Here is a 57671-nt window from a genome sequence, read left to right on the forward strand (position 1 = left end):
ACATTGGCAGCCCGGCCCGACCTCAGGGGTCCTGGAAGGCGTGGGTGGACGCCGATTTGGTGCGCTCCTGGCGCGACCTGCTTGATCGCCTCGCCGGCTGAGACAAAGCGGAGGAGTTGGGGGTTTCAGAGCGCGCAAAGCCCCATGTCCTGGGTGCCTGGGCACGGAAGGGGAATTCACCGTGGTCGTTCTCGGCGCCCTGGGATGCTGGGGTGGTGGCCTACGAAGACTGTGTTGATGGTGATTACGAAGGAGCCGTCGCGCTGTCTGGCTGGTGGCGCGCAATGATCCGTGCCATCCCCTCAATAGTTTCGATGAGGGTCTCCATGGAGGCGTCGGTCGAATGGGTCAGCCCCACCGCGGTGTATCCCTTTGTTCCGGTGGAAGCCACGGAATTGACGTGCCAGCCATCCTCGCGTGGCAGCCAACCATTCTTGACGTGGGGCGATCGCATTCCAGCCGTCATGCCCCAGTCCTGATCTTTTTCGACGTTGGACATGAGTTTTTGGGCATAGGTCCGCATGGACTCAGGGATGATCTTGTTGGGGCAGAAGATGTGGTCTGCGAGGACAACTTGGTCTGCGGCCGTCGTCGAGGTCAATCCCCAGCGACCTTCGGGATCGAAGGTGGTGTGAGTGGCTCCCATGCGGTGCATCGCCTTGCGGACCCCGTCGGCCTCACCGGCTTTGCTCCACAAAGCGGTCGCGGCGTCATTGCTGGATTCCTCGATCATCGGTGCCAGAAGGTCCTTTTCGGAGTCAGACAGCTGACGATTCTCACCCGCTGCCTGGATCATGACCGTCTCCATGATTGCGAGCTTGATGATCGACGCCGTGATGTAATGCGTGGCTCCGTGGTTGAGGACATGAATCTCGCGGTTCCCATGCACCCTCATGGCCACCGACTGCTCGCCATCGCGAGAGTCGAGGTACTTCTTGAGTTCATCCTCGTAGGGGAACGCGACATAGGGTCCAGGATCAGCCGGATTAGTCACTTTCGTCGGGGTATGCCGGGGACGCTGCTGGTGCGTCGAGTGAGTCGGGTCAGTCGATTGCGTCGGGGGAGTCGGGGGAGTCGGGTGAGTCGGGGGAGTCGGGTGGCTCTGTCTGTTCGTAGCCTGGATTACCGGTAGGCCGATGGCCGCACCAGTCGCAGCAATCAAGCCGCCCAGCGCGACACGCCTGGAGATCGGTGCTTTCCCAGACAAATTCGTTCTCCTATTCCAACACCCGTTACGTTCACGTCCATTCTCATGCTGTCGAGTCCAAGGCGTCCAAGTCATCGGCGTCAACGATGCGGTATGAGTACCCCTGTTCGGCAAGGAAGCGCTGACGATGACTGGCGAACTCGGCATCGACGGTATCCCGCGAGACTACCGCGTAGAACCGGGCGACGATCCCGTCCTTGGGCCGAAGCAGACGTCCCAGACGCTGGGCTTCCTCCTGACGAGACCCGAAGGCTCCCGAGACCTGGATGGCGACCTCGGCGCTTGGCAGGTCAATGGAGAAATTGGCGACCTTGGAGACCACGAGCAGGTCGATCTTCCCCTCCCGGAAATCCTGGTAGATCTCTTGACGCCGGGTAGGTGTCGTCGCACCGGTGATGATCGGGCACTCCAATTCGTCGGCCAACTCTTCCAACTGGTCGACGTACTGGCCGATGACCAGGGTCGGTTGGCCCCGATGGCGGGCTACTAGGTCCGCAACCACCCGGTTCTTGATGGGCAGGGTCGCGGCCATCCGGTAACGAACGTCAGGTTCAGCCATGGCGCAGGCCATTCGGTCAGATTCAGGCAAACTCACCCGCACCTCGACGCAATCGGCAGGAGCGATCCACCCCTGGGCTTCGATTTCTTTCCAGGGGGCGTCGTAGCGCTTGGGGCCGATGAGGGTGAACACATCATCCTCGTGCCCATCCTCGCGTACCAGGGTGGCCGTCAAGCCGAGACGACGACGCGCCTGCAAGTCGGCCGTCATGCGGAAGACCGGGGCGGGTAGCAGGTGAACCTCGTCATAAATCACCAAACCCCAGTCGCGGGCCTCGAAAAGCTCCAGATGCGGATGTACGCCATGACGTTTGGTGGTGATGACCTGATACGTGGCGATCGTCACGGGGCGGACCTGTTTGCGCGACCCGGAATACTCCCCGATCTCGTCAGGGGTGAGCGAGGTGCGGCGGACGAGCTCCTCTTTCCATTGCCGGGCGGAGACCGTGTTGGTGACGAGGATGAGCGTCGTGGATCGAGCCAAGCTCATGGCTGTCGCCCCGACGACGGTCTTGCCGGCTCCGCAGGGCAGCACGACAACCCCGGACCCGCCGTCCCAGAACGACTCTGCCGCCACCCGCTGGTACGGCCGCAGGCCCCACCCATCCTCGGTCAGATCGATGTCGTGGTGCTCGCCGTCGACGTATCCGGCGAGGTCCTCCGCCGGCCAGCCGAGTTTCAGCAGGGTCTGTTTCAGGACGCCGCGCTGTGACGGGTGGACCACCGCCGTCTCGTCGTCGATCTGGTCACCGACGAGACCACGCACTGACGTGGATCGCAGTACCTCGGTGAGTACGGCCTTGTCGGTCGACACCAGGACGAGCCCATGGGTGGGGTGTTTCTCGATGCGCAACCGGCCATAGCGTGACATCGTCTCGGTGACGTCGATGAGGAGCCCGGAGGCCACCGGGTAGCGGGAGTACCGCATGAGAGTGTCGACGACCTGTTCGGCGTCGTGACCAGCGGCCATGGCATTCCACAAACCCAGTGGGGTCAGTCGGTAGGTGTGGATGTGTTCGGGAGCCCGTTCCAGTTCCGCAAAAGGGGAGATGGCATGACGACACTCGTCCGCCAGAGGATGATCGACCTCCAGCAGGAGGGTGCGATCGGACTGGACAATGAGGGGGCCCGGTACAGAAGTCATCGCTTCCAGTATCGCCCCTGACCCCAGATTTGTTCCCTCCCACAGGGGTTGATGAGACGTCGTCAGGCTGGTTGGCAGGCAGTGATCCGAGATACCGGGACGATCGCCACCCCGCCACCACCACGGATGACGCAGCGCACCGCCCCTGCCGCGACCGCCATGATTCTCACCGTCTGCCGTACCGTCGTGCCATCGTCGATGACTCGCTCGATCTGCATCCACGCACCCTCGTGTTGAGCTTGATGTAGCTGGGACAGGAGCTGACGGCGATCCGAGAACCCGCGGCCCTGGTTGTTGAGCAACGAGGCGGCAAGGCCCTCCGGATCGGCCTGCGGAACTGCAGACGACGGGGCGTCGACCTTGGCACGTGGTGGAGGCGGGGCCGAGAAGACGTCGCCGTGGGAATCGCGTGCCACCGGGGACATTCCCAATTGGCGCAGCCCGGCGAGCACCTGATCGGGTTCTGCCTGGGCCACCAGCACCTGCGGACCAACGCGACGCAGCCCCAGATCGGTTGCCAGAGCACTACGCAGAATGGACTCGACACCAGCGGGGTCGTCAACCTCCACCAAGGCGCCAACAGCGGCCACCGACACCCGGCCGTAGTCACGCACCACGTCGTCGAGGAGGACCAGCAGCCCTTGTGGAACATCGCTGAGGGAGTGGTCCGACCACCACTGGCGCACCCGTTGCCCAGTCCACCCGGCATCGAGGGCTCGACGCAGACTGGTCCGGCTGAATCGGCGCACACCGGCGATCCCGGTGGACTCCCGATCGGCCAGTAGGGCGAGGTCGGCGGCGGTGTCGGGGGTCAGCGGGCCGGGGGCAATGACGCTGAGATCGGACTGCAGGATCACCCCGTCAGTGCGTTCTGGCATGTCAGCGCAGGTGAGGGCATCGACGAGATCGGTGCGCGCTCCCACAGCGATCATCCCCAGCACTTGACACTCGTCGAGAACAGCCTCAACCAAGGAATCCTCGACGGTGGTGCCTGGTTGACGCCACCGGATGCGGTCGGCGACCAGACCAGCCTCAATGGGGGTGCCAGGTTCAGCGGTGCTCAATTCCTCATGGACCAGACGCCGCCACGCCTGTGCGGTAGCTGGCGACGAGGCGGTCAAGGTGTTGTCGAGAGTGCCGGGAAACTGCGGGATGCGTCGCCAGGCATCGCGCAGGCTGACCCACTGACCCCACAGGGAATCAGTGCGCCAGCGGTCCGCAACCAGAGTCGGCAGCCAGCTGCGCCCATCGGCCGCGATGAACCCTCCAGTGGCGGCCAGGGCCAGGTGCACCCAGCCGTCGTCGCCTGGAGCCACCCGAGACAGCACGGTGCGGGCGTCTCTCTTGGCCATGCCGCCATTGGCCAGCACGGTGCAGTCGTGACGTTCCACCCCTTCCAAGAGTGCGGACATTGCGCTCACAGCCTCCAGAGCTGTCCCCAAGCCGGCGCGGTTGACCAGGCTGGTTTGACGCGGCTGAGGCCATGCCGGTGGGGTGGGGCTGGGCTGTTCGGCGAAGAGACGATTCCCGCGCAGCAGCAGGGCCACCTCGCGGGGCAGGATGACGGTCTCATCGTCGAGGGGACGCAGCAGGTGGTGAGCCAGCGCCATGTCGACGGGGGTCGTCGCCGTCTCGGGTGTGACCGTGCGACGAGCGTTGGGGACATGGCCGGTGGGCGACCACGCCAGACGCTCCAACACGGTGCGTGCCTGGGGTCCGGCGGCAGCCAGACTTGCGGCCACGTCCTCACAGTCCATGGGCACCATCGACACCGGTGCCAGACTGGCCGGGTATTCAGACAGGTGGGCGGTGACGACGTGACTGACATGCAGGTGGCCGGAATCTTCCAGGACCAGCATCATGTCGAGCAGATCGGACAAGCCGTCGGCGACGTCTGCACGGATCGTGTCGGGATCGGTCGGCCATCCCTGGCAGATGGCCTCGACCAGCTCAGCCAGTGTGAGGTCTCCCAGTGCGGCGAGCGCCGTCAACAGGCTCAGTCGCCACCGGTCCAGGCTGGAAATGGCCGCATTGATCGACGCATGGGTGCCGGCCCGTGAAGAGACCTCAGCCAGGTCGCGTGGGGTGGGATTGGCCAGGTCGGGACGCAGGGTCAACAGCCGGGAGAGTCCCTGGGCGTCCAGACCTCGAATCGTGGAGGCAAGGGTCGTCGGTTCATCGACCGTACTCATCGACGTGACCTCGGATCCGGAGGGGTCAGGCGACGATCAATGAGGATGAATCCGAGTGCGAGCATCACGATGCAGCCCAGGCGAGACATCCATGCGAACTGGGCCAGCACGGTTCGTACCGGAGACTCGGTGGCTCCTCCGATGATGACGACGACCGTCACGGCGGTGAGGGCTTTGTTGAGACGCCCGGCGGCGAAAGGATGACGCCATGCCAGCAACCAGGCGAGAATCAGCGCCGGTATCGACAGCGGGGACCACACGCATCCCAGTGCCAAGACGACGATCCACGGCCAGCCCAGCGCCCGACACAGATCGAGGAAGGATCGGCTGCCAGCGGTGGCAGGCATGCGCGGATCAAGGCGCCGGGGCATCCGGATGGGTTTGATACGCGGCGGTGGAACCGTTGAGATGGGGGCTCCCGCCGGAGCGGCCCAGGTTGAGGAGCCACTGGCCAACCTGGTGGTGCGGATGGGCATGTACGGGTCACGACGCTCGGCACGAGGACCGGTCAGTCCTGCCTGGGTGGAGAACGGGTCGTGGGGTTCGCGGCTGCTGCGACGGCGCGGTGCCAACTCGGCCAGTGGACGGTCATCCCCGCCGTAATAGTTGCGAGGGCCGATGGATGGCATCCCGGCGGCCGGGTTGACGGGAAGGGTCACCGTCTCGAGAGGAGCGACCCGAGGAGCTTGGAAGGCACTGGGGGCAGGACGGGAGCCGACGGCATCGATGGGTGCTCTCCTGACAGTGCTGTGCGCCATGGCTCCATGGTAGGGGGTGAGGCCGGTCACGCGGTGCGCTCAGTGTGTGCGGGTCAACGCTCACCGGTCATGATTGCCATCGCTCAAGCGCGCTCACGAGGGCCTAGTCTCACCATGGACACGACGTGATGCGCGGTGTGGACGCGCATATGAGGGAGGGGTCGACATGGAGGTCATCATCTGCTCCGACGAGCAGGCTGTCGGGCGAATTGCCGCCGAGCGTATAGCCAAGGTTCTGGCCCGGGCCAAGAATCCGGTGTTGGGGGTGGCGACAGGATCAACCCCATTGACGACGTATTCCTCGCTGGCTGCTCTCGCTCAGGAAGGCAAGGCTGATTTCACCGGTCTGCGCGCCTTCGCCCTGGACGAGTACGTCGGTCTTCCCGCCGACGACGAGCGCTCCTACGCGGCCACCATTCGCCACACCGTCACCGAGCAGCTCGGGCTGGACCCCGCTGACGTGCACACCCCGGATGGCATGGCCGACGACCTCGACGCAGCCTGCGCCGATTACGAGGCGGCCATCAAGGGGGCCGACGGGGTCGATGTCCAGATTCTCGGCATTGGGGCCAACGGCCACATCGGGTTCAACGAGCCGACCAGCTCGCTGTCGTCGCGGACTCGCGTCAAGACCCTCGCCGAGCGGACCAAGGCTGACAATGCTCGCTTCTTCGAGGAGGGCGAGAAGGTTCCCAGCCACTGTGTCACCCAGGGGCTCGGGACGATCATGGATGCCCGCAACATCGTTCTGCTGGCCATCGGGGCCAACAAGGCTGACGCCCTCGCGGGAGCTGTCGAGGGCCCGGTCTCGGCCATGTGCCCGGCCTCGGTGTTGCAGTTCCACCCCCATGTTCTCGTCATAGCCGACGAGGCCGCCGCATCCAAGCTGACGATGGCTGACTACTTCCGGTGGACTGACGGCCAGCGGGGTGATCTCTCCGGCACCATGTGAGACCGGTTGATGTGACTCTTCCAGCTCGTTGGGCATCTTCCTGACAGGCTGTGGCAAGATCGCCAGTGGTGGACCGTCGACAAGGCTGTAGCCTTGTATGGCGGTCCATCGACCGTCATGAGCAGAAGGAGTGAGCCAGAGATGCCAACCGGAAAGGTGCGTTTCTACGACGCCACCAAGGGGTTCGGTTTCCTGACGAAGGACGGCGGCGGCGACGTGTACGTCAACGCCTCCGCCTTGCCCGCAGGGGTGGATGCCCTGAAACCCGGTCAGAAGGTTGACTTCGGGGTTGTTGAGGGACGTCGCGGAGAGCAGGCCCTGTCCCTGCAGATCATCGAGACCCCGGCCTCGTTGTCCAAGGCGAGCCGCAAGAAGCCGCAGGAGCTGGCGGTGATCTGCGAGGACCTCATCAAGATGCTAGACAAGATGGGCAATGGCTACCGGCACGGACGTCATCCCGATCCGCGCACCGCCGGCGCGGTGGCCAAGATGCTTCGTGCTGTTGCCGATGAGTTGGAGCTGTGATGACACAGGTGACGTCGAAACCGCGCTCTGCGACCCGGGCCGTCAAGCCTGACGCGACCATCGCGAAAGCTGTTGACCAGGCACGGGAAGCGGCCGAACACCGCGCGGGTGACTTCGGGGTGGGTGAGCACGTCGGGACGGTCGTCGAGGCTGAGCGCGTCCTGACCCACCTCTTCGAGTGCCCGCATCCGGGGTATCGGGGCTGGCGGTGGGCCGTGACGATGTCGCGTGCCCTGCGCGGACGCAACGTCACCGTCAACGAGGTCGTCCTGGTCCCCGGCGACGACTCGCTGCTGGCCCCCGAGTGGGTGCCGTGGCGGGACCGTGTGCGCGCCGGGGACATCACCGCCGGTACCCTCATGCCCACTGCCGACAATGATCCGCGTCTGGAGCCTGGTTATACCGGTGGCGAGCTTGCCACTGACCAGGACCCGGCTGAGTGGGCTGCCACCCGCGCTGTGGCCTCCGAGTTGGGGCTTGGCCGTGAGCGTGTGCTGTCGCGGGAGGGTCGTGACTCCACCGCTGAGCGTTGGCTGGCCGGTGAGGGTGGCCCTGACAACGCCATGAGTCGGCATGCCCCTGCCCGCTGCGCCACCTGTGGCTACTTCGTGCGTATCCAGCACTCCCTGGGGCGGGTTTTCGGAGTGTGCTCCAACGAGTTCTCGACCTCCGACGGCTCAGTGGTTCACGTCGACCACGGCTGTGGCGGCCACTCCGACGTCGTCGAGAAGCATCGCGGGATTGAACTGCCCGAGCCAGTCTTCGACACCATCTCGATTGACGACTCGTTGTTCGACTGAGGTGCGTGGGATTCAGCGGGCTGATCGTCGCCAGCAGTATGCCGTGCCGACGATCCCCAGCCCGGTGCCCGTCAGGCAGATCCACAGCCAGTCGCGGTAGCCGGCGTCGGTGAGACGGTCGAGCATGATCCAGCAGATGATGGACGCCACCGCGAAGGCGATGGTGCCCACAATGCCGACCGTCACCCCGTTCTCGTCAACGGGGGCAACATTGGCCTGGGTCAGCAGGTGTTCACGCTGGTTCGCCACGGTGCCATCCTAATGCCCCCGCACTGTGACCCAGACACGTCATCCCTAGAATGCCCCCGTGTCTAGCATCACCACATCAGCAAGAATCGATCAGTGGTTCCATCTCACGCAACGAGGATCGACGAGATCACGTGAGGTTCGCGGCGGCATCGTCACCTTCTTCACGATGGCTTACATTCTGGCCCTGAACCCTCTCATCATCGGGACCGCGGCGGACAAGAACGGCAAGCTCCTCAGCGGTGCTCCGAAGTTCCTCGATGCGGCCGGCACCACCCTCAACACTGCCGCCATCGACGACAACAAGATGATGGTCATGGCCGTCACTGCCTTCGTGGCGGCGATCATGACGATCGCCATGGGCATCTGGGGCCGATTCCCGATGGGTATTGCGACCGGTCTTGGTATCAACTCCCTGCTGGCCTACGTCATCGCCCCGACGATGACCTGGCCCCAGGCCATGGGTCTGGTGGTGTGGGAGGGTGTCCTCATCCTCATCTTCGTCCTCACGGGCGTGCGAGAAATGATCTTTCGGGCCGTCCCGAACTCGCTACGCTCGGCGATCAGCGTCGGAATTGGCCTGTTCATCGCCTTCGTTGGTTTCGTGGACTCTGGCGTCATTCGCCGCGGTGCTGGTACTCCCGTCACCTTGGGTGTGGGTGGCAGCCTGGAGGGTTGGCCGATCTTCCTGGGTCTGGTCGGATTCCTGCTTCTCGTCGTGCTGCACCAGCGTCACGTCAAGGGATCCATGCTCATCGCCATCCTCGGTACCTCCCTGTTGGGCGTCATCATCGAGGCGATCGCTCACCTGGGGCCGCAGAGCGAACAGAACCCCACCGGCTGGGCCCTCAACGTTCCGAGGCTGCCCGGAGCAGCTGACTTCCGTCTGCCAAATCTGGGCCTGCTGGGTCACGTCGATCTGTTCGGCGGCTTCCTGGTTGACGGCCACTTCCGCATCGGAGTGTTCCTGGGAACCCTGCTGGTCGTCTTCTCCCTCATGCTGGCCGACTTCTTCGACACCATGGGAACCGTCGTCGCCATCGGTGACCAGGCCGGCATCCTCGATGAGACCGGCAACCCCGAGCACCTCAAGGGGATCCTCGTCGTCGATGCCTTGGCCGCCGTCGCCGGTGGTCTTGGTTCGGCCTCCTCGGCTACCGGTTACGTCGAATCGGCTGCCGGCGTGGGGGAGGGGGCCCGAACGGGTATCGCCTCCATCGTCACCGGCATCGGATTCCTGCTGGCGATGTTCCTGTCCCCGATCGTCTCGATCATTCCGTCGGAGGCGGCCGCACCCGTGTTGGTCTTCGTCGGATTCCTCATGATGGCCCAGGTCACCCACATTGACTGGAAACACGCCGAGGAAGGTTTGCCAGCCTTCCTGGGCATGGTGCTCATGCCGTTCGCCTACTCGATCACCACGGGTATCGGCGCTGGCCTCATCATGTTCTGCATCACCAAGACCATCGCTGGCAAGGCACGCAAGATCCATCCCCTGTTGTGGGTGGTTGCAGCCCTCTTCGTGATCTACTTCGCCCAGTCCCTGCTCATGAGACTGTTTGGCCAGATGTGATGCTGGTGGGCCGGACCCCATCGACGGTGTCAGGTTGCCAGACCACCAAGAGGTCTGGCGCCGGGCGGCCCAGGTCGACGGCGAGGTCCATCCACCCCGGATATGAGTTGAGGAAGTCCAGGATGGCGTCAGCTTCGCCTCGCCGCTGCGCCGGTATCTTGTCGACGACCTCAGCCAGCCCGAGCCGAGTTGCCAATACCTGCCCGGTGCGCGCATAGCCGGTCTTCATTCCTGGTGCCGGCCGCAGCGGAATCTGCGGGTCATTGACCATGAGCCGGTTGATGGCACAAGTGCTGGGTAATCCGGCAGCGGCCAGGTCGAAGTCGAGCTCATCGAGGCGGGCCACCGACATCGGGATCTCGGTCCATCCCCATGACAGGTGGGTCAGCCACTCATTGACCAGTCGCCAGCACCGTCTCAGACGATCAGGCTCAATGTAGCGGCCACGAACCAAGTCCTCGACGTCATTGGGAGTCGGCCATCCCGCCGGCAGTACCGGGCCCTCGACGTGGGGCTTGTAGAGCGGATGGAAAGGGTTGCGCCAACCTGAGCGACGATGGTGATGGACGGGCACGCTGAAGGTGGCCTCGGTCCACTTGCGCAGCTTCTTGGCGAGGCCCTCGTCAGCCCCAAACATGTCGCGAACTTCGTCGATCGCGATGGCGTTGAGTCTCAACCCACCCATGGCAACAGGGTATTCGTCTTGGGGTCGGCATAAGGTGTAATCCATGAATCCGCGCTCGAGGCAACACATCGTCAGCGGGGTTCTCATCATTCTCGTACTGCTTGTCGTGGTGGGATCCCTGCTGTGACAGGTCGACCCGGCATGGCAGGATGTCTCTTCGTGACCCGACGATCCCGAGCCCGACATTTCCGCTGCGCGAGTGCGCTGGTGGCCCTGGGGTGTGCCTGGGGGCTGTCGGCTGGCCCGGCTGCTGCCGTTGATCTCACCGTGTCGACCGGTGAGAAGCTTGGCAACCCGGTTGGCATGGCTGCCGATCTCGACCATGACTGGTACTGGGTCACCGATGGTTCGCAGTCGACGGTCCACTCCCTGCTCGCTCTCGACAAGACCGGTAAGGAAGTCCACCGGGTGACGTGGGAGCCAGCCTTCCACGACGTGCAGGCGATGTCATGGGCCAACGGGGCGCTCTATGTTGCTGACATCGGTGACAAGGACGCCAAGCGTCGCGGCGTCCGAGTGATGTCTCCCACCTCGCCGGCTGCCGATCAGTCCACCTATCACGAGTGGATGTTCACCTACCCTGACGGCGCTCACGATGCCAAGGCCTTGGCAGTCAGTCCTAAGGGATCCTTTTACATCATCACTGGCGGTCCCGCTCCGGCGATCTACCGTGGCGGCCCGCAAGCCAGCCGCACGGAGTCCAACCCACTGGAGAAGGTGGCCAACGCTCCCGCTGGGGTCAAGGACGCCACCTTCCTGCCAGACGGATCACGGCTGGCGATGCTGACCGACCACGAGGTTCGCGTCGTTGATGCCTACTCCTGGAAGACGCTGGCCAACGCGTCCTTCTCGGGTGGGCAGGCCATCACCACCGACACCACCCAGAAGACCCTGGAAATCGCGACCTCCGGCACCGCGGTGAAAGGACTTGACTTTCCGACGACGCTGACCTCGGTGTCGCCGACCCCCTCGTCGACTCCCACCCCCCGGGCAGGGGCGACCCAGGCCAGTGGGAAGCCCACCTCCAAGGCACGCTCGGGCACCCTCACCGCGGTGTTGGGGGCGTTCGCGGTGGCGCTGTGTGCCGGGGTCGTGACCTTCTTCCACGGCCGCTCCCAGGACACCACGTGGCGGCACCGTTAATCGCGGTGCTCCAGTAGCCAATCCAGGCAGGCCGTCAAGGCCTCGACGTCGCTTGGTTCGATCGAGCTGAAGGTGGCCACCCGGATCTGATTGCGGCCCAGCTTGCGATAGGGCTCGATGTCGAGGATCCCGTTCTCGCGGGCGCGGGCACACAGGTGGGCCGCGTCGACGGACTCGTCGATGTCAATCGTCACCACGACAGGGCTGCGCAGCCCCGGGTCGGTGACGAATGGGGTCGTCAGCGGGTTGTCCTCGGCCCAGCGGTAGAGGATGCCCGAGGTTGACGCGGTGCGCGATGCCGCCCACGCCATGCCGCCGTTGTCCAGCAGCCAACGGCACTGGGCCTCCACCATGACCAGTGTGGCCAGTGCCGGAGTGTTGAGGGTCTGGTCGGCCCGGGAGTTCGTCACTGCGACGCTGAGATCGAGCATCTGTGGTACCCAGCGAGGTGAGGCAGTCAATTGTTGCGAGCGTTCGATCGCTGCTGGTGACAATATCGCAAGCCATAATCCGCCGTCTGAGGCCAGGTTCTTCTGAGCCGAGAAGTAGTAGGCGTCGGTCTGCGCCACGTCTGCGGCGAGTCCACCGGCGGCCGATGTGGCGTCGACGATGACCAGGGAATCCTCCGCGATGTCATCTGGACGACTCACCGGTGCGACGACTCCGGTGGAGGTCTCGTTGTGGGCCCACGCATAGGCGTCAACCTCTCCGACGGCTCGTGGCAGGGCGAGGTCGCCGGGTGGGGCCTGGAAAACTGCCGGGTCAGCGAGGAAGGGTGCCCCCTGCAGAGCTGTGGAGAATTTCTTCGTGAACTCGCCATACACGCCTGTGGCAGCGCGTTTTTCCACCAGACAGACGGTCGCCATGTCCCAGAAGAGGGTGGCTCCGCCGTTGCCAAGGGCAACCTCATACCCGGCCGGAAGATCGTAGAGAGCGCCGAGCTCCTCGCGGATGGCGGCGACCACATGACGAACAGGTGGTTGGCGATGAGAGGTGCCCATCACCGATCCCGGTTCAGCCAGACGGGCCACCACCTCCCGCCGGATCCGGGACGGGCCACACCCGAAACGGGGGTCGGAGGGGAGGAGGTCACGGGGGATCTTGGGCTGGGCCATGGTCCGATACTGGCAGATCTTGGTGCAGACGGATCTGGAGTTCACGTCGTGACGATGTGGCAGTATGTGGAAAAAGCCGCTGCCAAGGAGGCATCGATGATCAGCCGTATCGCTTCGCACCACGTCGTCGCCCGGGACGGAAGTGACTCACCGGCAACGATCACCGTCGAAGCCGGACGCATCACCAAGGTCAGTGAGGGCATCGATGCTCAGGCCGAGCTCGTCGACGAGTGGATCCTGCCTGGATACGTCGACACCCACTGTCACGGCGGCGCCGGTGCCGACTTTACCGACCCCGACCACTCCGCCGCCCTGCGAGCCGTCGCCCACCACCGTAGCCAGGGCTCGACGACCCTCTTCGCATCCACGGTGACCGCCGCCATTGACGACGTCGTCGACCAGATCGGACGACTCCGTCAGCTCGTCGACGCCGACGAGATCGCCGGCATCCACCTCGAGGGCCCCTTCCTCGCCGAGTCGCGCAAGGGTGCTCACGCCGTCGAGTTGTTGTGCGATCCCGATCCGGTGTCGGTGGATCGGCTCATCCAGGCGGGTGGGCCGGCTCTCAAGATGGTGACGATTGCTCCCGAACGTGAGCACGGTCTGGAGGCCGTCGCGACCTTCAGCAAAGCGGGAGTACACGCGGCCATCGGTCACACCGAGTGCGACAACACCACGGCCAGCGCTGCCGTCGATGCCGGATCCGACGTCATCACCCACCTGTTCAATGCGATGCCGTCCATCCATCACCGCAATCCCGGCCCGGTCCCGCCGATGCTCACCGACCCACGTGTGGTCTGTGAGCTCATTTGTGACGGCGTGCACCTGGCCCCAGACGTCATCCGGATGGCCATCGCGGCTGCTGGGCCGCAGCGCATCGCCCTGGTCACCGACGCCATGAGCGCCACAGGCCAGCCCGACGGCGATTACATTCTGGGCAGCTTGCCGGTGAAGGTCGTTGACGGCCGCGCACGGCTGCTGAGCGCTGACGGTTCTCTGGGAGCGATCGCAGGATCGACGTTGACGATGGGTCGCGCTGTCGAGTTCGTCACCTCGGTCGTGGGGCTGCCGCTGGGTCAGGTTGCCGTCATGGCGGCCACCACACCGGCCAAGCTTCACGGGTTGGACGAGGTTGGCGTCCTGGAAGAGGGGCACTGGGCTGACATGTGTCTCACTGACCAGAAGGGTCATCTGGTCCGCGTCATTCGTCGCGGCGAGTCTGTCTGACGACCAGACAGGTATTTGCGCACTAAACTTTCCTGACGTGGGCGCTCGGACGTGAGCAATGACGCCCCGACCGTTTTGTCAGACAGCCTGTCCGGTGGGCAGGTGGCCAGCGACGCCCCGCGGCTGTGAGGGCGGGAAAGGTGCACCGTGAGCAGTGAACTCGTTGATACCACGGAGATGTATCTGAGGACTCTCTACGAGCTGCTTGAGGAAGGTGTCGAACTGCGCCGGGCCCGTATCGTCGAGCGACTGCACCAGTCGGGTCCCACCGTCTCCCAGACGGTGGCTCGTATGGAGCGTGACGGTCTCGTGGTCGTCGAGTCCGACCGCTCGATCTCGTTGACTCAGGAAGGTCACGACGTGGCCGAGTCCGTGATGCGCAAGCATCGTCTGGCCGAGTGCCTGCTCACCGAGGTCATCGGTCTTCGCCCCGACATGGTCCATGACGAGGCGTGCCGCTGGGAGCACGTCATTTCTGGTGAGGTTGAGAAGCGCCTCACCGAGATCTTGGACAGCCCTGATGTCTCCCCGTTCGGTTGCCCCCTTCCTCCCGAGCCGGCCGGACGTCGTCCCGACGATTCCGCCCGTTTCCGCAACGACTCCAAGCCTCTCGCTGAGATCATCGCCGAGGTTGGCTGCCCGGTCAGCGTCACCGTCACCCGGTTGTCGGAGTTCTTCCAGGCCACGGAAGGTAATCTCACCGACATCTACGCCGCCGGCTTGTTGCCGGGCAAGAGCATCGAGGTCGAGGATGATGCTGACGGTATCCGTCTGACCGGTCCTCAGGGTACGGTCGTCGTCGATCCGGAGGTTCTTTCTGGCCTGTTCGTCGTCCTGAACTCCTGAGCCGCGCTCATGATGCCTCGATGAGTGTGTCCCAAACCTTGCAGCCCAGTCACGTCCCCGATCTGAACCAGATCGCCGCACTGTGTGAGACGGGCTGGTATGACACCGCCGATTCCATGTTGCGCATGGCGCGGGCGTCTGAATCCGATGATCCCCATCTTGTCCGGGCCGCCGCCGTGACGGCTGTGGCCCGCAGGGTGCTGGCCCTGGACGCCGAGGATTTCGAGGAGATCGGGGAGCGCCTGCCTGCCCATCTGCGTTCCCGGCTCACCGACGCGGGTTTCCCGCATCATCCCCGGGCCTCGCAGCGGGGGGCCTTGGGAGACCTGGTGCCTCTCTACGAACTCATGCTTGAGGTCCTCGACATCCGCATGCACCGTGAGGAACCCCAGCAGGTCGTCGTGACCTGTCACATCCTGGGGGAGTACCTGGGTCAGCTGGCCTGGCAGTCGGTGTTAGGGGATGGCGGAGACCCACTCACCCTGCCCAACAAGGTGGGGCAGAAGTGGGGAGGCGACGGGCACGATTGCGCCCACACCTCCGCGATGAACGCGACCGCTCGCCGTAGCCTCCACGCTGCTCTGGGAGACCAGGAGGGCTACACCTCGTACCTGGACAAATTCCATTCCAGGTTGGGTGAAGCCCTCGGGGTGTGCGCGATGAATCACGCCACCAGTGATGCGGGGCAGCGTCCTGACGTCGGTATCACCTGTCCGCACCCGTGCCAGTGGGTGCTGGCCGGCACGCTCGAGGAACGTCGAGCCTTGGACGCTCGGGTGCGTCTGGCCCGTATCTTCCAGGAATCTGGTCTGGTGGCGCTGCGTCACCACGCCCCGGTGGGTCATTTCTTCGGGGTGCCGTCGGGCAGCGAGATCGGCCAGGCCTGGGTGGCGACCTGGAACAAGCTCAATGAGCAGTGGGCCGACGGGTCCAACCCGATGCTGGACCCTTCGGCTCCCGGATACGACGTCGACGTCGCCGACGAGGCGTTGCCAGGCCTGTCTCGGGTGGTGTCGGTCATTGCCGCGCGCCCCATCCGTGCCGGTCACCTGCTGCGTGATCTTGGCGCAACCGCGGTTGCCGAGTTGAACGGTACGGGTAGCCTGGCTCCCACCGTCGCGGCATCGAGGTGAATACGCCTCGACACGTCGGGAATACACCAGAATCTCATGCTGTTACAGCACACATGAGCCGAGGCGCCATGGCGTTGCGGCCGACCGAACCCAAGCAATTACCGGGAGGTACAACGTGGCTACCGTCGCATTGACCAAGGACAACTTCTCCTCGACCATCGATTCCAACGATGCCGTCCTCATCGACTTCTGGGCATCTTGGTGCGGACCGTGCCAGCGCTTCTCGCCCATTTACGAGGACGCCAGTGAGCGTCACACTGATGTGACCTTCGCCAAGGTCGACACCGAGGACCAGCAGGAGCTGTCCGCCGGTCTGGAGATCACCTCCATCCCGACGATCATGGCCTTCCGTGCCGGCTACCTCGTCTTCCGTCAGGCCGGCCTGTTGCAGGGCCGTCAGCTCGACGAGCTCATCGAGAAGGTCAAGGAGATCGACGTCGAGGATCTCAAGGCGCAGGCTGAGGCCCAGAAGCAGGGCTGAGGTCGGGTTTTCATCCCCCGCCCATGTGTGCGGGGTCCAGGGCCGACGGCAGGGTGGTAACGTCCTGTCGTCGGCCCTTCTTACGTCATACCTGATCGCCTCATGGACGCCGGGCGGGTCGTGGTGCCGAGCGCAGTGGTGCGTCGGTGCGCTGTCCCATCCATAGGAGTTGTCCGTGGCATCGAGAACCGAGGTCGCCGAACTCGTCGAAACGACGCGATCGGCAGGTCCGAAACGCCGTATCGGTGTGGTGGCGGCGGTCGCCACTTTGGGCTCACTGCTCTTCGGTTATGACACTGGAGTCATTTCTGGCGCCCTGCCTTTCATGTACCTGCCGCATGGTGCGGGCGGTTTGGCCCTGACGGTGGGCCATGAGGGCGCCATCGGAGGAACACTGACCCTTGGGGCGGCCTTTGGTGGGCTCATCGGCGGCATGATGAGTGATCGGTGGGGGCGCCGTCACAACCTTCTCACCCTCGCGGTGTTGTTCATCATCGGTGCCCTCGGCACGGCGGCCGCTCCCAGCGTGTGGGTGATGTATCCCTTCCGGGTGGTGCTCGGCTTCGCAGTGGGCGCGGCCTCGGCAACGGTGCCGGTCTATCTGTCGGAGACCTCGCCGAAGCGGATGCGTGGTCGTATTGTCGCTCTTGACCAATTCATGATCGTCTTCGGTCAGTTGCTGGCATTCTCCGTCAACGCTGCCATTTCTGCGGCTCACGGTGGCCCGAGCTTGACGGTGACGGCAGATCCATCCGGGCGGCTGGCCCCCGGTACCTACTCCTGGGACGAGTTGCAGGCCATGACGACGTCCCACGGCGGGACGATGAGCGACGATGCCTTCCACACTTTCCTCGTCCAATTATCGGTTTCTGCGGGATCTGGCGGGGCCTGGCGCTGGATGCTCGTGGTGTGCACCCTGCCGGCCGTCGCCCTGTGGATCGGCATGAGGAGAATGCCGGAGTCGGCCCGCTGGCACCTCAGCCACGGTCAGCTTCGCGAGGCCATCGCCTGCCTCAAGCAGGTCCGCGAGGAGGGAGTCGACGAACCCCTCGTCGACGAGATCACCGAGATGGTCGAGCTCAACGGCGAGGGCGGCAGACTCACCCATCGTCAGCAGTGGGCCGCCGTCATGGGATCGAGCTGGACCCGACGTTTGCTGCTGGTGGGCATCTTCCTGGCTGTGGTCAACCAGACCACCGGCGTCAACACCGTCATGTACTACGCGCCGAAGGTGTTGGAGTTCGCCGGTATGAGCGCCCAGGCCTCAATCATCGCCCAGGTGGCCAACGGTGTCATGTCGGTCATCGGTGCTGGTGCTGGACTGTGGCTCATCGAGCAGTTCGATCGGCGTCACCTGCTGATCTTCGACGTCACCGCCGTCGGTGTGTGTCTGCTCGGCATTGCCGCCACCTTCAGATTCGCGATCGCTCCCCACGTGGGCAAAGGTGTGCCGACGTGGGCACCGATCCTCGTGCTCGTTCTCATGGGCTTGTTCATGCTCATCGTGCAGTCCACCAACGGCACGGTGGTGTGGACCATGCTCGGCGAGATGTTCCCGACGCGGATGCGTGGAGCCATGAACGGGGCTGCGGTCTTCTGTGGCTGGTTGGCAAATGCAACGATTACCTGGACCTTCCCGGCCATGTTGGCGGGGTTGGGGGGCGCCGGAACCTACCTCACCTACGGCGTCGCCAACCTCGTCATCGCAGTTGTCCTGGCCAAGGTGATGCCGGAGACGAGGGGACGCTCGTTGGAAGAGATCGAGGTCGAGATGAAGCGGCGTTACGCCTGAGGACAAGGGCGGCCCCGATAGGATTCGAACCTACGACACATGGTTTAGGAAACCACTGCTCTATCCCCTGAGCTACGGGGCCCTGCCCGCGAAGGGCCATCCCAGCCTAGTCCGGTGTCGTGAGCAAGGCCAAGCCCAGCCTCTCATGCGTACGCATGGTGGCGTCAGACCGTGCTGGTGGATCTTCCTCGATAAAATGGCAACGTCTGCCAACCATCAAGGGAGCAAGGATGAGCGAAGAAGGACTTGAGGCCGCACGCCAGAAGATGAGCAAGGCAGGTGTCGACCCCGTTGCCATCGATGTCTTCACCTCTTACTACCACCAGCTCGAGACTGGTGACACCGGACTCATCCGCGAGGACACCATCTCCCCGCTGACCGATCCGCCGATGCTCGACGACGTCGAGGTCAGCGATGAGCAGGGCGCCGAGGCCCTCGACAAGACCGTCATCATCAAGCTCAACGGTGGCTTGGGAACCTCGATGGGTCTGGACCGCGCGAAGTCCCTGCTCGAGGTGCGCGACGGTAAGTCCTTCCTCGACATCATCGCCACCCAGGTGTTGTCGGCTCGCAGGCAATTTGGTGCCCGTCTGCCGTTGGTGTTCATGAACTCCTTCAACACCCGTGAGGACACCCTCAAGGCCCTCGAGAAGTACCCGGACCTGGCCGTCGAGGGATTGGATCTGGACTTCCTGCAGAACCAGGAGCCCAAGCTCGACGCCGAGACCCTCGCCCCGGTCGAGTGGGACAAGGACCCCTCCTTGGAGTGGTGCCCGCCGGGCCATGGTGACCTCTACACCGCGCTGCTGGGATCCGGTGTGCTCGACAAGCTGTTGGAGGCTGGGTTCACCTACGCGTCGGTGTCCAACGGGGACAACCTCGGAGCGGTCCCCGACGCTCGCCTGGCTGGGTGGTTCGCTGCGTCGGGAGCTCCCTACGCCGCCGAGTTGTGCCGTCGCACCATCAACGACAAGAAGGGTGGCCATCTGGCCATCCGCAAGTCTGACGGCCAGCTCATCCTGCGCGACACCGCCCAGACTGCTGCCGAGGAGATGGAGTACTTCACCGACGAGAACCGTCACCCCTACTTCCACACCAACAACCTGTGGTTCGACCTGGAGGCCCTCAAGAAGGTTCTTGACGAACGCCACGGGGTGATGGGGTTGCAGCTCATCCGCAACGAGAAGACCGTCGACCCGAAGGATTCCTCCTCGACCCCGGTCATTCAGATCGAGTCGGCCATGGGTGGTGCCATTGAGGTCTTCGAGGGTGCCACCTGCATCTGCGTGGACCGTTCCCGGTTCCTGCCGGTCAAGACGACCAATGAACTCTTGCTGCTGCGTTCTGACGTCTACGACCTCGACGAGTCCGCTCACCTGGTCAAGATGACCGACGACACCTGCGCCGTCGATCTTGACAAGAAGTTCTACAAGAAGGTCGGCGATTTCACGGACCGTATTCCCGAACCGCCCTCCCTGCGCAAGGCCACCTCGTTGACGGTCAAGGGAGACTGGACCTTCGGGGCTGGGGTTGTCGTCGAGTCGGATGCCACTCTCAGCACGCAGAAGCCGCAGACGATCCCCGACGGCACCGTGCTCACCGGCGAGATCACCGGCCAGAAGTGACACCTGATCAGCAATGTTGGGAGGCGGTGGCCGCAGTCCTCACCGGACAGCGGTTGACCGCCCCCGACGAGCCCGGTTGGCAGCCCACCGACGTGGTGGAGTGGCTGGCAGGGCAGGGCTGGCCTGCCTCACGGTTGGTGCAGCGGCGTGCCGCCTGTCAACAGGAGGGGCGCTCGTGGCCTGACCCGCTCCCTGACGATCTGTCCACCGGGCTGGAGTTCGCTCGCTACGCAGCGGTGCTCGCCCAGGTCCGTCGGATCGCTGGGCTGGACGGATTGAGCGCGACGGTGCATCGCGGTGCGGTGGTCATTGGGCCAGACGAGGCTCGTCTGTTGGCCGAACGACCACCACACAGCGTGTTGCACTGAGTCAGCTCACTGAACCGGACGGGAACGCAGCTCGTCGCGGATCTCGATGAGCAGCTCGTCGGTGGTCGGGGCAGCCACCGACTCCTCCTCCGGGTGCTTGAGCTTCTTGGAAGCGAGCTCCACGGGCTTGATGAGTCCGAAGTAGATGACGAAGGCCATCACGACGAAAGCGATAAGGTCGGTGAGGAAGGCGCCGACGTGAACCCCGCCCGGGACCCAGCCGGAGAAGTTCGGGGTGCCGCCGATCTTGCCGAGCAGGTCCATGATGACGGTGGTGAACGACTTGATGACGGTGGCGAACGCGCCGCCAAGAATGAAGGCCACGGCGAGCTCAATGAGGTTGCCGCGCATCAGGAAGTCCTTGAATCCCTTCACGGGAGTCCTTTCGGGTTGGTTGGGGCCCGAAGACACCGGACCCGTCGCACACCGTAATCGGACATCTCAGGTAGGGCTAACACGATCACCGTGTTTCGCCAGATGCGAACTCACTCCACGACCAGTCCCAAGGGTTGTCCTTGGCCAGCGACGGCGATTGCTGCGGCATCGGCTGACCCGGTGGACACCACGACCAGTTCTGTTGATGGGGAGCCTTGCACGAGTCCGCCACCGCTGGTGGGCAGGCTTCGGATGATGGCGCCACGGGTGAGAAGGTGCGGCGTCCCGTCCTCGCCGGGGGAGACGACGGATACGCGCTGACCTACGTGCAACATGGCGACCATGGATGAGTCGGCAAGATGGATCCCCACCAAAGCCTTCCCGGCTCCGACGCTGGACCCCGACAACACGGATGAGGTCGTCAAGATCGTCCCCTCAGGGATGCGAGCCGACGCCTGGCGCCCTTCCACTTGAGTAAGAGTCGCGGTCTCATGGGGGAGGACGGCAGGGTCCATGCGGACGATGCGTAGGTCAGAACGCCCAATGGTGTGTCCGCCCTCGATGGGATGGGCAGCAACAATGACCTCGCGGCCAGAGGAGGTTGTTGCTATTCCAGGGGAGGCCACGAGCAGCACCGCCAGAGCGGCGAGAAGGGCTGCCAATCCGCGTCTATGGCGGGCGACGAGAACATGCAGACGCCGTCGCGCATTGCTCGTGTTCTTACGGGTCGATGGTGGCCGTCGAGGGCCCTGGGGATTCGCCGATGTCAGTCTCACACCCACAGTTATCGTCGGGGAAGACGAAATCTTTCAGTTATCCACAGGGTAATTCTTTGTCCACAGGCCGTTCTCGTCCTGGCTGGTCCGCTCAGGATGCGCTGTCAGAGGTTTTCGTCGTCGAGGGTGAGGACGAGGAGGACCCGGACAGCGCCGGCTCGGACGTCGTCGAGGAGGAATCAGAGGAGGACGAACTCTCGGCGGTCGCCGCCTTGGAAGCCCCCTTCGTGTGGTTGTCGGTGGAGTAGAAGCCCGACCCCTTGAAGACCACTCCCACCGCACTGAAGACTTTACGCAACGTGCCCTCACAGGTGGGGCAGATGGTCAGTGCGGGGTCGCTGAACTTCTGGACGACCTCGAGGTCACGGCCGCAGTCGTTGCATCGGTATTGGTAGGTGGGCATGATCTCCTCGTTCCGGCCCGATCGGTGTCAGGCGCCTGTCGAATGATAGGCGCGCTGCCGGGTACCAGGAAATTCCGTGCCGGTTCACTGGCCCAGGAGGTGCAATCCGGTGGGGGTCAGGGCAGCGGTGACCGGCTCGTCCCATGGATCGTGGGGAACCTCGTCGACGATCTCATCATCATTGACCACAGCCCACACCGGAACCCCAGGGGTTCGCTGGGTGAGGACGCGGTCGTACCAGCCGCCTCCCACGCCGACCCGGTAACCCGCCCGGTCGACCAGCAAGGCCGAACACAGCACGACCTCGGCCTCGGTGATGGCTGAGGCAGGCAGCGCCGGGGCGATCGGCTCGGGGATCTGCCACAGACCAGGACGCACGTTCTTGCTGTCGTACCACGCCCACGCCGGTTCGTGCAGGCCGTGGCCATGGCCGTCGGTCAGTACTGGGGCAAGGACGCGCTTGCCCATCATGACGAGAGTGTCTGCCAGCGTCACGGTGTCCGGTTCGTCCCCGCGAGACAGGTAGAGGGCGACCTTGTGGGCCCACAGCAGCCGGCTCATGGCGTGCTCGGTGCGTCGGTCGTCCCTGCTCATTCGGGTGCGATGGTCCACGGCTGCCCGGCGGGCCTGGCAGCGGCGTCGAAGCTCCTCCTTGCCGAGTCGAGGATCAGAGACGTCCTCACTGGCGGAGCCATGGTGCGTCGTCACTCCCTCATGCTACGCCTTGGCCGAGTCGCTGGCGGGCAGACAGCGCCATGACCTCTAGGGTGATCTCATGGCCTTGTTCCACAGGAAGAAGCAGATTGACGCCCCGGAGCCCGAGGAGGAACCGCTCCGTCTGCCGGGAGCGCCCGAGACGGACATGTCCGGGCGTCGCTCCATCGGCGATCATCGCGACTACCTGTGCAGCCTGGTGCAAGCGGTGTCCCCGGTCGCCATGGAGTTGCCGCGAGCGGTGGGGCTGGCGGTGTGCGAGGACATCCACGCACCCCATGATGTCCCGGTGGTGACGACTGCCGCCATTGATGGTTATGCCCTCGATTCTGCGTCGACCAAGTTGGCAGGTCGTCCTGGTGCCGTGGAGATCCAGGTCGATCGTCGTCCTCCCACTCCCGTGACTCCGGGTACTGCTGTGCGCGTCATGGCCGGTTCGTTGTTGCCCGAGGGCACCGACTGTGTGCTGCCTCTGGACCTGCTCGACGTCGACGGTGAGATCGTGTTGTTCTCCCCTGTCAAGAGGTGGGTTGGGGCTCGCCTGGCGGGTTCGGACTACGGAGCCGGTGAGGTTCTCGTGCGCAATGGGACGATCCTGCATCCGGGGATCATCTCGATGTTGGCCTTGGCTGGCATCGACGAGGTGTTCGTCCGGCCGCGTCCCAAGGTCGTCATCGTCGCTCTGCGAGCTGATGAGAGCCAGCGTGAGGAGGTCGAGAAACGAGCCCGGGCCAATGGTGCCCAGGAGGTTGGCTCTCTTGGAGCAACCGCGGCAGCCATCGAATCGGCCACCCGAGCCCTCGACGTCGACGTCACCGTCATCTCCACCACCACCTCGAACGAGGCTGAGGTGACGCGGCTGCTGTCCAATGCCGGACGCGGGGCTGATCTGGTCCTGGCCACCAGCGATCGTATGGTTGCCGGTCAGCAGGATGCCGTCTCGTCGGTACTGCCGCACATGGGAGGTAGTGACTTCGCCAGGGTGGCGATGGAGCCGGGAGCCAATCAGGGATTCGCTCTCCTCGACCCAAGCCTGGTGCCCCTGGTCGTCCTGCCGGCAGGTCCTGGGCCGGCCCTCATCTCGTTCATGGCGTTCGTGCAACCTTTGCTGCGCAAGCTGTCAGGACTGCCGCCAACTGACGAGCTCAAGGCCGAGACGGATCGGCCGATCGCCCGCCACCCGGACTCCACCACCTTCGTTCCGGTGCGCCTGGCTCGAGTCGGGGGCCGCCCGGTGCTGTCTCGGGCCGGGATGGGGGACGTCACGCACGCCGTTGACCTGTCGATGGCCGATGCCATTGCCGTGATTGGAGCAGGCGACGAGCCCGTCCCCACTGGTATGCCGCTGGTGTGCTGGCGGTTGAGGTGAGGCCATGACCTCATCTCGTCTGCCCTGGGGAGTGACGATGCCACGTCACCACCATTGGCCGGTGACCCTGCAGGCCGGCGGGGTGGTGTTGCGCCCGCTACGGCGAGCCGACGAGGTGAGGTGGACCACGACACGCCGCCGCGACTGGGATTGGCTTGGCCCGTGGGAGGCGACGAGACCACCGGGATCCCCGGAGCATGTCGGTGGGTATCTCTCGATGATTTCCAGGAATCGCAAGCGTGCCAAGGAAGGCAGCAGCTTGCCGTGGGCGATCAGTTGGGACGACGCATGGCCTGAACGTAGGGCGATCAACCGTGCCACGACCCCGCTCATTGGCCAGCTGACGGTGTCGTCAATTTCCCTGGGATCGGCCATGTCATGCTCGATGGGTTACTGGGTGGCTTCTTCCCATGCCGGCAAAGGGGTTGCGCCGACGGCGGTGGCCTTGGCCTGCGACTACGTCTTCCAGGTGATGGGGCTGCATCGAGTCGAAATTTGCGTGCGTCCCGAAAATGCCAAGAGCCTGCGCGTGGTAGACAAACTCGGTATGGCTGAGGAGGGGATGAGGCCGGCCTACCTGCACATTGACGGTCAATGGCGAGACCACCGAGTATTTCGTCTGCTGGCCGATGACCACCCCGATGGTGTCCTGCGTCACTACCTTGCCAACCACGTCCTGCCGGGGTCGCCGATAGGGGCGGACGAGGACTGAACCACATCGTTGTGATTCGTTTTCCGACACTCCGCGTGTGCTCCACGGGACACGCCCAAGATGGCCCGTAGCGTGTCGATCGTGCAAGCCGTCCAAGCTGTCCTCATCGCCATCGTCCTTGTCGGGTGGATCGCCTACCTCGTCCCCTTGGTCGTCAATCGTCGACGCAACCAAGAGGTCACTGATGAGGGGCACGAAGACTTCCCGGACACCATGAACGTGGTGTCGCGAGGGTCCTGCACAGTTGTTCCTGACCAGACCGACGACAGCCCCGAGGTGGAGCTGTCCACCCCCTACACCAGGTCCTACGCTCGGCGCGAGCTGAGGCGGTCCTGGGCGTCGGCTGCCAAGCGTCGGATGACGACGATGCTGGTGCTGTTGAGCTTGACGGTGCTGTGCATGGTGCTTGCCATCCTCGACGTCACTCCGTGGTGGCTGGTGGCGGTCTTTGCCCTTCTGCTGGTCGGATTCTTCGTCCTTGCGCGGTGGTCTGTGGTGCGCATGGCGAAGCGTTTCGATCGTCGTTACGCCCTCATTGACAAGGGGTGGGACGAGGACACCATCGTGCTGGAGGCGAAGACCGAACCCTTTCGCATCGACGATGAGCCCACCTCCTGGACCATCGACCTCGACCGGCCGGTGACCACCCCAGAGGGCTCCCTGTGGGATGACGTCGTCGTCACCGCCCCCACCTATGTCTCGACGCCGTTGAGCGCCCGGACGGTTCGCACCATTGACCTGTCGGCCCCCGGACCAGTTCCCGGTCAGGTCGACACCCCCGTCGTCGCCGAGAAGCCGGTCGAGGCATCCGATGGGGAGCAGACCGTCGGGCAGTCTCATGAAGGGCCGTCTGGGATCGCTCGGGCTGCGTCGGCCTGAGCACAGTTCCGACCATGCGCCAGATGAGGTGACACAATGACATCTGTGCTGTCCGGGCTGACGCTGTGCGCGGTGCTTGCCGCAGTGGTTCTCCTCGTCTCGGGCGTCGGCAAGGCTCAGTCTGATCACGGGGTGGGGGAGGCCCTTGACGCACTTGGCCTTCCCGGTTCGCAGCTTCCGTCGGGGGTGCTGTCCGTGTTGCCGTGGGCAGAGATCGTCCTCGCTGCCCTGCTGCTGGTCGTCGGTGGGGTGTTTGGCATCGTCGTCGCATCCTGTACCGTCGCGCTGTTCTGCTTCTACCTCGTCGTCATCATTCGGGCGGTCGTGACGATCCCGGATCCGGTGGACTGCCATTGTTTCGGTGATCTTGCCCCCGGCGACATCGGGGCTCGAACCATCGTTCGCAACATTTTGCTCGTCGCTGTGTCAGTGTTGGCCCTCATCGCGGCCATTGACGACCGGCGCCCTGTCGTCGAGAGGATCATCAAGGCCTCAGCCGGTGACCTGTGGTGGTGGCTTGCCGCCGTGCTGACGGTCGCTGTCGTGGCAACGGTGCTCTACCGGCCAGTCGACGAGGATGCCGCAGGGAACGACGCCGAGGAGATCGCCGACTATGAGTCCGTGCCGATCCCGCTGGCATCGGCCACGGATGCCGAGGGACGCACTACGACCCTGCGGGGGCTGGTGTCGCAGCGTCCGGCTCTGCTGCTCTTCGTGTCTCCCGGTTGCGTCCCGTGCGAGACAGTGCTGACGAAGGCTCCGGGATGGATGCGTTTGTTGCCCGAGGTTGATGTGCGATGTCTGGTGAGGAGCGAGGCTTCTCGCCAGGCTCTGCCGGAGTCGCTGCGTCCGCTGTCCCTGGTCGACGAGGAGGGGTCTACGGCCTTGGTCTTCGAGGTTCGCGGATACCCGACGGCGTGGCTGCTGGGCGTGGATGGCCGGGTTGCCGGTGGACCACAACGGGGTCCGGCGAACATCGAGACGATGGTTCAGGACATGCGTGTAGCCCTTGACGATGTTGCCAGCGAGCTGGCCGAATCGGGAGCCGACGAGGTCCTGGTCGACTGAGCCACGCCGATGACGCGGATCGCCCAGATGTGGTAGCGTAACCATGCTGTTGGGGCATTGGCGCAGTTGGTAGCGCGTCTCGTTCGCAATGAGAAGGTCAGGGGTTCGAATCCCCTATGCTCCACCTCACGCACAAGGCTCGAACCCTTGCCATTCTCGATGGTTTCGGGCCGGGCCTTGTTGCTGTCTTCGGCTCAGGTGAGCTTGCCCAAGCGCAGCGCCGTCTGGACGTAATCGATCAGATCGTACTGTTGTTGACCGCGCGGGTTGATGACTGGTCGGATCTCCACGCCCTTCGACGAGGTTTGTGGCGGGCGACGGCCTACACGCACACCGTCAGCCGGATCACGGAGAAGGTAACCGGTGAACCCGCCGAATGGGCGAGCAGACCGCTGGAGGCGATCTATCCGGTGGTCTTCGTCGACGTGATCGTGGTGATGGTCTCTGACGGGGCAAGTCTGTGGCGTCCCGTTCCATGCCGTGAAGAGCGTCGCGGTGAACCGGGGCCGCGCCATCTTCGCCATCTGGGCTGGCGACGGCACAGAGGGTGCTCGATTCGGTGCACTGTGACTGTCAGCACGGTTCAGGGAGTGCCAACCGCTGGCCCTGCCATCGTTTGCGCAGCCACCGGTCGTGTGATGCAACGACGACAGTGCCAGGGTATTGGACGAGTTCATCTTCGAGCGCGGTGACGAGGCTGAGCGAAAAGTGGTTGGTCGGCTCATCCAGCAGCAGGATCTCTGGCGGGTCAGCCAGCACTACCGCGAGGGCAAGCCGACGTTGTTGGCCGACGCTGAGTTCCTGCACACGTCGGTTGTGGTCTCGACTAGCGATCAGCCCGAAGGTGCCCAGCGGCACCCGTGCCGCACGTTCCGCACCGACCAAATCCGTGTAAGCGTCGAGCACGGTGCGAGTGGGGCCGCGATCATAGGGGTCAGGTAGAGCGGTTTCTTGCGCAAGTAGCCGTACGCGGTCCACCGGGGTGCGCGTGACCTGCCCACTGGTTGGTTTCAGCGTGCCGGTGAGCAGGCCGAGCAAGGTCGATTTCCCTGACCCGTTCGGGCCGGTGATGAGCCACTTCTCGCCTCGGCTGATGCTGAGCGACGTGGGCGGGAGCCGATCTTTCAGAGCCGCGTTGACGGTGGTGAGCACGGGTTCGAGGGCGCCGATGGCACGTGGGTCGCCGGCAACCGTGAGCCCCTGGAACTCAAGTTTCCGTGGCGGCTTCCGGATCTGGCGGTCTTCGAGATCTGTCAGGCGTGCGCGAGCGTCGTTGACGCGGCGAGAGATGACCTGCGCGTTGCGGTCAGCGTAGAACTTCTGTGCCCTGCGTACCTCGGTACGCGGGCGCCAATCCGAGTGTCCCGCCGTCTGCTGGTCCTTCACCGCTGTACGAAGCCGGGAAAGCTCGGCTTGTTCATCGCGATACTGCCGTTCCCACCTCTGCCGTGCTTGAGCTCGTGCGGTCAGGTAGTCGCTGTAGCTGCCTGTGAAGCGGGTGAGGCCGATCCCGGTTCCCGTGCCGTCCTCAACCAGAGGTCCCGCGACCGCGTGCGGGAGTGGCGAGGGGTCGAGGTCAAGCAGCGACGTGACCGTGTCATCGAGGAAAGCCCGATCATGACTGGCAATTAGTATCGGCCCTCGCCACGTCGTGAGCACGCTAACGAGATATGCGGTCGCGGCATCATCAAGATGGTTGGTCGGCTCGTCCAGTAGCAGCACATCCGGTGCACTCAGCAGTAGCCACGCCAGAGCGAGCCGAGCTCGCTGCCCACCGGAGAGCGTCCCTATCGACCGGTCGCGGTCGATGTCCCCGAGCCCGAGTCCAGTCAACATCGCTGAGATCCTCGCCTCGATCTCCCACGCCTGAAGACGCTCGGCCGTTTCCAGTGCACGTGCATAGGCATCGGCGGTGACCGGATCGTCGGGGCTGTCTGCAAGAGCGATACCGAGTCTGCTGACCTCTTCGGCTGCGCGTCGCGACGGGGCGACCGCAGTCTCCATGGCATTCTCGATGTTCTCAGTTGCGGAGAACGGGGACTCCTGATGAAGCAGCCCAATTACTGGCGCATCGGCATCAGGCGCATTCACAGTGACCGTTCCCGATGTCGGCTTCAAGACTCCGGCGATCGTCCTGAGCAAGGTGGACTTCCCCGACCCGTTTTCCCCGATCAGCCCTACCCGGGCACCAGCAGGTACGACGAACGACAAATCCGTGAGTACCCGCCGATCAGGGTAGGAGAACGAAAGACCATCCACTCGCAGATGCGAGCCCGTGGCAGTGAACGACGATGAAGCAAGTACGTGAGGCATGAGCGAAATCCCGGAGACGTGACGAAACCTGCCGGGCAGACGGCCTCGGACGCAGGTCAGGGAAACGCTCAAATGGTCACGGATTGAGCTTAGCAGAGCTTTGTTACCGGATCAACAAGCCGACGGGGGATGCTGAGTGGCGTGCGGAGCATCCGACGCCTACTCCTGTGCCCGGCGGTTCGTAAAGTTGCTGGTCATCGCGGCACGGATCGAGGAGCAGACCTTCTCCTCAGAATCGCCTCCCCGTGACGACGACGTTGCCGCTTCGGCCGACGGTGACCACTGCCTCGACCCCAGCGGCTTCGAGCTTGGTCCGCAACTCGACCATCGGAACTCGGTTGGACTTGCCGACGTTGATGCCGCGTGGCATCGCGAGTCAGCGCCTCATCAAGGCGCGCGGGTTCACCGACGCCGACGACATCGCGTCGGTCAGGCAAATCCTGACTGCCTCGTCACCGAAGCGCACAGCTGCAGGACGTCATTGCGCCGTGTGACGCATTATCGATTTCGTTCGTGACGGATTGTAGAGTTGAAGCATGACGGATTATCGATCTCGGGTGGTTGACGAGGAGCTTGCCCAGCGGATGGCGGCCATGGGGGCTGTCCTCGTCGACGGTCCCAAGGCGGTAGGGAAGACGCGCACCGCGGAGGAAGTTGCACGGACCGTGTTCCGCATGGATGTCGATCGAGCGGCACGCACAGCGCTGGAGGTCGCTCCCGAGCAGTTGTTCGCCTCCCCAACGCCGATCCTGTTCGACGAGTGGCAGGAAACTCCGGACCTGTGGAACCTCGTGCGGCGCGCCGTCGATGACCATGATGGGAAGGGCCTCTACATCCTCACGGGCTCGGCACGGCCACGCGATGACGCGCGTGTCCATTCTGGTGCGGGACGGATCGCACGGTTGCGCATTCGTCCGATGACCTTGTTCGAAACCGGGCACTCCACGGGCGAGGTCAGCCTGCGGCGGCTACTGGATGGCGACGACCCTGCCGGCACAAGCTCCGGTCTGACCGTCGATGCGCTACTGGAGCGCATCATCATCGGGGGTTGGCCCGACTTGCTCGACGCCAGCGAGCGCGAGGCATCCCTGTGGCTGCGCGACTATCTGCGCACCCTCGCCGAGGTGGATGTTCCCGGCCTCGGTCCCCGACGGAATCCTGGCAACATCGAACGGCTTCTCACCGCTCTGGGACGTGCGGCGGCGACGCCGCTCAATCTCACCTCCCTGGCCAAGGACGTGGGCGGGGCACGCGGACGCATCGCGTCCGAGACCCTCACGAACTACCTAGATGCCCTCGACCGCCTCATGCTGATCGAACCGATCCCAGCTTGGCGTCCTCACCTGCGCTCGCGGACTCGGCTGCGCGCAGCCGCCGTCCACCACTTTGTCGACCCATCGTTGGGGACAGCCGCCTTGGGTATCGGAAGCAATGATCTACGGCGAGATCTCAACGCGGCCGGGCTTCACTTCGAGTCGCTCGTGATGCGCGACCTACGCGTCTACGGACAGCGCTTGGGCGCCACACTCGCGTCGTGGCGCGACTCCCAAACCGGCCTGGAAGTGGACGCAGTGCTTGAACTGCCGGACGGCCGGTGGGCGGGTATTGAGGTTAAGCTGGGAGAGGCGGCAGCGGACGCAGCTGCGGATTCGCTGCTCCGGATGTCCGACAAAATCGACCATGAACGCCACGGCAAGCCAGCCGCACTCATCGTGCTGACGGGCGGTCGCTTCAGCTACCGGCGCCCGGATGGGGTCTGCGTCGTCCCGATCACGGCGCTCGGACCGTGACGGCCCGACCGGCACGGGGCGGGTTCCATCAGCTCGCAGCGTGAGCCTGGCCTACGCGCCGCCAAGGTGAGGTCGGGCCACTATAACGGCCATCAGCAACCCATCTCAATCATCCGCCGACAACCGCCAGCCCGGGCACGCTCGGACCAAGCGAACCGTTCGGTTCCCCGCCACCACAAGGGGATCCGCGAGTTCCCGAGACGATCGCCGGAGGCCGGCAGATGCCCGGATCTTCCAAAGGGTCTCAGGTTCAAATCCTGCCAACCCAACGACATGATGCTGCGCTCTTCGAGAGGCCTCATTCACACGTCTGTTGTGCCCGCAGCCCGACGGGGAGCGGGGAGGACGAGGCCGTGTTCCCGACAGAGGCGAGAGAGTCGCTCGTGTCCCAAGACCAACCTCCCTGGTCGGTACAGGTGCAGTGACCGGACAGGTTGGTTGAGGGGGAGCGATCCGGGCGTGTGAGTGCGAGGTGTAGTCATAGGTCCACGCTGTGTGATCGGCGCTGTGACAGCCAGAACCCTTGATTGCCTACCACTGGCGAGGCTAGGACCGACCGCTCGAGTCAGACCTCGCGAACCGCCTTGTGACTGGCCATCGTTTGATAGAGCACTACCGACCCCAAGAGCTTCACAGGTGAACCGAATCGTCTTTTCGGCTGGCGAATGCTGTCATTGCCGAGCTCGACGGTACGGAGTGTTAGGGTGACCGCATGGCCAGCACTCCTTCTGAGGCGGAGGAAGACGAGCCATTTGAGCGCGCCGCTTCCGCTGATCGACTCATTGCTTTCACCGACGCGGTCGTGGCAATTGCTATGACACTGCTGGTGCTACCGCTGATGGAATCCGTGGCGGCGGTGACGGATAAGGGCGCCGAGCCGCATATCGGCGACTGGCTCGTTGAACATCATTCGGGCATCTTGAACTTTGTGGTGTCATTTGTAATTGTCGCGTTCTACTGGTTTATGCATCACCGTGTCGTCGAGCAAGTGCGCAGTTTCAGCAACCGAATGTCGTTCGCGAACTTCGTCTGGCTCTTTAGCATCGTGCTGCTCCCAGTGACGACTGCCATGTCGGTCGCCTTCGTCACCGATGGTGTGCAGGCGAGCGTGTACATCGGCGCGCTCGTGCTCCTCATTGGCTCATTGCTGTGGTTGCAAGTCGAAATCGTTAGGCACCCTGAGAGCGGGGCATCCTGGAAGACGATGCGGAGGAGTATCGCCACCGCCATCGCTTCGCTCATTCTTGTGCTCGTCGCCTGGCCCATCATTGCCTTCACGCCGCTCAAATACTTCGGCATGATGGTCTTGCTTTTTGTGCCGCTACTTACCAGCGTCATCGCGCGGTTTATGCCCGCAGGGGACACAGCGTCGTAGCGCGCCGACGGCATTCCGAAAATGCTAGGCAGATTTCGGACTCACAACACTTCCTGCGGCAGTTTGAGCCTGAAATCTGACTGATTCTGTTGGGTGAGTAGCAGGATGTACCTCCAAAGCCTTGCGGCGGTAGCGGAACAAACCTCTCAGCTACTTGAGGTCAAAAGCAGCCTCGATTGAGGCTTGCTTCGTGGGCATAGCAGGTCGACCGCGGTAATAGCCGCAAAGTATCGCTCCGTCGAGCTGAGTTGGAGCAACGTTTCCCGGGACTGCTTGATTTGCTCGCAGCCGAGGATGACGCCACGCCCGGGCGCCCTGGCTAACCGACGCCCCCTCGATTAGCCCGGCATTGCACCGTCACCGGCTGAGGTCTGCGTAGTAGCAGGGCGGCCAGGGAATCTCGCGCTGTGCGTTCCTAACAGGCGACGTCACGATGACGGTTCGCGAGATAGGGCCGCACCGGAGCACGGCTTACGTGTAAATCGTGTTGGCTGGTTGGGCTGAGTTGTGCGTGACGTTGAGCACCACCTTGTTGCCTGGTCTGGCTGCTCGGGAGGAGGCGAAGGCGCTCGGTGCTTGGGTGAATGGCACGACCTGGGGTTGGGATGCGTGCAGGCTGATGCGCTGATGACTCTCGCTGAGCTCGGGCCGGTGCCGCTGAAAGAACTTGCGGGTTGCTTGGTCGCCGAGTCGGGGCATCCGAGTCGCCTTGTGTCGCGGCTTGTTGATCTTGGTTACGTCACCCGGTCTGCCTCAGCAGATGACGGCCGCGCGGTCATCTTGACGCTCACCGAGAAGGGGGCATCCCTCGCCGCGGCGGCAGCGGAGGTGCGCGCACCACTGCTTGCGGCGATAGCTGAGGGTTACGGTGACCGGCTTGCCGAGGCGACGACGTTGCTGCGTGAACTCCGCGGGGAGTTGGAAGGCGACTCACCTTAGGGTAAGCCGTAGCCGACAAACACGCAGCGTGCTTGAAGGCCAGCGCGAGTCTCAATGAGTGAACTAATCGGAGGTCATCTCGCTGATACTGATTCAGTGTCCAGAGGCTGCGCAGGATATGGCTCGACCCTGGAGGTGGTCCTAGATATCTAGTGAAACTTGAACCAGTTTGTGCCTACGGCTACGAAGATAGCGAGGATAAAAATAAACACTATAGTGATTATGATCGCATCCTTACTCTTGCGCATCTGCAAGTAAGGAATGTTTTCCGGATCGTATTCCTGTGCGGCCAGTGAGTATCTAGAAAACTCATTGAGTTCCGGCACGATGTGATCTTTGATGAACCCAAGGGTTTCCCATACTTTGGGCGAGTTCATGTCGACGAACCCAAGTTTTGAGCACACTAGCCAATCGTCGCGGAACTCGAGGTCGAAGTCCCGCGGAAGTTGGCAGAATAGTTCAACGAGGTATGGTGACAAAACAATGGGTGATGCGGAATCTGGTGTCACTGGTAGAAACAATTTGAACCGACGGTCAAAGTTGGGGTTCACCGAAACCCTTTGCCCGCGAGCGATGGCTCGTGAGAGTGGTATATGGCCAAAATCATTGCCCTTCGCATCAAAGAACATATGAGGCATGGCACGCGTGAGCTTGAACGCCGCAAATCCCGTATCATACGTGGATTCCGAGCTGTCTCCGTCGCTACTGTTCCTCACAACCACGCGACGGTAGAGACCTGCGAGGAAGTCCTCACTCGGGGAAGAGAACTGCTCCAACACCCTGCCATAGTCGGCTTCTCGCTCAAAGGCGAGAGCGTCGATCTCTGGCGCGCCGGCGACGTAGTAGTTGTATTCAAGCCCGTTCGTCTCTGCGAATGCTGCTCCAATGAGCCATGCGTTTCGGCGGCTGAGCCACCGCCAGGCTCGTAGCAGCATGGTGAAAAGCACGAAAACCCATCCGACAAAGACGATGGGCGGGACGAGGGCTATCGTTATGCTGAAGAGTGCTCCCAGTGGGTGTTCCAGGCCAAATGACCAGAACTGCTTGAGTGACGCCAGTGGATGTGTCGTTATCCCACTTAAGAAGAATTCTGAGAATTTGACAGTAAGAAAGGTGAAGATGGCGGCGAAAAAATGAAAAACAAGACGTACGCCGCAATGAGCCAGGGTGGGGTATCCGGTCGGGTGAATTCGCCTGACTTTCGGCGTTCCTTGAGTCGAACCCGTTGTTCTGGTGTAGGCCCATGCTGGAGCGCCTCGGTGTTGAACATGGCGACATTCTATTGGCTAGGGAGTCATCGACCAGGGTGTATCCTGTTCGATGACTCACCAAGCGGTTGCGCTCTTCGTTGTCCCGCAAGTGCCTTCCTCAACTCGCGGCTGACGTGTCTGACTAGTCGTGAAATCCCCACGAATCAATCACCGGGACGCCTGAGCGCGAGAAGTCTCGAGTATTCCTAGTAACGAGAACGAGTCCGTGGACCAACGCGGTCGCCGCTATCAGTGCGTCCATCTCTGGCATCGGACCCGGGACATGGAGGGTGGCGGCTACCTTGGCGACCCGTTCGTCCACGGGAAGGATCGAGGCTCGGAAGGCGGTTGCAACGTCAATCTCGAGCCATCTTCGCAGTTGTGCGCCGGCGCGAGGATCACGACGTTCCTTCAAAGAGATTCCCCGTTCGAGTTCGAGGATGGAGATAGCGCTGATCGCCACGTCTGCTCGCGCCTGATTGGCGAACCACTCATTCAATGGATTGTTCGCACGCTTTCTCAGGTCACTCAGGACGTTGGTGTCCAGCAGATACCTCATAGTTCAAGCTCGCGCGGAGGTTCGATGCGACGTTCTGGGACTTCGAACTCAACAGACAGGTCTTGGTTGCGCCACAGGATGTCTCCCATGCGTTCTTGGGTGCCAGCAAGACGTTCAAACTCCTCAATGGTCATGAGGACATGAGATGGGCGTCCGTGCTCGGTGATGGTGACTGGTCCCTGTCGAGCTGCGCGCTTTGCCGCAGTGACGTCCCTGTTGAACTCACGGCTGGTCACTGTCTTGCCCATGTCACAAGGTTACTACAGTAGGTACCTCCTGAGGCCTCTGGTTAGTACGTTTAGATGCGACGGGCCAAAACATGTACCGAACACCCGCGCTGGCCCCTCGGTACAACGTTTGCACCACAAAGTTATGGACAGCCCCCGTTTCAACCATGCGGGTATAACTTTTTGGCGCAAAAGTTATGGCGGTGGCCTAGACCGCTCCCATGGGTACAACTTTCGGGCCGGATCCGGTGGTCGTCGAGATTCGTTCCGCGCTGAAGAGCCTCGACCGCGGCCATCGCCCCAAGGAAAGCAAGCAGGTCAATTTCAAGGAGAACCCCAGTCGAAGGGGCAGCAACGGCGCGACAGTACGCCCGGCACCGAGGCCGCATCAGCACCACCGAGCTGGCTGCCATCGTTGGCGCAGTGAACTCGAACGTCGGGTCGGTGCTGAAAGAACTCATGGCCGACGGGTACCTCAAGCCTTCGTCGGAATCGATGGGAGGCCGTGGATTCCACTATTTACCCGCCGACGAGTAGGCCCGGTTCGACATCCTGGCGGTCACCATGCTCTTCAAAGAGGTGTGGCGCCAGCCCGCCCAATTCGCTAAGGCAAGGCTTGCCTAATAAGGTATCCCTTACCTGTTAAAGAACGGGTGGGTGCATGCCGCACCCAAGGGTCTAACCGTTAAGGAAAGAAGTGTCCCATAACTCCAGATGGGGGACTCGAACGAAGGTGGTGGCAGCGAGCCTTGGCTTCTCGCTGTTACCACTGTCGGCCGTGGTCCTCAGTCATTCAACTCAGCCCCCAGCTCATCCTGGGCAGGCCGTGGCCAGCACGAAACAGGCCGCAGCCGGCACAAGGATCGCGCAAAGCCTGGACGCAAAGAACCTCAACGCGACCGGGACGATGACGACCAACGAGCAAGCGCGCGTCCTCGTGCAGTACAAGCCGAGCGACCGTGACCTCGTCCACAAACAACTCAAGGCCATCCCCGGGCTCAAGATCGCCTACGAGATGAAGCACGCGCTCTCCGGTGTGTCCTTCGACATCCCTCGGTCTTCGTTCCCGCTGGTCAAACAGATCAAGCAGGTGACCAAGGCCGAGATCATGCCCGAGATGACGCCGCAGATCTTCAATGCCAAGAAGATGACCGACGTCCTCAAGGCGCAGTCCAAGAACCATCTCGGTGGCGAGGGCATGGTTGTCGCGGTGGTCGACTCCGGCGTCGACATCCACCACAAGGACATGCGCCTCGACGACGGCGTCAAACCCAAGATCACCAAGATCAGCCCCGGGTTCACCAAGAAGGTGCCCCACGGTTACAACTTCCAGGATCACAACAACTACGTCTACGAGAACCGCGCCCCGTTCATGCACGGCATGCATATCGCGGGCATCATCGCGGCCAACGGCACCGAGGAGGAAGTGAACGCGGGCAAGGCCATTGACGGCATCGCGCCCAACGCTCAAATCCTGGCCTACAAGGTATTTTCCAACGCCGACAATGACCCCGCCACCCGCCTGGACGCCGCCCTCATGGCGATTGAGGACGCCGTCGATCACGGTGCGGACGTTATCAGCTTGTCCATCGGTACCCGCGGCATGGCCACCCCGAACGACACCTTCTACTCCGCGCTGAAGTACGCGACCGATCGTGGCGTGGTCGTCACCGGTTCGATGGGTAACTACTCGACGTCGAACACCAAGTCGACCTACGACGACAGCGCCAACGCCGAGTTCCCGCTGGTCGACACCGCGACCCCGGTCACGACGGCGGCGAACTCCCGCGTCATCGGCGTGGGCTCTGTGGACAACACCGCGATCCAGTACCGCCACGTCCACGTCAGCAAGGCCGATGGCTCGGGCGAGCTCCGCTCCCGGTACGCCTGGATGAGCAAGAAGACCACCCCCAATGGCACGTTCGACATCATCGACGACGGCCACGGTAGCCCGGAGGAAACCAAGGCCCTGGGCGACAAGGTGAAGGGCAAGGTCGTCGTTTTCCGACGCGGCCTGGGCAACGTCAAGCAGAAGGCCGAAGCCATCCGCGACGCCGGAGCTGCGGGCATGATCATGCTCAACCGCGACGTCGGTCACAACCGCGACCAGTGGCATTGGCAGATTCCGACCGAGTTCGAGCATCTTTACCTCGAAGGCAACACCTGGGCGATCGGCACTGACGGTGATTCCGGCCTCAAGATCGAAGAGATGATGAAGGCTGGCGTCACGCAGCTCAAGCTCAACTACGAGCCTGGCCAAAGCTACGACCAAGTTCAGAAGGACGCCTACATGTCCGGGTTCTCGTCGTGGGGACCGCACATGAGCCTGGAGCTCAAGCCCGACGTCATTGCCCCGGGTGGTGACATCTACTCCCTGGCCAACGACAACAAGTACGCGCTCATGTCGGGCACCTCGATGTCGTCGCCACACGTCGCGGCCATCTCCGCGCTGATGCTGCAGCGTTACAAGGCCCAGGGCATCAAGCCGCCGAAGGGCAAGCTCATGGCCGACGTCGTCAAGCAGCAGCTCATGAACACTGCCCGGCCGGTGATGGAACGTGAACCCGTCGGCACCAAGGAGCTCAACGCATCCCCGCGTCAGCAGGGCGCAGGTCTGGTCTCCCTGGACAAGGCGTTGCAGAGCAAGGTGAACCTCTCGCACAACGACGTCGGCGCCGTCGCGCTCAAGGAGATCAAGGCCGGCACGCAGAAGTTCACGGTGACGGTGACCAACCACGACGCCACGGCGCGGACGTTCAAGGTGCGCACCTCGCAGGTGGGCACCACCACGACGGTCCCGAAGAAGAAGCTCGAACCGCTCACTTACAAGCAGCGGACCATCAACGAGATTCACGCCGCCAAGCTTGACGGCGCGAGTATCCAGGCCGGCACCAACCAGGTGACGGTACCCGCCGGCACGTCGATGGACGTCGAGTTCACCCTCGACACCGGCAAGGCCGACAAGCAGTTCGCCGAGGGGTTCATCTTCTTCGACTCCACCGACGCCGCTCAGCCGAACCTGTCTATCCCGTTCTTCGGGTATGTGGGTGACTGGGCGAACGACGAAGCCCTGATCGACGCTCCCGCCTGGGACAAGAAGTCCAAGACGGGCCTCACCACCCTCATGCTCTCTGACGCTGAGGCCGCCCACCACGGTAAGACAAAGTTCCGCCTGGCCGGTGTGCCGTCGACCGAAGACCGCTCGCCCACGTCCGACAGTGTTGCCAAGCCGGAAAACATCGCCTTCCGCACCAACGGTAACGACGGCATCGCGCCTCGTATCGGCGTCTTGCGAGATGTCTTCAAGTGGGATCTGTCCGTCGTCAAGGAAAAGGATGACAACGCCATCCCGCTTGTCCAGGTCAACGAGGGCGACCACCTGCAGCGCTACTTCATGAACTTGGAGCCACGCGGTTTCAAGGAAGTGTTCGCGAACCCCGAGTTCGAGAACATGTGGTCGGGCTACATCTACAACCCGAAGACCGCCGACTACGAGCGTTACACCGGCTCTGGCCAGCACTACTTCCGCCTGCGGGTGAAGAACAAGCCCGACGCCAAGTGGCAGGTCACCTATTTGCCGTTCTTCATTGACAACGTTGCTCCGAAGGTCAAGGTGGAGCATCATGCTCACGGCGTTGGCGCTGTCGACCTGACGATCAAGGCGACGGACAACCACGTCATCGACACCGTCACGGCAAAGTTGAATGGGCGTCAGTCGTTGAAGCTGGAGAAACAGTCCGCCGACACGTGGGTCGCGAAGAATGTGCAGATCGAGGACCTCGCCTCCTCCAGCGAGGTGCTCGTGGAGGCCACGGACTACGCGGGCAACATCGGCACCGTTCGCACTTCGATTTACCAGCCTGTGCTCACCGTCGACAATGCCGGTTCCGCGACTCTCGAGCAGCAGTTGCGCGGCACGCTTCGTCACGAGGGCAAGACTGTTCGCGTGACGACGTCGGGCGGTCAGGAGCTCACGCCGCGCTACGAGACCACGGAGGACGGAATCACGTTCACCGTCGATCTCAAGGCCAAGCTGAAGGCCGATCCGGAGGTGCTGAAGATCGAGGTGCTCGACGCCGCGGGCAAGGTCATCTCGACCCAGGAGGTGAAGCTCGAGACTGACACGATCGAGCCCTACATCTACTGGAAGGTCCAATACGGTCCGTCTGGTGAGCTGAAGCGCGAGGGTGATCACGTCACCTTGGCCGGTACCGCCTCAGACGATGCCACCCCGGCCAAGGACTTGAAGTTCTCTGTTCGCTCCGGCTGGAGCCCCAATGGCACCAAGAATCTTCAGGAGTTCACGGTGCCTGACGACGGCGAGTTCAGCTTCGAATTGGAGGCTGAGAAGTATATGGACGGCGTGACGGTTGTGGTTGAGGACCTGGCGGGTAACCAGCTCGTCAAGAGTTTCGCCGTCAAGAGCGAGGCCGAGGTCAACGCCGCGTCGAGTCTGGAGCATGGCATCGGGCACTCGATCAACGATCCGCACATCGGGTCCGTGCCGACCGATGATTCCAGCCCTGTCCGCCCGATTGACGTCATCTTCAGTAATGAGGACGGCGGCTACGAGGTCGTCGGGCGCGAGTCCGGCAACCTGGGCTCCAAGCAGGATTGGAACCTTGAGACCGGGGAGGGGTTCTTCTCGATCTTCGTCGCGGCTGGCCATCAGGCCAAGATCAACGATGGTCCGTTCATGCCGGCCAAACCGTCTGACAAGGACATGACCATCCGGTATCCCGTCAAGCTGACGACCGGCTACAACGGGCTCAACTTGTACGGCATTGACCGAAACAAGAAGCCCGTGATCGACCGTGGTTACCTGATCTTCTTCGATATCGAAGGACCGCAGGTGACCGTGAACGTGGACGCCGTCGGCGAGCCGAAGGACGGGATCTTAGGGACGATCTACTCGAACGGCACCCCGTACACCGTCCGCGGCACGGCCAAGGACAACACCATGCAATGGACTGTCCGCGTCAATGGCAACGTGGCTCGCCGCGTGTTCATCGAAGGTGAGATGAACAACAACGAGCGCGCCTGGCAGTACACGATTCCTGCTCCGGACAAGGGAGACATCCTCCACGTGTCCGCGTTGGACAGCGTCGAGAACAGCTCCAAGGTGTTCAAGTGGCGCTTCGACATCGACAAGGTCAAGCCCGTGATCAAGGCGACGTATCCGACCGATACGAAGTTCGACGGCGCGTTCACGCCGAAGTTCGATGCCAGTGACAACATCAAGGTCGCAGACACGACGATTCTGCTGAACGGTCAGCCATACCAGGCCGGGACTCAGGTCACCGGCGAGGGGGTCAAGACGTTCACCGTGACGGTGCGAGACATCGCCGGGAACGTCACCACGGGTGTGTTCACCTACGAGATCAAGGCGAAGCAGGTTGAGCCGAAGCCCACTCCGTCGCCGGAGCCGACCCCGACGCTGACCCCGACCCCGTCGCCGGAGCCGGCCCCATCGCTGGAACCGACGCCCACCCCGTCCGAGCCGGGTACTTCGTCGGCACCGATCCCGTCGGTCCCCGGCACTCCTTGGGAGCCGACTCCTTCCGAATCGGGTAAGCCGGGTCGGCCGGTTGAGTCCACCCGACCGGTTGAGTCGAGTGAGCCGGGTCGTCCGACCCGGACCATGACGCCGGCTGCCTCTTCGGAGCCGTCTCATGCTCCGAAGCCGTCGAAGTCGATCCGCCTGAAGCTGCCCAACACGGGTGTCTAAAAGGGGATAAACACGCGGTGGCCACCTTCTCGTTTGGAGGGTGGCCACCGCCTGTTAACGGCGTCGCGATTCACCCGGATTCAAGGTGATCGCTCGCCTTCATCACGACCGAAGGGCTGATCTGTAATTCAGGAATCCGAATATAGCCGCCAGTGGGTCGAGCAAGGGTGCCGATGACAGTGCGCCAAGAGTGACTGATTCAGCTTTGCGCGTTGATTCCTTACCCATGTTCCTGCGTCGACATACCTTGATTCCTGAAGGTGTCGCGGTATGTTTGGCTTCAAGGAACGTGAAGCTTCGGTTATATGTACAAGCACGCTTGTGCTGGAAAGGATTCTGATGACCAAGCACATTTCTGTTCTCGTAGGCAGCCTTCGTCGCGGATCGTATGCGCGCAAGATCGCCAACGAAGTTATGAACTACTTCCCTGAGGGATATGAGGCCCAGATCGTCGAGATTCGTGATTTGCCGCTCTATGACTTTGACTATGACGACCCCGAGGTCACCGACAAGCCGGTGCCTGAGGAATATACCCGCTTCCGTGAAACGATCAAGAACTCAGACGGTGTTCTCTTCGTCACCCCGGAGAACAATCGCACGATCCCGGCGTGTCTGAAGAACGCGGTTGACATTGGTTCGAAGCCGAACTCTGACGTCGCCTGGAAGAACTTGCCGGCCGGAATTATCAGCCATTCCGTCGGTCGGATGGGCGGCTACAGTTCGCAGAAGAATCTCCGCCTTGCCCTGTCGTACTTCGACATGCCCATGCCCGGTCAGCCTGAGGTGTTCCTTGGCCAGTCTCCGACTCTGTTTGACGAGTCGGGGAAGATTGGGCCCGAGCGGACCGTGACTTTCCTTCGCGATTACATTGACCGTTTCGTCAAGGTTGTCGAAGCGAAGTAAGTCACGGACCTGATTTAGCTCCGTCCGACTTCACCGTCTGGCAGTCTCACGGCCTTTACCGTCACGAGAGCGGTAACGGCCGTGAGGGCTGTGAAGGTGGCCGGGTGAGCTCCGCTGAGTCCCGTTTTAGTAATACCGACGTGATTGAGTCGGCTCGACCAATGACGGAGAGCCGTGCCCGCGCCGGCTTGGTATTGCTCACACACATCACAACATCAATGAACATGATGCTATGATGCTTCTATGCGAACGACGTTAACGCTTGACCCTGATGTGACCGAGCTCCTTGAGCGCGAGATGGCTGAGCGTCATGTGTCGTTTAAACGCGTCGTCAACGATGCCTTGCGCCGCGGCTTGGGTAGTACCCAGAATGTGGATTTCACTTTCCCCAGCTTTAACTTGGGGGCCGCGCGAGTCGATCTGACGCATGCCGCGAGGTTGGCTGCCGAGCTTGAGGACGATGCCCTCGCTGAGAAGCTTTCCCAGGGTCGCTGATGTTGCTCGTTGACGCCAATGTGCTGGTTTACGCGACTAACACGAGTGCTCAACATCACGAGGCTGCCCGGGCGTGGCTGCTGGAGGAGTTGAACTCCGGAACTGAGGTTGTGGGGATGCCGTGGGTGTCTCTGCTGGGATTCATTCGCGTCTGTACCCATCCGCGTATCCTGGAGAACCCACTGACGGCAGAGCAGGCCATGTCGGTAGTGAATGCATGGTTGTCTCACCCGCGTGTTGTGACGCCTGAACCGTCCGCCCGTCACGGTGCGCTGCTGGCTGGTCTCCTTGTGAAGGCCGGGACGGCTGGCAACCTCACCAATGACGCCCACCTAGCCGCCTTAGCACTCGAATTGAATGCGACCATGGTGACCTTCGACAGGGACTTTGGCCGTTTTGACGTCCGATTTCTGGTGCCGGGAAGCTGATTCTCTGCTGGTTCGCGGACGAAGGGCTGACTGTAAGCTCACTTCTCGGCATGCCCGTGTCGGCGCGGATCCTCTCTTCAGATGTGCTGTCCTCCTGGGTGTTTTTGGTGTAGTCACTGTGAGTAGGATCGGGGTCACCTCGTTTGTAGCCGGTTGGCTCTGCCCTTGGAGGACTTGAGTGTCTGTAGATGAGACGTTGACGCTTGCGAAACTGCGCCCGGGGCAACGCATCCGTGGCCTGGTGCCGAGGCAAACGATCACTCTCATCGCCATTGACCCCATCGACTCAGGACTGATCGAGGTGTCCTACCGAGACGATTCTGGTCGAAATAGTGCCTGCGTGGTCACTGATGCCGACGTTGTGCGCTTCGAGATCGTGGGCGACGACTCGGCGCCGGCATTTGATGCTGACCCGGATGAGTTCCGCCTCGCAGCCGAAGCACTGCGCATCAAATATGCCGCGCGGTATGACCCGATGGTTGCGGTCAACAGTTCTGATGTTGATCCGCTGCCGCACCAGATTCGTGCGGTCTATGAGGAGTTGTTGCCCCGTATCCCGCTGCGATTCCTGTTGGCCGATGACCCCGGTGCGGGCAAGACGATCATGGCTGGGCTGTACGTGAAGGAGTTGATCCTCCGCTCGGACTGCGACCGGGCGCTCATCGTCGCTCCTGGTGGTTTGGTTGAGCAGTGGCGCGAAGAGTTGTTGCAGAAGTTCAACCTCCGCTTCGAGGTGTTCTCTCGGCAGATGGCAGATGATGCTCAGGGGCGCAATCTCTTTGCCGAACACCCGTTCCTGATCGCGCGCATGGATCAACTCTCCCGCAGTGAAGACCTTGTCGAGCAGCTGGGTGAGGTCACCTGGGATGTCGCCGTCGTGGACGAGGCGCATCGCATGTCAGCGCACTACTCGTCGTGGGCGGGCGAGGTCGATGAGACCAAACGGTTCAAACTGGGTCGCCTGTTGTCGGAGACGGCGCACAATTTCTTGCTGATGACCGCTACCCCGCACGCGGGCAAGGAGGAGGATTTCCAGCTTTTCCTGTCGCTACTGGATCGTGACCGCTTTGAGGGCCAGTATCGGCAGGGGGTGCACCGCAGCGACACCAAGGGTCTCATGCGCCGGATGGTCAAGGAAGACCTGCTCACCTTCGAGGGCAAGCCGCTATTCCCCGAACGCCGGGCCTACACCGTCGAGTACGAACTCAGCCCCGCCGAACGGGAGCTCTACGAACTGGTCACCGACTACGTTCGTACCGAGATGGGCCGAGCCGAACGGATTGCTCAGGCCGGCGACAAGAAGCGCGGCAACAACGTCGGATTCGCGCTCACCGTGCTGCAACGCCGTCTGGCCTCCAGCCCCGAAGCGATCCTGCGATCCCTGGAACGACGCAGGCAGCGCCTTGACGCGAAATTGCGCGACATGCAGCGCATCACCGACGATGCGCGCTTCGACGCTTCCGTCTCCTCGTACGTCGATGACCGCCCCGCCGGCAAGGTCACGTTCGACTTCGGAAGCGACGCGCTGCCCGCGTTCTCGGTTGATGATTTCGAAGACTTCGACGAGGAGACGACCGAGGAGGAACGCGCTCAGTTTGAGCAACAGGCAGACCAGGTCGTCGATCTTGCCACGGCCGCACAGACAATCCCCGAGCTTCAAGCTGAGATCGCGAGCCTTGATGACCTCATTACGGTCGCTCGTCGCGTCAGGTTGCAAGACGATGACCGGAAGTGGGTGCAACTGCGCACCATCCTCGACAAGCAGCTCCTGACCCACGACGGCTCCGGCGATACGCGCAAGATCGTCATCTTCACTGAACACCGCGACACCCTCGACTACCTGCAAGCCAAGATCACCGCCCAGTTCGGCCGCGCCGATTCGGTCGTCACCATCCACGGCGGCACTCGCCGCGAGGATCGTAAGCTGGCACGCGAACGGTTCACCCACAACCCAGACACTGTGGTTCTCCTTGCCACGGACGCCGCAGGGGAGGGGCTGAACCTGCAGCGCGCGCACCTCATGGTCAACTATGACCTGCCGTGGAATCCCAACCGCATCGAGCAGCGCTTCGGCCGCATCCACCGTATCGGCCAGCGTGAGGTCTGCCATCTGTGGAATATGGTCGCCAAAGACACCCGTGAGGGCGACGTGTTCACCCGGTTGCTGGCAAAGATCAATCAGATGTCAGAGGCGTACAACGGCAACCTGTTCAACGTGCTCGGCGATGCCGACGCCTTTCAGGAGCGGTCCCTGCGCGACCTGCTGATCGAGGCCATCCGCTACGGCGATCAGCCCCAGGTCAAGGCCAAACTCGACCAGACCATTGACGCCGGTGTCTCTCGCGGTCTCGACGAGATGCTTGCCGAACGCGCGCTCCACCCCGAGATGTTCTCCGCGTTCGACCTCGACGAGGTCCGGGCACGGATGGAAAAAGCCCGTGAACGTCGACTTCAGCCGGGATACATCGCCGCCTTCTTCATTCCCGCATTTGAACGTCTGGGCGGGCGCATCCGCAAGCGAGAGCAAGGCCGCTACAAGATCACCCGCGTCCCAGCCCGCGTGATCGACGTCGCGCGTCGCCGCAACCGGTGGGCGCCTCTCGCCGAGCAGTACGAGCGCATTACCTTCGAGCCTTCCCGGATGCATCCTGACGGGCTTGCCGATGCCTCCCTCATTGCGCCCGGCCATCCGCTGCTGGACGCCGTCATCGAGGCCACTGTCGATGACCTCGGCCCCACCCTCCAACGGGGCACGGTGCTGGTGGATCGACGCCATGAGCAATCCGATGCGCCGATGTTAATGTTCAGCGTCGAGCAGCGCATCAAGAATACGGCTGCTGATGCGGACACGGTTTCTCATCACTTCGATTACCCGCTGCTCGAACAAGACGGTACCGTCACCGTCTCCGCAGCGCCGCCTTACCTTGACTACGATCGCCCCGAACCCCAGGAAATTGAAGCCATCATCGAGATCGTCGGTAACGAATGGGTGCGTCGAAATCACGAGAAGAGCGTGCGCGCCTGGGCCTACCGCGAGGGGCTGCAACCCCGGATGGACGAGATCAAGACCCGGCTCAATGCCGAGACTGCCCGCACTCGTGCGCAAGTCAAGGATCGGCTGCTGGCTGAGATCAACCATTGGGATCAGGAATACAACCGCCTTGAAGCACTCGAACGGGCGGGCACCGTCGGCCGGCTGCGCTCCGAGACGGCCCTTGCTCGCGCCCGCGAGCTGGAAGGACGGCTGGCTCAGCGGCTCGCGCAGCTCGACGAGGCCACTCACCTTGTCGCGGTGCCCGCCCTCATCCGTGCAGCTGCACTCGTCATTCCCAGCGCTCTGCTCGCGACCGGCGCCGAGTCCGAGGCGCGAGCCGTAGCACGTCAGACCGAAGAAGTTGAGCGTCGAGCGGTCGACGCTGTGCTTGCCGCTGAGCGGGAGCTGGGACGTGAACCTGTCGAGATGCCGCGTAACAACCCCGGCTACGACATTCGATCCACCGACGACCAGGGCTTCGTTCACTACATCGAGGTGAAGGGTCGTATTGAGGGGTCTGACACGTTCACCATCACCACCAACGAGATCACCTTCGCGCAAACTCAGGGTGATCGGCATCGGCTCGCCTTGGTCGAGGTGTCGGCCGATGGCCCACAGCGCGATGAACTGCGTTACGTGAGCGACGCCTTCACCCACCTGGAACCCTCCGCGACCACCCGTTCCTACAATGAGGTCTGGGGTGACTACTGGGAACGCGGAGATCCACCGCGATGAACGGCCCCGACGACCAGCCCAAGACCAGCGAGAGAAACCCCGTGACCGACGCCACCAAGAAGAAGCTCATCGAAACCTCCCTCCCGTTGGAGGCGATTAATGACTCCTCGGCCAGGGAGAAGTCCATTCGGCACGGGCACCCCTCCACCTTGCACCTGTACTGGTCACGCAAACCGTTGGCCACTGCTCGGGCGGTTCTCTTTGCTCAGTTGGTGGATGACCCCAGTTCTCGACCCGAGGAGTTCCCCACGGTCGAGGCGCAGGACGCTGAGCGTGCCCGGCTGCATGCGCTGCTGGAGAAGCTCGTCGTCTGGGAGAACAGTAACGACGAAACGCTGCAGCAGCAGGCTCGTGAGGAGATCCGCAAATCCAACAACGGAGAACTTCCGGCCGTTCTCGATCCATTCGCCGGCGGTGGCTCGATCCCGCTGGAAGCCCAGCGACTCGGACTGGAGGCCCATGCCAGTGACCTCAACCCGCTGGCTGTGCTCATCAACAAGGCCCTCATCGATATCCCGCCGAAGTTCGCCGACCGGCCGCCGGTGTTTCCAGGAGCCGCCGATTCGGCGAACAGTTGGCGGCGCGCTGAAGGCTTGGCCGAGGACATCCGGCGCTACGGCCAGTGGATGCGAGACGAGGCTGAGCGGCGCATCGGTCACCTATACCCGAAAGTGCGCGCAGAGGATGGCACGGAGCACACGGTGATCGCCTGGAAATGGGCCCGCACTGTGAGAAGCCCCAACCCGGCAAACCCGATCGAGGTGCCGCTGGTCAACTCGTGGTGGCTCAGCAAGAAGAAGGGTAAGGAAGCCTGGGTGCACGCATCCGTCGTTGACGGCGAGGTGCGCTACGAAGTCCGGCACGACGCCAATGGGCCGACTGGCGAGGATGAGTGGACCATCAAACACGGCAAGGGAGCAAAGGCCGTTGGCGATGGCACACCATTCAGCTACGACTACATCCGAGAAGAAGGCCTCGGCGGCAGGATCGGAGCACACCTCATAGCGGTTGTGGCGGAGGGGCTGCGGGGACGTCTATACCTTTCGCCTTCCGAAGACCAACGCCAAGCTGCCCATGTCTCTCGACCTGGCATTGGCGAAGACGGTAAGATCGCAACGAACCCGCGCTGGTTCTCCCCGCCTGCATACGGCATGACCCAATTCTCAGATCTATTCACCAATCGCCAACTGGTCGTGCTGACAACGTTCAGCGACTTGGTGACACAGGCGCGCCAGAAAGTCCTCGAGGATGCGCTCAAATCTGGTATGACCGCCGGCTCCCGACTCGAGGACGGCGGCTCCGACGCCGAAGCCTACGCCGACGCGATCGCGACCTACTTGGCTCTGGCCGTCAGTCGTACCACCGACTATTCATCAAATCTTTGCAGCTGGCACAACACTGGCGAGAAAATGCGGAATGTCTTTGGCCGGCAGGCGATCCCGATGGTGTGGGATTTCGCTGAAAGTAACCCGCTGTCTCATTCGTCGGGGAATTTCCTCGGGCAGGTGGAATGGGTGGCGAAAGCCGTGGCACATACGCCGGCTTCGCGCCCTGCGTCTGCCCAGCAAGCCGATGCTCTGACGCGAGATTACGGCGGCTTGGTGATTTCCACCGATCCGCCCTACTACGACAACATCGGCTACTCGGATCTCTCCGATTTCTTCTACGTCTGGTTGCGGCAAAGCCTGTCAAGTATTCAGTCCAAGACCGTTGGAACCATGCTGACTCCGAAATCTGCTGAACTCGTCGCGAACCCCTACCGGCACGATGGCCGTGCCGGTGCAGAGCGTTTCTTCGTCGACGGTTTCAACGGGGTCTTCCACCAAATTCGGCAAGGCGCCCGATCTGACATCCCCATGACGGTCTACTACGCCTACAAGCAGCAGGACTCCAAGGCGGACGGCACCACATCAACCGGGTGGCACACCCTGCTGAGCGGGTTGATCGCAGCGGGCTGGGAGATCACCGCAACCTGGCCCATGCGCAGTGAACTGTCCAACCGGATGCTTTCGCACGGCACCAACGCGCTGGCTTCGTCGATCGTCCTGGCTTGTCGCCCGCGCCCCGAGAATGCCCCTTCGACCACTCGTCGGGCCTTCGTCTCCGAACTGAAAGCCGAGCTACCAGAAGCACTGCGCACCATGATCCAGGGGTCGGTCGCTCCCGTGGATCTCGCCCAGGCTGCGATCGGCCCAGGTATTTCCGTGTTTTCGCGCTATTCACGGGTACGCGAGGCTGACGGGTCCGACATGAGCGTCAAGGATGCCCTGCTGCTCATCAACGCGACCCTCGATGAGGTCATCGGGGAGCAGGAGTCCGACTTTGACCCCGACACTCGTTTCGCCGTCAAGTGGTATCGCCAATATGGATGGGGTCAGGAGAGCTCGGGGATTGCCGACCAGTTGGCACGGTCCTCGGACACCTCGATCGGTGGGCTGGAGCGTGGCGGCATCTTTGAGGCCAAAGGCGGTCAGGCAAGACTGTTGTCGCCTTCGTACCTGGACGGCGACTGGGATGTCTCGGCCGATGAGCGCGTCAGTGTTTGGGAGGCGACGGTTCGCCTCGCTGCCGTGATGGCCAAGGACGGGGCCGACAAGGTGGCGGAGTTGCTGCCGTCGGTGCAGACGCGCATGAACCTGGACGCAGTGAAGGAGCTGGGCTTCCTGCTGTTCCACGAGGCTGAGAAGAAGAAGGACACGCAGGACGCCATCCTTTTCAACAGCCTGGTCAGCGCATGGAACGACGTCAACGAGCAGGCGCACAAGTACGCCGCGACACCACGTCCTTCGCAGCAGGCCTTCGACTTCGATGAGGGCGATGATTAGGTCATGGGGAAAGCACTTGCCGATTTGGTGGCTATCCCACCGCGAACGTTCGCACCTTCAGTGCGTCCAGCACGGCACCTGCTGTCGACGCAGCTGGCTGCACTCGTCGAAGAGCAGGTGTGAGCGATGATGAGTGAGTCGCGGGGACAGATACCGGCTGACGAAAATTGCCCCGGCGCGGCGACCGCTCATGCGGCCTCGTCCGGGGCTTACACAAGCGAGTGTACAGCAGCGGGATCCGCCGGACAACGTGTTCGAGAGTCTGAACTGACGCGCCTACTCAGTGCAGGGAGGCTATCCACCTACCTCCAAGCCTGCGACGGCAACGTGAACAAGGCCTTGCGCCTCTACTTGTGGAACATCGAGATCGCTTCGGCTTTCTGGGGCGGCTTTAGCGTGCTTGAAGTCGCTTTACGCAACGTGATCCACAGTGAGCTCAGCACCTTTGCCGGGCGAGACGACTGGTGGAACGCGAACATCGGCCTGCACCAGCTTGAACAGCACCGTGTTGCTGATGCCGTCGCAGCAGCGCAGCGCGGGAAGGGAGAGGCCGTCCTTCCTGGACACGTGGTGGCTGAGCTGAGCTTTGGGTTCTGGACCGGACTCCTGGCCAATAGGTATCACCAGCGGCTGTGGGTCCCAGCGCTTCACGGGGCGTTTCCGTACCTCGTCGGACCTCGCCGCGAGCTGCACCGCAAACAGGAGTCGCTCCGGAAGCTTCGTAACCGTATTGCTCATCACGAGCCGATCTTCGCGCGTAACCTCACCGCAGACCACGAGCGGCTGCTCAGCATCCTCGGTGCGATCTCGCCGATTGCCGTTGACTGGGTGAATCAGAACTCGCGAGTACCGCAGATCATCTCCCGGCGAACCAATGTAGTTACTGGGATTGAAAGCACCACGTTCTAGGAGACAACGATGGCGATGAACAACCGAGACAGAGTGGGCAAAGCGTTCGACCTCCTCTCCGAAGGACTGCTCGATCTGGTCGATGAGGTCATGACGGGGGTCTACCAAACTCCCGAGTGGACAGCCGCGTGGGCGAAGCAGGACGCCCAACGGCGGGGCGTGCCGGAGCGCACCATGACCAAGCACGATGTGCAGGTGCAGCTTCGTGCCATTACGGAACAGGGATACCACTTCAAGGACGTGCTTTCCCGAGCGCAGCAAGGCTTTGCGTCCGAGTTGCGGGAGACGCGGAACCAATGGGCGCACAACGAGCCCTTCTCCTCCGACGACGCAGCCCGCGCGCTCGACACCATCGAGCGGCTGCTGCGCGCCGTCGATTCGATCGATTCCGCTGAGGACGTGCGAAAGCTGCGCGTCGATCTGCAACGCGCTGTGTTCGAGGACCAAACCCGGCAGCAGGTCAGGCGCACCAAGGTGTCCCTCGAGCCAGGATCCGGCCTACGCCCGTGGCGCGAGGTCATCCGCCCCCACGATGACGTGGCGCGTGGCGAGTTCACCGCCTCGGAGTTCGCGGCCGATCTGCATTTGGTCCACACCGGGCAGGCGACGAGCCCCGAGTATGGCGATCCGGTCGAGTTCTTCGCCCGCACCTATCTCACCGAGGGGTTGCGTGATCTGCTGTCGCGCGCGCTGCGTCGAATGAGCGGCGAGGCGAGTGCGAGTCCGGTGGTGAATCTGCAGACCAACTTCGGTGGCGGCAAGACTCACTCCATGCTGGCGCTGTACCACCTGTTCAGCGGCACACCGGTCAAGGCCTTCCCTCAGGAGCTTCAGGATCTCATTGCCGACAACGGGAACCCCGACCTCAGTGCCCTCGACGTGCGACGGGTCGCCCTCGTCGGCACTTATCTGAAGGCCGGGTCACCGAGCATCAAGGACGACGGTACTGAAGTCCACACGCTGTGGGGTGAACTCGCATGGCAGCTCGGTGGGCGCGAAGCCTACGACCTCATCGCCGAGGACGACCGTGCCGGTACCAACCCTGGTGGTGCCCTGCGCGAGCTGATCGTGCGTCACTCGCCCGCACTCATCCTCATCGACGAGTGGGTGGCCTACGCGCGCCAGCTCGTCACCGACAAGGAACTGCCGTCCGGATCGTTCGAGACCCAGTTCACCTTCGCCCAGTCGCTGACGGAGATTGTCCGCTCCGTGCCGGGTGTGATGCTGGTGGTCTCGATCCCGGCCTCCGACAGTGGTGCGGAAGTGCGCGGCAGCGACATCGAGATCGGTGGCGCGAACGGCCAACTCGCGCTCGAACGCCTCCAGAACGTGATCCGCCGAGTCGCTGACCAGTGGCGGCCATCGAGCAAGGACGAGTCATTCGAGATCGTCCGCCGCCGACTCTTTCAGGCCCCCGATGCCGAAGGACTCACGACCATCTCGGCTGTGGCGCGCAGCTTCGCAAATCTGTACCGCAGCAACACCGCGCTGTTCCCACGCGATGCGGCCTCGCCCAACGACGACTACGAGAAACGCATCCGCGCTTCTTACCCTCTGCACCCCGAGCTGCTGGATCGTCTCTACGAGGACTGGTCGACGCTGGAGCGATTCCAGCGCACCCGTGGCGTGCTGAAGCTCGTCTCCTCAATCGTGCACGAGCTGTGGGCAGCCGGCGACACCTCACCGCTGATCCTGCCCGGCAATGTGCCGCTGGATGCGACAACCGTGAACACCGACCTGACTCAGTACCTCGAAGACCAGTGGAAGCCGATCATCGACTCCGACATCGACGGCCCGGGCTCAACGGCACAAAAGATTGACCTCGACCGGCCCAACCTTGGACAGCGATTCGTCACTCAGCGCATCGCGCGCACGATCTTCATGGGGGCGGCCCCCCGCATCAAGAGCACACACAAGGGATTGGACAAGCAGTACCTCTGGCTCGGCACCGCAGTTCCCGGCGACACGCTCGGAAACTTTGGCAGTGCGGTCGAGCAGCTCGCGCAGCGCTCCACCTATTTTTACGAAGAGCAGGGCCACTACTGGTTCGACACCCAACCGTCCGTCACGAAGACCGCGAACGACTACGCCGAGCGGCTCCGCGAGGACGTCGAAACGGTGTGGAATGAGATCACCCGCCGACTCCAGGCCGAGGAGCGTTCGCGTGGCGTGTTCGACCGGGTCCACATTGCCCCGTCGTCGTCTGCAGACATCCCCGACCTCGAAGAGACGCGCTTGGTAATCGCGCACCCCAGGCACGCCCGTCGCAAGCAGGACACTGCCGACTCACCGGCCCACGTCTGGGTCCGCCAGGCCATCGAGAGCAAGGGCGCGAGCCAACGCATTCACCGCAACACACTGATCTTCCTACTCGCAGACAAGAGCGAACTGGAAAGCCTTGAAGCGGCCACCCGAAGCTACCTCGGGTGGAAGCGAGTCCAGGCCACCAGCGACAGTCTCAACCTGTCCGCGCAGCAGCGCAAGCAGACCGACGACTGGGTCTCCCGGCTCAATCAGACCGTCTCCGACCGCATCCGCGACACCTTCGTGTGGGCGGTCTACCCGGAGCAGTCCGACCCGACCAAGCCGTTCGAACTTGTCGCCGACCGTGTACCCGATTCCGGCGGACGTTCCTTGACCGAGCGCGTCAGTGCCAAGCTCGCACGTGAGGATCAGCTCGTCACCGACTTCGGTGCGGCGATCCTCGGCTCCATCCTGCACAACGAACTCAGCGCGCTGTGGCGTGAGGCCGGCGAGATCACCGTCGGCGAGTTGTGGGGATACTTCACCCGCTATACTTACCTGCCCCGCCTCGTGCGGCGCGACGTGCTCGACAATGCCATCGAACAGTCGCTTGTGACACTGCTCGTCCACGATGAGCTGTTCGCCATCGCTTCTGGCAAGGACACCGTCACAGGCCGTTATCGCGGGCTCGTGGTGCCGCCCGACCCGAACGCAAGCATTCAGGTCACCGATAGCACTCTGCTTGTCGATGGCGACCGGGCCCAGCAGCAGATTGATTCTGATCGGACGGCAGCCAGAGAAGCCGCTGACAAACAGGCAGACGACGGTGGCAAGAAGGCCTTCCCGGTGGATCTCGCATGGAGACGAACTCGTCAGCCTTCTTCCGACACCGATCCGTCTGACCCCGAGCCTGAGGTCGAAGCAGCGCTTTCGCGGTTCTTCGGCTCGGTCAAGATCGACCCAGATCGCTACTCGCGTGACATCGGCAATATCACCCGCGAAGTCATTGACCGACTCTCCGGAGCCGGTGCGCACGTGGAGATCACCATCGACATCCAGGCCACCAAGCCTGAAGGCTTCGATGAGGCAGAGATACGCACCATCAGCGAGAACGCCCGGGTTCTCAAGTTCAATCCCACTTCTGGCTTCGAGAGGAGTTGAGGTTCACCCGACGCGCCGATCGTCGGGTGAACCTGCTCACCCACTCCCGGATCGGGTCACAGCCAATTCTTCTTGTGGAAGATCACGTACAAGATCACGCCGCTGGCCACCATACTTAGTAGGCAATACAGGTAGCCGTATTTCCAGTGAAGCTCCGGCATGTAGTCGAAGTTCATGCCGTAGATCGAGCCGATAAGGGTGGGGACGACGAGGATGGCTGCCCATCCTGAGATGATCTTGACGTCCTCGTTGGAGCGTTGGTCCACCAGGGTCGCATTGACCGTCAGGATTTGGGTCAGAAGTTCGCGAATGTCGGTGATCTGGGAGGAAATCCGGGCCAGGTGGTCGGCGACGTCAGTCAGATAGGCCTGCAGCTCGGGTGGCACCTGGTGCTTTGCCGATCCGGCGCGCAGAGCGGCGATGATCGGGATGACGGGGTTGGTGGCGTGCTGCAGGTCGATGGCCTCACGGGACAGGCGGTAGATACGTTCGGGGGCTGCAGAGTCCCCGCTAAAGACCTGCCTCTCGATCTGCTCGATGTCGAACTGGATGCCGCTGATGACGGGGAAGGTCTGGTCGACCACGCCGTCGAGGATGGTGTAGAGCACTGACTCTGGACCGTGGCACAACAGCTCTGGGTCGCTGGGAAGACGTGGGGTCCACCTCAGGCTCGACAACTCGTCAGGGATGCGCTGCACGATGACGACGACGCAGTTGCGTTGCTTGATGACCTCGGCCTCGACGAAGGCCACGTCCTCCATCGAGTCGATGTAGAACGGCGGGTGCAACACCAGGAACAGGGCATCCTCGTGGCGTTCCAGCTTGGGACGCTGGTGACCTTCCACCAGGTCCTCGGCCAGCAGCGGATCGAGGTGCATGAGGTCGACAAGGCGCTTGATCTGGGTGCGGTTGGGGCTCTGCTCGACGATGATCCCCAGTCGTTCGGGATGGCCGTCCAGCCACGACAGTGTGGTCTCGACGTCAGGCTGGTGTTCCGGATTCGCTGGGACCCCCTGCTCGAACCACTTGATGTCGACGATGCCGGGTTTGGTGTCGGCGATCGGGCCGGTTGCCAACGGTGATGCGCCACCGTGGGTACGCGCACTCGTCGGGACACCATTCCTTGGCTGGGGTGTTGCTGCCATTGATCGCCTCCTCCATCATCTGGGCCGCAATCCTACTGCCTACGGCGTCGATCACCGTCGTCACTGACCCTCGCCGGGGGTGCCGTCGTCAACGTACATGCCAGGCGTGTCGAGGATGATGTTGGTGCCTCCTGCCGCGTCGGACAGTTCGTTGGGTGCCAGCCATGCGGCGAGGTGGTACACGCCGACGGTGACGATGGTGCCCAGTGCGATGCCACCCAGGGTGAAGGAGTCGCTGAACTTCAGCGAGACGTCACCGACGCCGATGATGATGCCGGCTGCCACCGGGACGAGGTTCACCGGATTGCCGAAGTCGACGTTGTTCTCCTTCCAGATCTTGGCACCCAACAGGCCGATCATGCCGTAGAGAACGACGGTGATCCCGCCCAGTACACCACCGGGGGTCGCCGAGATGATGGCACCAAACTTCGGGGAAAAACCGAACAGGATCGCCACGATCGCAGCCACCATATAGGCCGCGGTCGAGTAGACCCTCGTCGCAGCCATGACGCCAATGTTCTCCGAGTAGGTCGTCGTCGGGCCTGCGCCGAGGAAGGTGGCCAGCATGGATGTCGCGCCGTCAGTGGCGACCGCCCGTCCGAGCTGGTGGTCGAGGTTCTTACCGGTCATCTCAGCGACGGCCTTGACGTGACCGGTGTTCTCGGCAATGAGGGCGATGACGACCGGCAGGGCCAGCAGGATGAAGGCCAGGTGGAACGACGGCAGATGGAATCCAACAACATTGGTGGGCGCGTAATGGGATCCGTTGCGGGCCTGGGGCAGGTACGTCCAGGTGTCGAGGTTCGTCACCGGGGGCAGACCGATCCACGCCGAGTCATGCACGGCCGACCAATCCACTCGCGGGGCGACGCTGCCGTCGCCGTGATGCAGCGGGCCAAACACGAGGTCCTCGATCCACGACAGCACGTAACCGATGACCAGGGCCAGGAAGATGGCGATGCGGGAGATGAATCCGCGCGGCCCCACCGACAGTGCGATGACGAGCAGCATGACGATGAGTGCGGTCCACTGGTCGGTGGGCCAATAGGTCTTGGCCACCACCGGGGCGAGGTTGAAGCCGATGAGCATGACGACGGCTCCAGTCACCGTCGGGGGCAGCACCTTGTGCACGACCCGCGAACCGGCGGCCTGGATGATGATGCCGCAGATGAAGAGAGTCAGACCGACGCACAGCAGGGCACCCGAGACGTCATTTGGCTTGCCACCTGAGGCGTAAATGGCCGTCGCCACGCCGGGAAAAGCTGCCGAGGAACCGAGGTAGGACGGCACCTCGTGCTTGGTGACGAAGATGAAGACGAGGGTCGCCACACCCGACATCATCACTGCCAACTGGGGGTTGAGGCCCATGAGGACGGGGAAGACGAAGGTCGCCCCGAACATCGCCACGACGTGCTGGGCACCCAGCCCGATGGTGCGCCCCCACCCGAGCCTCTCGTCGGGAGCCACCACCTCACCTGGGTTGAGTACACCGCCGTTGTGCAGCTTCCAGATCATGGGCGTCCTTCCGGGTTGGTTCCCTTCCGGACCCTCAGCGTATCGGTCCACCGGGCAGAGCCTTTCGGGTGCCCGGTGGCCGACTCAGATCCAGGAGCGGAACCACATCCGTGCCAGCCATGCCTTTCGGGTCATGAGACTGTCTGTGAGGATGGGGTAGATGAAGGTGAAGTCGGCGGCAACCAACGCCATGATCGTCCCGACGACGATCGCACCGATGCGGCGTCGGCTGGTGGCCTTGGCCGGCCCGAGGATCTGACCGAGCCAGATGGCCAGGATCGTCGCCGTGAACGGGATGATGCAGATCGCGTAGAAGAAGAACAGCGGACGATCGTCGTAACGGAACCACGGAATCCACGTCGACATCATGGCGACGATCGGCAGGGTGAATCGCCAGTCTCGCGCGAAGATCCACCAGATCACCGCAGCCGCCAGGGCGATGGCAGCAAACCACCACAGCACAGGGGTTCCGGTCGCGGAGATGACGCGCAGGCAGGTGTCACCGACGGCCTCGCACCCCTGCTGGCCAGGCTTGATGTCATTGACCGCGTCGATTCCCAGCGGACGCTGATTGATCAACCAACCAGACGGATTCGAGGCATAGACGTGAGTCTGGGTCATCATGTAGTCGCCGGTGTGGAAGTCATACATCTGCTGGTGATAATTCCACAGCGCAGCCAGGGGTTTCCCGATCACCTTGGACAGGCCCGGATCAGGGTTGGGTCCGGCCCAGGACTTACCGAAGACCATGTGAGGGTAGACCGACAGCCATCGCGCCCACGTGGCGATGTAGACGCCCAGGGCCACGACGACCATGTAGACGAAGGCCGGGACCCCGTCGCGTAGGAAGGACCACCAGGCCTTCGTGCCGGAACCGGCCAGTCGACGCGCCGACCAGTCCCAGATGACCGAGATGATGCCCATCGTGGCCAGCACGAACATGGAGTTCCACTTCGTGGCGCAGGCCAGACCGAACATGATTCCTGCCACCAGGCGCCAGGGCCGCCACCCCAGGGCTGGGCCGAACACCCCGTCGAGATGGGGTTTGCCGATGGATCTGAGATGGTCTGCCAGACGATGACGGAACCAGTCCCGGTCGGCCGCCACCGCAGATACGCCAGCCACGAGGAAAAACGCCTGGAAGATGTCGAGCAGTCCGATCCGGCTCATGACGAAGGCCAAGCCGTCGAGGGTGAGCAGGATGCCAGCTATGGCCCCCACCATCGTGGAGCGGGAGAGACGTCGAGCCAGCCGGATTGTCACGAGGACCAGTAGGGAACCAAAGACCACCGAGGCGAATCGCCAGCCGAAGGAGTTGAAACCAAACAGGTGTTCCCCAACAGCGATGAGCCATTTTCCCATCGGTGGATGGACGACGAACTCGGCATCGGGAGTCCAGGTGTTAGTGATTCCCTTGACGATGTCAGGGT

The 57671-nt window shown here is 62.8% G+C and carries 47 protein-coding genes, 2 tRNA genes and 1 pseudogene (2 of these 50 only partly in view); 30 read left to right on the forward strand and 20 right to left on the reverse strand.

Annotated features, from left to right (window positions below):
- Positions 1–101: the final stretch of a copper homeostasis protein CutC gene (locus tag O6R08_RS02050; RefSeq protein WP_271418530.1), read on the forward strand. The gene continues 586 nt to the left of window position 1, outside the view; 101 of the gene's 687 nt are visible here — the last part of the coding sequence; its start codon lies beyond the left edge, outside the window; its stop codon occupies positions 99–101.
- 24 nt (positions 102–125) lie between these two features.
- On the opposite strand, the pseudogene O6R08_RS02055 reads toward O6R08_RS02050, so the two are convergent.
- The 4 genes and pseudogenes from O6R08_RS02055 to O6R08_RS02070 form a co-directional block, all read right to left on the reverse strand.
- A pseudogene (locus O6R08_RS02055) lies at positions 126–1207 on the reverse strand (serine hydrolase).
- A gap of 43 nt (positions 1208–1250) precedes the next feature.
- Entirely contained in the window at positions 1251–2909 is a 1659-nt protein-coding gene (locus O6R08_RS02060; RefSeq protein WP_271418531.1) for a DNA repair helicase XPB, read from the reverse strand.
- Positions 2910–2971: 62 nt separating this feature from the next.
- Positions 2972–5101 (reverse strand): helicase-associated domain-containing protein, encoded by a 2130-nt coding sequence (locus O6R08_RS02065; protein WP_271418532.1) that lies wholly within the window; start codon positions 5099–5101, stop codon positions 2972–2974.
- The gene (locus O6R08_RS02070) at positions 5098–5472 is read right to left on the reverse strand and encodes a hypothetical protein (RefSeq protein WP_271419166.1); all 375 of its coding nucleotides are present in this window, start codon (positions 5470–5472) and stop codon (positions 5098–5100) included. The genes O6R08_RS02065 and O6R08_RS02070 overlap by 4 nt, the downstream gene beginning before the upstream one ends.
- 553 nt (positions 5473–6025) lie before the next feature.
- On the opposite strand from O6R08_RS02070, the gene nagB reads away from it, so the two are divergent.
- The 3 genes from nagB to O6R08_RS02085 all read left to right on the forward strand — a co-directional run bounded on the left by nagB (position 6026) and on the right by O6R08_RS02085 (position 8136).
- Positions 6026–6811 (forward strand): glucosamine-6-phosphate deaminase, encoded by a 786-nt coding sequence (gene nagB / locus O6R08_RS02075; protein ID WP_271418533.1) that lies wholly within the window; start codon positions 6026–6028, stop codon positions 6809–6811.
- Between the two features lie 141 nt (positions 6812–6952).
- Positions 6953–7336, forward strand: coding sequence for a cold-shock protein (locus O6R08_RS02080; RefSeq protein ID WP_271418534.1), 384 nt, complete (start codon positions 6953–6955; stop codon positions 7334–7336).
- The gene (locus tag O6R08_RS02085; protein WP_271418535.1) at positions 7336–8136 is read left to right on the forward strand and encodes a DUF3027 domain-containing protein; all 801 of its coding nucleotides are present in this window, start codon (positions 7336–7338) and stop codon (positions 8134–8136) included. The genes O6R08_RS02080 and O6R08_RS02085 overlap by 1 nt, the downstream gene beginning before the upstream one ends.
- A 12-nt stretch (positions 8137–8148) precedes the next feature.
- Here O6R08_RS02085 and O6R08_RS02090 read toward each other — a convergent pair whose 3' ends face one another.
- Positions 8149–8385 carry a DUF2530 domain-containing protein gene (locus tag O6R08_RS02090; RefSeq protein ID WP_271418536.1) on the reverse strand — a complete coding sequence of 79 codons (237 nt, stop codon included), beginning with the start codon at positions 8383–8385 and terminating at the stop codon, positions 8149–8151.
- 58 nt (positions 8386–8443) lie between these two features.
- Between O6R08_RS02090 and O6R08_RS02095 the strand changes: the two genes are divergently transcribed.
- The gene (locus tag O6R08_RS02095) at positions 8444–9955 is read left to right on the forward strand and encodes an NCS2 family permease (protein WP_408640120.1); all 1512 of its coding nucleotides are present in this window, start codon (positions 8444–8446) and stop codon (positions 9953–9955) included.
- On the opposite strand, the gene O6R08_RS02100 is transcribed toward O6R08_RS02095, so the two are convergent.
- On the reverse strand, positions 9930–10640 hold the full coding sequence (locus tag O6R08_RS02100) for a hypothetical protein (RefSeq protein WP_271418537.1): 711 nt from the start codon (positions 10638–10640) through the stop codon (positions 9930–9932). The genes O6R08_RS02095 and O6R08_RS02100 overlap by 26 nt on opposite strands.
- A gap of 303 nt (positions 10641–10943) precedes the next feature.
- Between O6R08_RS02100 and O6R08_RS02105 the strand changes: the two genes are divergently transcribed.
- Positions 10944–11783 (forward strand): hypothetical protein, encoded by an 840-nt coding sequence (locus tag O6R08_RS02105; RefSeq protein ID WP_271419168.1) that lies wholly within the window; start codon positions 10944–10946, stop codon positions 11781–11783.
- Here O6R08_RS02105 and serC read toward each other — a convergent pair.
- Positions 11780–12898, reverse strand: a complete 1119-nt coding sequence (gene serC / locus O6R08_RS02110; RefSeq protein ID WP_271419169.1) for a phosphoserine transaminase — start codon at positions 12896–12898, stop codon at positions 11780–11782. The two genes, O6R08_RS02105 and serC, sit on opposite strands and share 4 nt — an antisense overlap.
- Before the next feature lie 96 nt (positions 12899–12994).
- On the opposite strand from serC, the gene nagA reads away from it, so the two are divergent.
- From nagA to O6R08_RS02135, 5 genes are all read left to right on the forward strand, one after another.
- Positions 12995–14125 carry an N-acetylglucosamine-6-phosphate deacetylase gene (gene nagA / locus O6R08_RS02115; protein WP_271419170.1) on the forward strand — a complete coding sequence of 377 codons (1131 nt, stop codon included), beginning with the start codon at positions 12995–12997 and terminating at the stop codon, positions 14123–14125.
- A 177-nt stretch (positions 14126–14302) separates the two neighbouring features.
- Positions 14303–14971 (forward strand): metal-dependent transcriptional regulator, encoded by a 669-nt coding sequence (locus O6R08_RS02120; protein WP_271419171.1) that lies wholly within the window; start codon positions 14303–14305, stop codon positions 14969–14971.
- Between the two features lie 20 nt (positions 14972–14991).
- Positions 14992–16104 (forward strand): hypothetical protein, encoded by a 1113-nt coding sequence (locus tag O6R08_RS02125; protein ID WP_271418538.1) that lies wholly within the window; start codon positions 14992–14994, stop codon positions 16102–16104.
- A 97-nt stretch (positions 16105–16201) separates the two neighbouring features.
- A complete protein-coding gene (trxA, locus tag O6R08_RS02130; RefSeq protein ID WP_271419172.1) occupies positions 16202–16585 on the forward strand; it encodes a thioredoxin in 384 nt (127 codons plus the stop codon).
- 175 nt (positions 16586–16760) lie between these two features.
- Positions 16761–18377, forward strand: a complete 1617-nt coding sequence (locus tag O6R08_RS02135) for an MFS transporter (protein WP_271418539.1) — start codon at positions 16761–16763, stop codon at positions 18375–18377.
- A 9-nt stretch (positions 18378–18386) separates the two neighbouring features.
- On the opposite strand, the gene O6R08_RS02140 is transcribed toward O6R08_RS02135, so the two are convergent.
- Positions 18387–18459: transfer RNA gene (locus O6R08_RS02140), tRNA-Arg, on the reverse strand.
- 148 nt (positions 18460–18607) lie between these two features.
- Here O6R08_RS02140 and O6R08_RS02145 point away from each other — a divergent pair.
- Both O6R08_RS02145 and O6R08_RS02150 read left to right on the forward strand, forming a co-directional pair.
- The gene (locus O6R08_RS02145) at positions 18608–20002 is read left to right on the forward strand and encodes a UTP--glucose-1-phosphate uridylyltransferase (RefSeq protein WP_271418540.1); all 1395 of its coding nucleotides are present in this window, start codon (positions 18608–18610) and stop codon (positions 20000–20002) included.
- Positions 19999–20370 carry a hypothetical protein gene (locus O6R08_RS02150; RefSeq protein ID WP_271418541.1) on the forward strand — a complete coding sequence of 124 codons (372 nt, stop codon included), beginning with the start codon at positions 19999–20001 and terminating at the stop codon, positions 20368–20370. The genes O6R08_RS02145 and O6R08_RS02150 overlap by 4 nt, the downstream gene beginning before the upstream one ends.
- A gap of 6 nt (positions 20371–20376) precedes the next feature.
- On the opposite strand, the gene mscL is transcribed toward O6R08_RS02150, so the two are convergent.
- The 4 genes from mscL to O6R08_RS02170 all read right to left on the reverse strand — a co-directional run bounded on the left by mscL (position 20377) and on the right by O6R08_RS02170 (position 22518).
- The gene (gene mscL / locus O6R08_RS02155; protein WP_271418542.1) at positions 20377–20745 is read right to left on the reverse strand and encodes a large conductance mechanosensitive channel protein MscL; all 369 of its coding nucleotides are present in this window, start codon (positions 20743–20745) and stop codon (positions 20377–20379) included.
- Positions 20746–20855: 110 nt separating this feature from the next.
- Positions 20856–21356 (reverse strand): SAF domain-containing protein, encoded by a 501-nt coding sequence (locus O6R08_RS02160; protein WP_271419173.1) that lies wholly within the window; start codon positions 21354–21356, stop codon positions 20856–20858.
- A gap of 256 nt (positions 21357–21612) precedes the next feature.
- Positions 21613–21924 carry an FmdB family zinc ribbon protein gene (locus O6R08_RS02165; RefSeq protein ID WP_271418543.1) on the reverse strand — a complete coding sequence of 104 codons (312 nt, stop codon included), beginning with the start codon at positions 21922–21924 and terminating at the stop codon, positions 21613–21615.
- Positions 21925–22008: 84 nt separating this feature from the next.
- Positions 22009–22518: a 5-formyltetrahydrofolate cyclo-ligase gene (locus O6R08_RS02170; protein ID WP_271419174.1), complete on the reverse strand. Its 510-nt coding sequence runs from the start codon at positions 22516–22518 to the stop codon at positions 22009–22011.
- A gap of 181 nt (positions 22519–22699) precedes the next feature.
- On the opposite strand from O6R08_RS02170, the gene O6R08_RS02175 reads away from it, so the two are divergent.
- From O6R08_RS02175 to O6R08_RS11375, 6 genes are all read left to right on the forward strand, one after another.
- A complete protein-coding gene (locus O6R08_RS02175; protein ID WP_271418544.1) occupies positions 22700–24007 on the forward strand; it encodes a MoeA family protein in 1308 nt (435 codons plus the stop codon).
- 67 nt (positions 24008–24074) lie between these two features.
- Positions 24075–24719, forward strand: a complete 645-nt coding sequence (locus tag O6R08_RS02180; protein ID WP_271419175.1) for a GNAT family N-acetyltransferase — start codon at positions 24075–24077, stop codon at positions 24717–24719.
- Between the two features lie 81 nt (positions 24720–24800).
- Positions 24801–25598, forward strand: coding sequence for a hypothetical protein (locus O6R08_RS02185; protein WP_271418545.1), 798 nt, complete (start codon positions 24801–24803; stop codon positions 25596–25598).
- 36 nt (positions 25599–25634) lie between these two features.
- Positions 25635–26666 carry a TlpA family protein disulfide reductase gene (locus O6R08_RS02190; protein ID WP_271418546.1) on the forward strand — a complete coding sequence of 344 codons (1032 nt, stop codon included), beginning with the start codon at positions 25635–25637 and terminating at the stop codon, positions 26664–26666.
- A 51-nt stretch (positions 26667–26717) separates the two neighbouring features.
- A tRNA-Ala gene (locus O6R08_RS02195) sits at positions 26718–26790 on the forward strand.
- Positions 26783–27358, forward strand: coding sequence for a transposase (locus tag O6R08_RS11375; RefSeq protein WP_408640121.1), 576 nt, complete (start codon positions 26783–26785; stop codon positions 27356–27358). Before O6R08_RS02195 ends, O6R08_RS11375 begins: the two co-directional genes overlap by 8 nt.
- Here O6R08_RS11375 and O6R08_RS02205 read toward each other — a convergent pair.
- Entirely contained in the window at positions 27240–28979 is a 1740-nt protein-coding gene (locus tag O6R08_RS02205) for an ABC-F family ATP-binding cassette domain-containing protein (RefSeq protein ID WP_271418548.1), read from the reverse strand. The genes O6R08_RS11375 and O6R08_RS02205 overlap by 119 nt on opposite strands.
- A 229-nt stretch (positions 28980–29208) precedes the next feature.
- Positions 29209–29349: a DUF1697 domain-containing protein gene (locus O6R08_RS02210; RefSeq protein WP_271418549.1), complete on the reverse strand. Its 141-nt coding sequence runs from the start codon at positions 29347–29349 to the stop codon at positions 29209–29211.
- A gap of 166 nt (positions 29350–29515) precedes the next feature.
- On the opposite strand from O6R08_RS02210, the gene O6R08_RS02215 reads away from it, so the two are divergent.
- The 3 genes from O6R08_RS02215 (at position 29516) to O6R08_RS02225 (ending at position 33083) form a co-directional block, all read left to right on the forward strand.
- Positions 29516–30769 (forward strand): ATP-binding protein, encoded by a 1254-nt coding sequence (locus O6R08_RS02215; protein WP_271418550.1) that lies wholly within the window; start codon positions 29516–29518, stop codon positions 30767–30769.
- A 712-nt stretch (positions 30770–31481) separates the two neighbouring features.
- On the forward strand, positions 31482–32144 hold the full coding sequence (locus O6R08_RS02220; protein WP_271418551.1) for a TMEM175 family protein: 663 nt from the start codon (positions 31482–31484) through the stop codon (positions 32142–32144).
- A 627-nt stretch (positions 32145–32771) separates the two neighbouring features.
- Positions 32772–33083, forward strand: coding sequence for a MarR family winged helix-turn-helix transcriptional regulator (locus O6R08_RS02225; protein WP_271418552.1), 312 nt, complete (start codon positions 32772–32774; stop codon positions 33081–33083).
- A 149-nt stretch (positions 33084–33232) separates the two neighbouring features.
- On the opposite strand, the gene O6R08_RS02230 is transcribed toward O6R08_RS02225, so the two are convergent.
- From O6R08_RS02230 to O6R08_RS02235, 3 genes are all read right to left on the reverse strand, one after another.
- The gene (locus O6R08_RS02230) at positions 33233–34030 is read right to left on the reverse strand and encodes a hypothetical protein (protein WP_271418553.1); all 798 of its coding nucleotides are present in this window, start codon (positions 34028–34030) and stop codon (positions 33233–33235) included.
- A gap of 445 nt (positions 34031–34475) precedes the next feature.
- Positions 34476–34892: a type II toxin-antitoxin system VapC family toxin gene (locus tag O6R08_RS11380; RefSeq protein WP_408640122.1), complete on the reverse strand. Its 417-nt coding sequence runs from the start codon at positions 34890–34892 to the stop codon at positions 34476–34478.
- Positions 34889–35140 (reverse strand): type II toxin-antitoxin system prevent-host-death family antitoxin, encoded by a 252-nt coding sequence (locus tag O6R08_RS02235; RefSeq protein WP_271418554.1) that lies wholly within the window; start codon positions 35138–35140, stop codon positions 34889–34891. The genes O6R08_RS11380 and O6R08_RS02235 overlap by 4 nt, the downstream gene beginning before the upstream one ends.
- 805 nt (positions 35141–35945) lie before the next feature.
- Between O6R08_RS02235 and O6R08_RS02240 the strand changes: the two genes are divergently transcribed.
- The 8 genes from O6R08_RS02240 (at position 35946) to O6R08_RS02275 (ending at position 53581) form a co-directional block, all read left to right on the forward strand.
- Entirely contained in the window at positions 35946–40847 is a 4902-nt protein-coding gene (locus tag O6R08_RS02240; RefSeq protein ID WP_271418555.1) for a S8 family serine peptidase, read from the forward strand.
- A gap of 339 nt (positions 40848–41186) precedes the next feature.
- Complete coding sequence (locus tag O6R08_RS02245; RefSeq protein ID WP_271418556.1) at positions 41187–41750, forward strand: NADPH-dependent FMN reductase; 564 nt, start codon at positions 41187–41189, stop codon at positions 41748–41750.
- Positions 41751–41993: 243 nt separating this feature from the next.
- The gene (locus O6R08_RS02250) at positions 41994–42245 is read left to right on the forward strand and encodes a hypothetical protein (RefSeq protein ID WP_271418557.1); all 252 of its coding nucleotides are present in this window, start codon (positions 41994–41996) and stop codon (positions 42243–42245) included.
- Positions 42245–42673, forward strand: coding sequence for a TA system VapC family ribonuclease toxin (locus tag O6R08_RS02255; protein ID WP_271418558.1), 429 nt, complete (start codon positions 42245–42247; stop codon positions 42671–42673). The genes O6R08_RS02250 and O6R08_RS02255 overlap by 1 nt, the downstream gene beginning before the upstream one ends.
- A gap of 178 nt (positions 42674–42851) precedes the next feature.
- The gene (locus O6R08_RS02260; RefSeq protein WP_271418559.1) at positions 42852–46442 is read left to right on the forward strand and encodes a helicase-related protein; all 3591 of its coding nucleotides are present in this window, start codon (positions 42852–42854) and stop codon (positions 46440–46442) included.
- Positions 46439–49267: a DUF1156 domain-containing protein gene (locus O6R08_RS02265; RefSeq protein ID WP_271418560.1), complete on the forward strand. Its 2829-nt coding sequence runs from the start codon at positions 46439–46441 to the stop codon at positions 49265–49267. Before O6R08_RS02260 ends, O6R08_RS02265 begins: the two co-directional genes overlap by 4 nt.
- A 327-nt stretch (positions 49268–49594) precedes the next feature.
- Positions 49595–50176, forward strand: a complete 582-nt coding sequence (locus O6R08_RS02270; protein ID WP_271418561.1) for an Abi family protein — start codon at positions 49595–49597, stop codon at positions 50174–50176.
- A gap of 9 nt (positions 50177–50185) precedes the next feature.
- A complete protein-coding gene (locus O6R08_RS02275) occupies positions 50186–53581 on the forward strand; it encodes a DUF499 domain-containing protein (RefSeq protein ID WP_271418562.1) in 3396 nt (1131 codons plus the stop codon).
- A gap of 56 nt (positions 53582–53637) precedes the next feature.
- On the opposite strand, the gene O6R08_RS02280 is transcribed toward O6R08_RS02275, so the two are convergent.
- From O6R08_RS02280 to O6R08_RS02290, 3 genes are all read right to left on the reverse strand, one after another.
- Positions 53638–54657, reverse strand: coding sequence for a magnesium and cobalt transport protein CorA (locus O6R08_RS02280; protein ID WP_271419176.1), 1020 nt, complete (start codon positions 54655–54657; stop codon positions 53638–53640).
- 129 nt (positions 54658–54786) lie between these two features.
- Positions 54787–56241: a uracil-xanthine permease family protein gene (locus tag O6R08_RS02285; protein ID WP_271418563.1), complete on the reverse strand. Its 1455-nt coding sequence runs from the start codon at positions 56239–56241 to the stop codon at positions 54787–54789.
- 84 nt (positions 56242–56325) lie between these two features.
- Positions 56326–57671: the 3' portion of a dolichyl-phosphate-mannose--protein mannosyltransferase gene (locus tag O6R08_RS02290; protein WP_271418564.1), read on the reverse strand. 184 nt of this gene lie beyond the right edge of the window; the window shows 1346 of its 1530 coding nt (coding positions 185–1530); the start codon falls outside the window, past its right edge; its stop codon occupies positions 56326–56328.

This window comes from Cutibacterium equinum (assembly GCF_028021195.1).
GTDB lineage: Bacteria > Actinomycetota > Actinomycetes > Propionibacteriales > Propionibacteriaceae > Cutibacterium > Cutibacterium equinum.

Excerpts from the sequence above, each read along its gene's own strand:
- O6R08_RS02060 (WP_271418531.1), bottom strand. The coding sequence starts at position 2,909 with ATGACTTCTGTACCGGGCCCCCTCATTGTCCAGTCCGATCGCACCCTC.
- O6R08_RS02065 (WP_271418532.1), bottom strand. The coding sequence starts at position 5,101 with ATGAGTACGGTCGATGAACCGACGACCCTTGCCTCCACGATTCGAGGT.
- O6R08_RS02070 (WP_271419166.1), bottom strand. The coding sequence starts at position 5,472 with ATGCCCCGGCGCCTTGATCCGCGCATGCCTGCCACCGCTGGCAGCCGA.
- nagB (WP_271418533.1), top strand. The coding sequence starts at position 6,026 with ATGGAGGTCATCATCTGCTCCGACGAGCAGGCTGTCGGGCGAATTGCC.
- O6R08_RS02080 (WP_271418534.1), top strand. The coding sequence starts at position 6,953 with ATGCCAACCGGAAAGGTGCGTTTCTACGACGCCACCAAGGGGTTCGGT.
- O6R08_RS02085 (WP_271418535.1), top strand. The coding sequence starts at position 7,336 with ATGACACAGGTGACGTCGAAACCGCGCTCTGCGACCCGGGCCGTCAAG.
- O6R08_RS02100 (WP_271418537.1), bottom strand. The coding sequence starts at position 10,640 with ATGGGTGGGTTGAGACTCAACGCCATCGCGATCGACGAAGTTCGCGAC.
- O6R08_RS02105 (WP_271419168.1), top strand. The coding sequence starts at position 10,944 with ATGGCTGCCGATCTCGACCATGACTGGTACTGGGTCACCGATGGTTCG.
- serC (WP_271419169.1), bottom strand. The coding sequence starts at position 12,898 with ATGGCCCAGCCCAAGATCCCCCGTGACCTCCTCCCCTCCGACCCCCGT.
- nagA (WP_271419170.1), top strand. The coding sequence starts at position 12,995 with ATGATCAGCCGTATCGCTTCGCACCACGTCGTCGCCCGGGACGGAAGT.
- O6R08_RS02120 (WP_271419171.1), top strand. The coding sequence starts at position 14,303 with ATGTATCTGAGGACTCTCTACGAGCTGCTTGAGGAAGGTGTCGAACTG.
- O6R08_RS02125 (WP_271418538.1), top strand. The coding sequence starts at position 14,992 with ATGAGTGTGTCCCAAACCTTGCAGCCCAGTCACGTCCCCGATCTGAAC.
- O6R08_RS02145 (WP_271418540.1), top strand. The coding sequence starts at position 18,608 with ATGAGCGAAGAAGGACTTGAGGCCGCACGCCAGAAGATGAGCAAGGCA.
- O6R08_RS02165 (WP_271418543.1), bottom strand. The coding sequence starts at position 21,924 with ATGCCCACCTACCAATACCGATGCAACGACTGCGGCCGTGACCTCGAG.
- O6R08_RS02170 (WP_271419174.1), bottom strand. The coding sequence starts at position 22,518 with ATGAGCAGGGACGACCGACGCACCGAGCACGCCATGAGCCGGCTGCTG.
- O6R08_RS02175 (WP_271418544.1), top strand. The coding sequence starts at position 22,700 with ATGGCCTTGTTCCACAGGAAGAAGCAGATTGACGCCCCGGAGCCCGAG.
- O6R08_RS02190 (WP_271418546.1), top strand. The coding sequence starts at position 25,635 with ATGACATCTGTGCTGTCCGGGCTGACGCTGTGCGCGGTGCTTGCCGCA.
- O6R08_RS11375 (WP_408640121.1), top strand. The coding sequence starts at position 26,783 with ATGCTCCACCTCACGCACAAGGCTCGAACCCTTGCCATTCTCGATGGT.
- O6R08_RS02205 (WP_271418548.1), bottom strand. The coding sequence starts at position 28,979 with ATGCCTCACGTACTTGCTTCATCGTCGTTCACTGCCACGGGCTCGCAT.
- O6R08_RS02210 (WP_271418549.1), bottom strand. The coding sequence starts at position 29,349 with ATGCCACGCGGCATCAACGTCGGCAAGTCCAACCGAGTTCCGATGGTC.
- O6R08_RS02215 (WP_271418550.1), top strand. The coding sequence starts at position 29,516 with ATGACGGATTATCGATCTCGGGTGGTTGACGAGGAGCTTGCCCAGCGG.
- O6R08_RS02220 (WP_271418551.1), top strand. The coding sequence starts at position 31,482 with ATGGCCAGCACTCCTTCTGAGGCGGAGGAAGACGAGCCATTTGAGCGC.
- O6R08_RS02225 (WP_271418552.1), top strand. The coding sequence starts at position 32,772 with ATGACTCTCGCTGAGCTCGGGCCGGTGCCGCTGAAAGAACTTGCGGGT.
- O6R08_RS11380 (WP_408640122.1), bottom strand. The coding sequence starts at position 34,892 with ATGAGGTATCTGCTGGACACCAACGTCCTGAGTGACCTGAGAAAGCGT.
- O6R08_RS02235 (WP_271418554.1), bottom strand. The coding sequence starts at position 35,140 with ATGGGCAAGACAGTGACCAGCCGTGAGTTCAACAGGGACGTCACTGCG.
- O6R08_RS02245 (WP_271418556.1), top strand. The coding sequence starts at position 41,187 with ATGACCAAGCACATTTCTGTTCTCGTAGGCAGCCTTCGTCGCGGATCG.
- O6R08_RS02250 (WP_271418557.1), top strand. The coding sequence starts at position 41,994 with ATGCGAACGACGTTAACGCTTGACCCTGATGTGACCGAGCTCCTTGAG.
- O6R08_RS02255 (WP_271418558.1), top strand. The coding sequence starts at position 42,245 with ATGTTGCTCGTTGACGCCAATGTGCTGGTTTACGCGACTAACACGAGT.
- O6R08_RS02265 (WP_271418560.1), top strand. The coding sequence starts at position 46,439 with ATGAACGGCCCCGACGACCAGCCCAAGACCAGCGAGAGAAACCCCGTG.
- O6R08_RS02275 (WP_271418562.1), top strand. The coding sequence starts at position 50,186 with ATGGCGATGAACAACCGAGACAGAGTGGGCAAAGCGTTCGACCTCCTC.
- O6R08_RS02285 (WP_271418563.1), bottom strand. The coding sequence starts at position 56,241 with ATGATCTGGAAGCTGCACAACGGCGGTGTACTCAACCCAGGTGAGGTG.